Consider the following 56,798-nt stretch of genomic DNA (forward strand, 5'->3'; position numbering starts at 1 on the left):
ACCAGCGAGGCGTTGATGCCTTCGGGTGCGACGGTGTGCAGCCGTGCCGAGAGTCCTTCACCGTAGGACACCGGTATTGCGCCGAGCTTTTCGAGGTATGCGTGATTGGCGATGCTGGCGGTGCCGATGACGGTGGCTCCACGTGCGACCGCGAGTTGCACCGCGTAGGAGCCGACACCGCCGGCGGCCGCGTGGACGAGCAGTGTCTCCCCCTGCTTCACGTCGAGGATGTCGAGTGCTGTGGAGGCGGTCTGCCCGGAGGCCGAAAGGACTCCGGCTGCCGACCAGGGCATCGAGGCAGGTTTACCTACGGCCTGGGTCGCGGGGACGACGACGTATTCGGCATAGGACTGTCGGTCCGCCCATCCGAGGACTTCGTCACCGAGAGAGAAGTCCTCGACCCCGGCACCAATGCCCGCGACCGTGCCGGCGAATTCGTTTCCGAGCCGTTGAGGGAAGGTCGCCGGAGCGAACTGTCGGGTGCCCCCACTGCGAAACAACGCGTCGAATGGCTGCACCCCCGTCGCGGCGACAGCGACCAGTAGCTCACCCGGACCCGGATCCCGGGTCGGTACGTCCGCGATATGCAGCACTTCGGGATCGCCGTAGGTGTCGAACACGACTGCTTTGGTCATCGGTTGTTCCCTTCGTGGAGTGGTTTCGCGTCACCGGAGTCGGCGACGCGCCGGTAGCGGCTCATCTGGTCGGACGAGTCGACTCCGAAGCTGATGACTCGGGCCGGATGGATTCGGATAATGGGACCCTCGGCTCGAGCTGCCGAGTCGACGGGATCGCGCAAAGCTTCTGCGTGACCGCGGATTTCGAGGCAGCGCACGCCCGCCGCGACCATGTCGTCGACCACGACCGAAACGCGGGGATCGACGATAATGTTGCGGAACTTGCGACTGCTGGCCATGTTCGCCCCACCGATGTCGATGGTCGCCGTGGCGGGGTTGTAGTACACCATCACCGGATTGATCTGCACCGATCCGTCGGGTCGTATGGTCGCCAGCCGCCCGAGCCGCAGGACCTGGAGATAGCGGATTTCGCTGCGGGTGAGGGGAGCCTCCGCGGGTCTGGCTGGCGTCGTCACCAGGCGCCGCCCGTCTCGGATTCCCACGCGTTCGCCTTTTTGGGCAGCAGGAAGGCCAACGCGAACGCGAGCACTTGCAGACCGATGATCACCCACAGGGTGTCTCGCATGGCGATGGGGAAACTTCCGTGTGCGTGCCCGGCCAGCAGGTTGAAGAACATCGTGCCCATCGCCGCGACGCCGACGGCGCCGCCGAACTGTTGCAAGGCAGTCAATGCGCCGGAGGCCGAACCCGTCTCGTGCATGTCCACGCCTGCCAGCACGATGTTGAAGAACGGTGCCAGAGTCAGGCCCAGGCCGATGCCCATGACCACCAGCATCGGAGTCAACGTCCAGGGTGTGACGTGGGTGAGCAGGTGCATCTCGATCTCGATTGCCGTCAGGCCGGCCGCGATCGCGGCAGTTCCGACATGGATGAGATGCCTGCCGAACTTGTCGGACAAGCCCGCGCCGGCCAGCACGAACCCGATGACGCCGCCGACCGCCTGGGGCAGGGCGGCCAGGCCCGCTCCCAGCGCCGAGTAGCCCATGCCGTTCTGGAGGAACACGGTGAATATCAAAGCGAAGCCGGTGAGCGCGCTGAAGAAGGCCAGTCCGGTCGCCAGTCCTCCGACGAACGCACGCCGTCGGAACAGTTCCGGGATGATCAATGGTTCGCCGCCCGTGCGTCGAACACGGTTCTCATACAGTGCGAACACAACGAAGACCGCAATGGACGCCACCATCAATCCGAATGTCCACACCGGCCAGCCCAGCGCGCGGCCCTGCACGATCGGATAGATCAACATGCCGATGGCGACGGAGGCCAGCAGTGCGCCCACCCAGTCGAGTTTGGAGGCAGTGGCAGCGGTTGCGGGCAGGAACTTCGCGCCGACTACCAGGACTGCCAGGCCTATGGGCACGTTGATCAGAAAGATCATGCGCCACCCGAGGTCGAACAGGTTCGCCGTGATCAGCCACCCGCCGAGGATGGGGCCACCGACCGACGAGATCCCCATGATCGGACCGAAGGCTCCGAATGCCGCCGAGGTCTCCTTGGGGGGGAACATCTGCTTGATGAACCCGAGGCCTTGCGGCAGCATGATGGCCCCGAAGAGGCCTTGGGCTACCCGGAAACCGATGAGCATGCCGAATGAGTTCGACACTCCGCAGAGTATCGATGCAGCGGTGAAGCCTGTCACGCCGACGAGGAACACTGCGCGGCGGCCGTAGATATCGCCGAGCCTGCCACCGGTCAGCAGCCCGATTGCCATCGCCATCGTGTATGCGGCCCCGAGCCATTGCATGAGTTCGGGGCCTGAGGACAGTTCTTGCCGGATGGTCGGCGCGGCGACGTTGGTGATCATCGTGTCCAGCAGATCCATCACCGAAGCTGCCAGGATCGCGGCGAACGCGACCCATCGGTAGCGATATAGGGGCGTTTCGTCCTGATCGGTGCCTGTAGTGGAGTAGGTGTTCTCACTCATACCCACAGTGTCATGCAAACGATTGAATCATGTCAAGTGTTTGATTGAATCTTGCTCGGTTACTCTGTGCACATGACCGCAGCCGACCCGGACTCGCCGAAACCTCGCCGCCGTGCGATCGCACCGGAGGAGCGTGGCCGTGAGGCCGACCTCACTCGCCGGCGGATTCTCGACGCCGCGTTGGCGGAGTTCGGCGCGAAGGGCTACGCGGGATCGCGTACCGCGAGCATCGCGGCCCGCGCCGGCGTCAATCAGCAGCTGATCGCCTACCACTTCGGCGGCAAGCAAGGTCTGCTGGAGGAACTACGCAAGCAATGGTCAGACCTGGAACGAGGCCTGCGCGGTGAGGACGGCGGCTTCGGGGAGTCGATTCGCGGCTACGTCGACGCCACGCTGGACAACCCGGACTGGGCGCGGCTCGCCGTCTGGCAGGCACTCGGAGACGGACCTGCTGACGACGAGCTCGCCGACTCAGCACCGAATGCCATTACCCCCGCGGCCGACCTCGACCAGGCACTCGACCGCATTCGCGCCCGTCAACAGTCCGGTGAACTCGCGGAGGATCTCGATCCCAAATTCGTGCTGCTGCTGTCCTACCTGATCGCGTTCGCGCCGATCGCCTTGCCATCGATCGTCGCGGGAATCTACGGCGTGGATCCGTTGTCGCCCACCTACCGACGCGAGGTGATGAGCCAATTGCTCGATGCAGTGTCGCCGCGAGCCGACAATTCCATGTGATGGCAGGCGGTGGGGGACACAGGGCTGGAATCCGATGTCCCGCGGTGAGCAGGCGGGCGATGGCGTCCATAATGACTACACGATTCCCGGCCGCCGACCCATCTCACGGACATCCTCACCGAAACTGTCGGTGTCGAAAGTCTTTGCTGGACAAGTGATCCAGCTACTTCCATCGGCATGATTCGGCTGTGGACCGCTGACCGCACGGTCGGGACGAACCTGTTGTCGAAGGTCCAAACCTCCAAGCCCCGTCGCGTTGCTGCGCAAGGCTCTTCGAGAAGACTGGGCGCCACACCGAACTCGGGGCAGTCCCAACGGACGCAAACGCCATATCGTCGTCGACACCCTCGGCCTGCTGCTGGTCTGCTACGTCACCGCCGCCAATGTTCAGGACCGCGACGGCGCCCGCGTCGCTCTGACCCGACTGCGCGAATTGTTCACCGCGATCGTGCTGGTCTGGGCCGACGGCGCCCACAGCGGCAACTTGCGCAGCTGGGCCCGCGAGAAACTCCATTTCACAATGGAAATCGTCCGCCGCCCCGACACCGTGACCGGCTTCGTCGTGCTGCCGCGCCGCTGGCTGGTGGAACGCTCCCTGGCCTGGATTCGCTTGCGCCGCAGATGCATCCGCGACTATGAACGACTGCCCGGACACCACGAAGCCTGGGTCACCCGGTCGATGATCCTTCTCATGTCCCGACGCCTCGCCCGCACTCAACCACGAGAATGAGCAGTTTGTTCACAGGCACTCACTGAGAAGCAAGGTTGGATCGCAAACCACAGCCAATACCAAAGGCCATCAACTCCACCGAATTTAGCCGAATTTGCCGGCGCTAGCGTCAGCTCGCGCCTCGTCGATTCGCTGATCCGGGCTATAGTCGTCACTTTGCGCCGGTGCGTGTGGCCAGACGCGCACCTTTCCGAACGTCATCCGGGACAGCATTCCGTTGCGGATGACAAGGGTGTGCCACAGCACGGCGGCCAGGTGTGCGGCGAAGGTGGCGTACAGCAGGTAGGCGGCGACGATGGTGACCAGCAGGTGGAACTCGCCGATCGAGCCGACCATGAACATGCCGATGAACAACATGGTGATCACGGCTACGGCCCTGATCCAGTGCAGGCCGCGGGCGACGATGGTGAACTTGGTGCCAGTGGTTTCGATGTCACTGGGCACGGCGGACCTCGGAGACGTCGACCGCGCTGGGTGTGTGCGGTTCCCGGATGCATCGCTGATAGGAGCGTGCGTACACCGACGACCGCGCCGCGAGCAGCGGATCATCCGACAGCGCGATTCCGGTCGGCAGGACCGTCGGGTCGCCGGGCTCCGCGACCGTGACCACCATCCGCCAGCACACCGGTCCGTGCGCGAGGCGTTCGATCAGTGTGTCGAACAGTCTCCGCGACATGCATTCTTGTCGAAGTGTTGATCAAATTGATCTGAACACCTGTGTCGCAGCAGCGGCTTTTGATACTGTTTGCGACATGGATGTCGCAATCTTCGTCACCGACGGAGTCGCCGACTTCGGATTCACCGCAGTCCTCGAGACCTTCAACATGGCCAACGCCTTGCTATCCGAACTCGAAGACCCGCCGGAGCCATGGCATGTCAGAACCGTGGCACTGGGGCACAGTGTCCGTTCCGGACATGGCCACCTGGTGCCCACCGTGCCGTTGGATGGCATCAGCGACGCGATCGATGTGATGATCATGCCGGCGGTGGGGGTCCTCGATGCCGACGGACTCATCGAACTCGTATCGTCACCCACGAATCGGCCATTCGTCGAACGAATCTCTGCGATGCAGCAAAACGGTACGCACCTGGCAGCCGCTTGCACGGGGACGTTCTTCCTCGCCGAGGCCGGAGCCCTGGATGGCCGGCAGGCGACGACGAGTTGGTGGCTTGGACCAGTGTTCCGCCGTCGATACCCGGAGGTCGAGGTCCACGAAGGTCTCATCCTGTGTCGCGCGAGCGGCGCGACCACCGCGGGCGCTGTGCTGTCCCATTTGGATCTTGCGTTGTCGTTCATCGCACCGGTCAGCCCTACTCTGGCCGAACTCGTCGCTCGCTACATGCTGGTCGGGGCCCGGGTCGACCAGGGAGAATCCGCAATCCCCGAAGTCATCGCCCGCGCCGACCCGCTGGTCGCTGCCTTCGAATGCTGGGTCCGCGACCGACTGGACGAGCAGTTCTCCATCGCCGACGCAGCTCGGGCGTTGGGCACCACCACACGAAGTCTGCAGCGCGCCACCCAAGCAGAACTGGGCATGCCCCCCCGGGACTTCATCGACGAGATTCGCCTCGACCGGGCAAGTCGATTGCTGCGGACGACCAAAATGACCATGGATGCGATCGCGGCGAAAGTCGGATACCTCAACGCGGGAACCCTGCGAGCGCTCTTTCGACGACGACGTGGCCGAAGTATCGCTGAAGTGCGTGCCGCGGGATCCTACTGGCAACCAGTTCCACTGGGGTGAAATGCTTTGTCTACCAACAGAATTCTTCGATCAGCCGGGCCCGTGTGATCGTGGCCGGACAGGGATCGGGAATGTCTGAGTGGCCCCCGGGCCGGTAAGACGAATCATCGTGCTGATGGCGAATCAGTGAACGCTCCGACGCTGACCTGTCGGCGGCCCGCCTGCAGGATGCCCGGTTCGTCCGTGTCTCAGGTGATCACGCGAGCGCGTTTGCCGAGGCCGAACCACCGAGTTCCTCGCCGTGCGTTGACGGGGTGCGTGTACGCGAATTCTGCAGTTCGCGCGGGTCGCTGAGGAATCCGGATGAAGGGTGTAGCGCTTCCGCGCCGCGATCCAGTCCCCTCGGTCAGCGATGATGAGCCCACTGTTCTCGTCGACGGGCTTCGAGATCTGCGACACCTCTACCACAGTTCGCTGCCGGTACTGCTGCCGGTAGGAGGAGGCGCGAAGATCATAGGCGGCTCCGGGAACGGGGGCGGCGGGCGGATTCCTCGATGGTGCTGCCACCCGTCGCAGCCCGGATAGGCCGGAAAAGCGCTTCGCCAACCGCCCTGCCCCTCTTCCTCTCCGGGTCCATCGCGATGCGCATGTGCCTGGGGCCTGCCAGGATCGGCCCAGTCATCCTGTGTCGCTGAGGATTCCCCGCGCTGGGCAGAGTTCGCACCCGGTGGGGGAACTGGATCGAACGCGACGTCAGCGAAGGCCGTTCCGGTGTAGATGAAAGGAAGGAAAGCGACTGCGGCCGCTGTCGCGACGAGCACAAGCCGTCGTATGGCAACTGGTCCGACTGCGACGGGATCCATGGTGCGAGCCTCCAGGTTTGAAACCTATCGTGTGTGACATGCAGTGAGGGCGGAACCCCTTCCCGTCTCCCTCGAACAACATACCCACGACGGCGGCGCGGCCTGTTTCCATTGCTGGCAAGGCATGCGAGCAGCAACGTGCCCCCGAATATCGTTGTGGCCGTCTGCCATTCAGCGGGTGTCGGTAGCTGCCCGACGGGTCCCGGTAGAGGCGATCGCGACGAGTGTGGTCGAGCGGTCTGGTCACGAACCGGTGTTCGCCTGAGCGAGTTCGCCGCCGTAGTGGTCGAGGACGCGATTGTCATGACGAGCCGCCACAGCCGGGCTCGTGCGGAGATCAGCACCATCGCGCATCCGGCCGGCAGCTGCGGTGCGATCTGTGACGGCCGCAAGGTTTGACAGCGGCGCTCCGGGTTGAGGAGATGGTCAGCTGTGGTGTTGTAAAGGAAACACGAACACGTCGGTGACCAAAGGATCCCCGCCGCCGAGCATCGGCAAGGCCGTTACTGCCCGCAGAATCGTTGTGCCCATCACTGGGAACACCCGTGTGTCACGGCGAATCTACGATGAGATGTCCCGATTCGGACGAAGATCGAAGGCGCCCAACGGCACACGATCCCGCTCACATCGCATGCGACGAGGTCCACACCATGACCCAACTCGAGCACGCTACCCAGGCCACCCGCTCCGTCGGCACCGGCGGCGATCATCGAGATTTCGCGCTCGCGGCAGCGCACGATCAAGCTTCGCGAGCTCCCACTCTCAGAGATCGGTTTCGAGGACCTCGAACGTCATATCGGAGGCAAAGCCGGCCTCGTTGCCACCGACACGGTGGACGAACTCCATGAGACCCCGGCGTTGTCGCTCATCGAACGAGAAGTCCAGTGCCGCAGTGTAGTACTGCCGCAGCGTGGCCTCTCCGATGGTTTCCCAGACCGCGACTTCCTTGCAGATCTCATCGATCTCCGTCAGAGCGACATCGCGAGCTGCCAGCAAGTCATGCCGGACCGAGGAAACGATCTCGGGGTTACGATCCAAATATTCTTTTCGAGCTGCGAAGACTGCGAACACAAACGGCAGCCCCGTCCACTCTCGCCACATCTGACCTAGATCGTAGACGAAATAGCCCTTACGGGCTCCTTCCTCAGCGGCATGCAGAGCACTGTCGCCGATGATGACCGCAGCGCTCCCCACCTGCAGCATCGATTCCAGATCGGGTGCCCAATTCACGTATCGACAGGAGACACCGACGACCTCGCGGAGTAAGAGCCTTGCCAGCTGAACGGATGTGCGACTGGTGTTTCCGAGCGCGATCGTCGCACCGTCCAGATTCTCTACAGCGACCTTACTGATAATGAGGCATGACATCACCGGGCCATCGCAGCCCACTGCGATTCCTGCAAAGGCAGTCAAGTCGTCGGCGTGCCGGAGAAACTCGAAGGCGCTGATCGGGCTGATGTCGAGCTGGCCGGTGACCAGTGCCTCGTTCAGACGGTCGGGCGACGCGACCGTCATCTGTAAGCCCAGAAGTCTGCCGGTTCTCCCTAGCCCCCAAGACAGCGGTAAGCAGTTCAGGAACTCGATTTGCCCGATCCGCGGTCGCCGGACCGGATGAATGCCGACCGGTAATCGGTGCTGGGCCACCGGGACTGAGCGTAGGACGCTGTCGCGTCGATCATCGACTACTGGATCTGACACAACCTGTGACACTTCCGGTCCTCCAAATTCGGCGATCGATCGAATACGGATTCTCGGATAGCTGCCAGTGCTGCTGTCCAGCACCCTCGCCGCGAGTAGCGCAACGATTCGGATACGACCATGTGTGACGTGGAGCCTAGTGACGTTGCGTTACAGAGATTGCTGTCAGTTACCACTGCTGGGAATCCCATTCATGAGACTGCTGTGTCCTGATATGGCGGGACGGTCCTACTTCGAAGTCGACGACAGATTTGCCCATCGGGTTTTCAAGTCATTGCGGAGAAAGGCGGAACATCTTTGTGCCACAATATGTTTCGCGACCCCTGGCTTGAGGCAAGATCAGAATCCGGCCGAGCCGCCGGAGTGAACCTGGCGCATTGCGAGTCCGCCGGGTTCGGGCGTACGCGCCGACCGGCTACCACCATCACCCGAAAGACAGGTGATGCCTTGAGTTTTCAGCAATTCGACCCTCCCAATCGGTAACACGCCGGGCCTGACGAGTGCGTACTTCGCGCCGACGTGTTCGGACCCGCCGGACCCCGGCTGCCGACCCCTCGGCACCGAGAGCTGGCTCATGCCGAGCGGCACCCAACCGTCGCTCGGAGTCGATAGTTAGCGGAAAGAAGGCGAAGTCATGGTCTCGCAAGGGAATATGGACACTTTCGCGGCGATGCTGTTCGGTGAGCGACGGATCGTGGCTCAGCGATACCACGAAATGTTCGATGCGGACATCTATGACCAAGACTGGTGGACTGCCACGCGGGACCCGGGAAAACGTGCCTACGAACGGTACTTGTCGTTGCTACCCGGTTTATCGGCTGTGGAGACCGCGTCGGATCTGCGTCGGCTCGTGACCTTGCATGAGCAAGCCACCGTGGTCGATCCGCATCTGGGCGCGCTGCTCACCGTTCAGGTGAACCTCGTCCTGGGAACCTTGCTGGAGCAGCCCTCCCCCAGCGGAGAGGTCGCTGCTCTGCTGTCGGACCTGCTCGAAGGTCGCGCCGTAGGCGCCTATGTGCTCACAGAAGTCGGCCACGGTAGCGATCTCAACAATCTGGAGACGACCGCGACCTACGATCGCGCCGGCAACGGCAGCTTCATCCTGCACACACCCACCGATACCGCGATCAAGTTCATGCCCACCACCGCAGCACCCCCGGTGCACGGCGTGGCACGGTTCGGCATCGTGTTCGCGCGACTCCTCGTCGATGGCCGAGACCACGGCGTATACCCATTCCTCATGCGCCTCGTCGACGCGGATGGTCGGACTCGGCCGGGGATCACCATCCGCCGCCTGCCGGAGAAGCCGGGCCTGGGAATGGACAACGCGCTGACTCGCTTCGACCACGTCCGCCTCACCCAGGAGTGCCTACTATCGCGTACCGGTACCAGAATTGACGAGAACGGTGAGCTCATCTCACCCATCCCACGAGACAACCAGGTGTGGCGCGCCATCAGCCGGGTACGGGTAGGACGACTGTGCATCTCAGCCATGGCCGCCGCGGTATCGCGTGCCGCACTGTCGATCGCTGTGCGCCATGGCGCACAGCGCGACATCGCGAGCCTGGCAGGCGGTCGTATCTCGCTGCTGAACGTCCCCGCCCACCGAGCGCGTCTGCTCGACGCTGTAGCCGAAACCTACATCACCACCGTCGCGGTCGAACTGGCCATCGACGCGTTCGCCGCCGACATCGACAACCACCTCGACGAACAGAGCCCCGAACTCACCGACCTGGTCGCACTGACGAAGTACTTCGCCACCTCCACAGCACTCCGCGTGACCAACGAGGTGCGTGACCGGTTGGGCGCACAAGGAACCTTCGCGCACAACAAGATCGTGGAGTATCGCGCACTGCGTGACGCCGCCGCGACCGCCGAAGGCGACAGCTACGTCATCGGCCTGCTGGCCGCCTACCGAAGTCTGTCGACCGCGGAAGAATGGGCACCCAGCATCTGCAATACATCGGGGCCCTGCGATATCGACACTCCATCGAGGTGGCTGGCATGGCTCGGTGCTCGCGCGGCCTACCTGCGGCACACCACATTGCAGGTATACGCAAGCACTCGCGGGGACCGGCAAACACGCTGGGACCAGGTTTACGACCTGGCATTGGCGGCGGTCGATGCGCAATTGGCCTACCGGGCCGCGCAGGCGATGGCCACCCGCGCCAGTCAGCTTCCGCCCGGTGCCCGGGTTGTGGCCGAGAACTTGGTTACCCTGTTCGCTCTCAACCAATGTCAAGCGCAGGGTGCCACTCTCCTGACGGACGGCCCCTCCCCGAAGACTTCACGATCGTTGCGTGACATGCGAATCCAGTTGCACGGTCTGTTGGCGCCACACCTGACCACTCTGGTCGACGCATTCGAACTGAGCTCCGGGTCACTGCACACCGTGTACGACTCCGACACCTATGTGGCCGAATGCGCCCACGCTCTTGGCGCGTGAGCGAGGCACCCGCCCTGAATGATCGACGCCGGCCATCGAATGGTGATGTCTTCCCTCGGGATACCGCACCGGTATCCCGAGAGGTGCCAACAAGTCAGAACGGCCTGCGGGCAGGCCGGAACACCACCGGCAATGCCGTCAGAGATCGATGGAAAGGTCCTGGCCGCCAGGTCAATTGGTCGGCAGGGCAGGCGAGCCGGATCTCAGGCAGCGCGTCGAAGAGTTGATCGATCGCGCAATGCGCCACCGAGTAGGCGACGTCTTGCGCAGGGCAGGCGTGCGGACCGGTCCCCCACGCCAGGTGCGAATTGTTGCCGTTGTACCGGCCGGCGAGAGCGGGATCGTTGTTGCATGCCGCCATGCTGGTGACCACCGGCTGGTTTGCCGGCAGCCAGACACCCTCGACCCGGCTCGGTTGCGCGGGATAGGTGATACTGAAGTTCGCCAACGGCGGATCCATGAACAACAACTCGTTCAAGGCATCTCGGGTCGTCAAGGCCGCCTCCCCCATGTACCTGTCGTCGATGAGCATCAACACCAGCGTATTGGCGATCAGATTCGTCAAGGGCTCGATCCCCGCGCCGTAGATCGTCACGAGCTGTTGGACGAGTTCCTCATCGGTCAGGTCGGCTTCATGAGCCACCAACTCACTGGTCACATCCGCGCCTGGATCGAACCGCTTGAGGTTCACCAGTTCGGCAAGGGCCTCGGCGAACAGCGCATTGCCCGCTGCGGCGTCGGTGCCCTCGAACATCATCGCCATACCTTGTGCCACCTGCTGCCCGAGGTCGGCGGGACACCCGACCATGGCATTGAGGTAGGCGAACGTCACGGGGAATGCGTACTGCCCGATCAGATCGGCCCGACCGTCCAAGCAGAAGGTATTGATCTGAGGGATCGCCATCGCTTCGATCCCGCGATAGATGTCATACAGGTTGATGCTGTTGATGCTGTCCACGCTCGCTTTCCGGTATCGCGCGTGGACTTGCCCGGCACTGCGCAGGGCGTTCGGGCGATACTGGAGTATGGGCAGCACCGGACAATCGGGCGGCACGTCGCGCTCCCAGATCCGAGGGTCGGCCCGGAAACGTTCGGGATCGTTGTTGATCTGTACCGCAGCGCGGTATCCGATTACCAAGGTCGCCGCAATACCCGGTGCGAGTTCCACTCGAACCAGCGAGCCGAACTCGCGCCGCATCGCGGCATAGAAGCGGTGTGGGTCGGCAGCGAACTCGGGCGCATACAGCGGAAACGGAGCAGGTTGTGGCACCGCGTACGGCGCCGCCGCCACGCTCTGGTCAGCGAATGTCGAAGAATTATCGGATGTCGTCAACGTGCAACTCCAATGTGGAACGGGACTACAGCATGCACGGGTGCGGGATCGTCGCCGGCACAGCCACATTCATAGACCTTGAAATTCGCAGAGCGCGCGATGGCGACCAATTCAGGCGAGCCTTTCAGCCGATTCTCATATCTGGGGAGCTTCTATCCTCGAAGAGAGAGCTTGCTTCAAGGAGTTGGTCATGTCCACAACGGTCAGGAGTGAATATTGCGACACCGATGGAGTGTCCTGGCAATCGCTCGGGTCCTGCAAAGGACTGGATTCTACGCTGTTCTTCCACCCGGACGGTGAGCGTGGCCGGGCTCGTTCGACTCGCGAGCGAAGCGCGAAAAAGATTTGCCGGGAATGTCCTGTATTGAGTCAATGCCGCGCCTACGCACTCTCGACCAAACAGACTTACGGGATATGGGGTGGTATGTCCGAGCAGGAGCGGCAGGATCAGCTCTATGCATCCGAGGGGGTGAAACCGAGGCTGAAGCGTCGACGCACAACGTGAGTCGAACAGCTTCGATTCGGTGGCAGGAAGAGGATCGAGTACTTGTTGGGTACGCCGCGAGGAGAGTGCCGGCAGCGGATGGAAGATGCTTCCGTGGCGTATGCGTCACAGGGTGAAAGTCGTGTGGTTCTGAATCAACTGATGCGCCCCCTGGCTGTCCCAGGGGGCGTTATCGATCGAGGAGCATCGTTCTCCGATCACTGTTTCAGCCGCAGTGGCTATCGACCGCGTCCCACGCATTACCACCCTGGTATGGCGGAGGTGGCTGTATCTGTCCGCCCCAGCTCACGCATGTATGCGGAGCGTAGATATACCTCGGACCGGCGTAGGTCGTGTAGTTCCCCTGGTCTATGCGGTTCGTGCTGGAATCGGTGTTCAATTCAATTTGGGCCATCATATGGATTGGTGAGCCGGACTGGTTTCTGATCGTAATAACGCAATTCGTCCCGTTGTTATAGGCAAGGTAAATGGTCCCACCTTCAAGGTCGTGATGATCTATCACCGAATATCCCGCCCCGCATGCGCCATTGTATGCGGCTGCCTGTGCGGTACCGCATCCGAGCGCCACCCCTCCGCTGGCAAGTATGGCACCCGCAATAATTGGTGCAGCAAGGGTTTTGATTCTGCTCATAACGAACTACTATTCTCCGCCGGTCAACTATTTCTTGTATTTCTATGGCAGTCTGCACTGAAGTCACCGGCAGTGCGAAGTGGGCTCATCGTTCCACTTCTGCTACCTCTGCTCGGTCCACCGCGGACCCGCCCCGTTGGATGCACTTTTCTGGCGCATAAAGGCATACTGGACGGGCGTTTCCCGATACTGGCCCTTGTCATCCGTGCCGGTACCAGAGCCTGCAAACACAACTCTGGCTTCGGTAGTCGTCAGCGGGCTCACATGTGCCGTTTTCATTGGCGCCACGCAGTATGTGCCTCCATCGTATGAAAGGTAGATGACGGCACCGGGGTGGGTGGCCTGGTCGAGAGGCTGGTATCCCGATCCGCATATCTGTGCCCCACTACCCGCTGAGGAGCGGCGTGTGCAGAGCCCGCGGGAAGCAATGAGAAGGCCGATGCGGCAGGTAGGATCGCGGTAAGGCTCTGGACGGTGCCCATCAGATCTGCCTTCCATCATGTGTCTCGCGCAGATGATTCGACCAGATAATATGGCGCGATTGCCAAGACGCCTTCCCTGCTATGGGAATAGATCGCCGCAAGAATCCTCGACCCGGGCGTTCGTTTTCGGTGGGCGGTTATCGGCAACCGGCCATCGGACACTCCACACGGTGGGCAGACATATCGGTGGAGCGGAGTATTGAGCCGGGACTATTCGGGCTGGCAGTCCTCCGGTCTGGCCAGTTGGGGTTCCAGTAGTTTCAGCGCAGAAAACAACGGATAAGGCTTGACCAGCGGCAATGGTGTGGTTCCGGTGAAAAATAGCGGGGTCTGGAAGTCCTGAGCGTGATCAAGTGTGCCGGGCTGAGCACCCGGAGACCGGCAGTGGTGCTCAGCGTTGTATCAGCAGGGCGGTCGGGTTGAGTACGACCCACTCCTTGTTCGAGAAGGTGTCGGATCCGTCGATCGCGTCCCAGTGGTGGAGGGCACCGTATTGACCTATGTCGGCCAATACCAATTGCTTGTCCAGTAGCGAGTAGTAGTGGGCCGTCTGCTCGTTCGTGGGGTTGATGATGTAGCGGACGGCCCGTAGTTCATGATCGAGTTGGGCCAAGGTGCGGGTACGGTCGGATTCGAGTGCACGCAGGGTTATCGTGTTGGCGTCCGGGCGTAGTGCCATCCGAAGCAATCGGGCGTGCCGGGTAGCGAGGTCGTGTGTGTGGGTGGGGTCGGTGTAGTGGAGTGCGACCTCCTCCAGCGGTGTAGCGTAAGTGCCGGTTCCCATGGGACCTATGCCAGGTCGGACCGGGCCGGTGATGAAGTCCTCAAGGTAGCGATCCTCCTCGAACCCGCGGAACAGCTGTTGTCCGCCCGCCGCGATCGCCGCGTTGACTTGCTCTGGTGTGGCGATGGTGCCGGGGCGGTCGAATCGTTGCAGCCGTTGGATCGCTTCGAACGTTGGATTGGTCCCCCAGGAGCTGGTTCCCGTTGCCCGAGGAAGTGCGCTGTAGTCCACCTCGTCGATCAGAGCGCGGCCGCGTACGTAGGTGGAAGACGTTGCGGTGGTGGCGATCACGTCGGAGAATGCGGCCCTCAGAGCCGGTACGTTCGCTGCATCGGTCTCCACGCTCCTGGCAACGGTCTCGCTGACGCCGCGGGCGGCGCTCGCGGGCACCGCAGCGACCGCAGCGCTGTAGTCCTGGGCTGCCGTGCCGAGCATATCGCGCACAGACCGCCACGCCGCATCCAACTCGCCCACAACCGTTACGGTGCCGCACCCAAACTCGCCGCGCAACGTGTCCGATTCGAATTTATCGACGACCTCATACGGATGGGCATCGACGACAACCCGCGGCCGTTGCGCTTGTCGCGAATCCGCGCGCTGGTGGTCGACCAGCACCGCCCAGGCGGTCGCTTTTCAGTGAATAGTCCCCGGATTTCCCGTGGGTGGGAAGTGCGTGATGGTCGAATCTGCCAAGCTTCGGCAACGAAACGCGAAGGCTAGAACGGGACCTTGTCGATCGTCGCCACGTCGGCAGCGAGATTCGAGGGAGAGGCGGCCAACGCTGCCGATCACCCGGCTTTCCGAGCCGGCACATGCGACCTAAGGCAGTATCTCAATGAGGAAAAGGAACCTGATCCGCAAGGGAATTCTGGTCGGCTCCGCCGTCGGTGCACTCGTGCTCCCGGCGATCTCCGCGGCCGCGGACGTCTCCGGGTCGGCACTCATCGGCGACGGAACTTCGACAACGCCTACCGATACCCCACCGACCGACACGGTACCGACTACCACGAGCCCTACCGATTCCACCCAATCCGGCTCGTCGAGCGGTGGATCGTCGACGACCGGATCCTCCACCGGCGGATCATCTTTCACCGGTCCTTCCCTCAACTTCGGATCCGGGTCCGGAGGCTCGATCGTCAGCAACGCCCTGCTGGGCGCTCTCCGCGGAGCCCTCACCGGCTCGTAGACAACTCTTGATCACAGCCATGCTCGCGTTTGCATCCGGTACCCGCCGAACTGGATCGTGTCGTGGCAACTTCCGGAACTCACGACACGATCAGCGGACAATCGCAGGTCCCCGCCGCGAGGCCTCGTGGCCGGTCCCCTGAGCCGTCACGCCGTGACGGCTGCTGAACGCTACCGGCTGTTTCGGCGGGCTCTACCACACCAGCCACGCCTGCGTCCGGCAGGCGGGACGGCGGTAGGGCGTATCGGTGCGGGTGATCGCCGCAGGCCAGGACCTCCCGCAGGGGGGACAGGGTTTGCAGGGTCGTGACAGTTTCACGCCGGTCTGCCACAGCCGGTACTCCTGCCCACCGAAGGCCACGAGTTCGGCGATGCGTTTCTCGTGTCGGCACAGCTCGTGTCAGGCGCGGCCCCGGCACCGTGAGCTGAAATAGCGGCGACTGCTACGACAGCTCTGCGGCATCGGTGCGCGGCCCTGCGCGCATCGGCCCGTAGGCGAGCCGCGCCGCAAGCACGATCTTCGCGGCTCAGTCTCCGTGTCATGAGAGTTATCGTGGCCCATGTCAAATGAGCTTCGGACTGGTCGGGTCGGCGTTTGCGCTCGAAGTGCGTAAGTCACCACTCGGGAGGAAGGAGCGTTGCGTCTCGACGCAGACAGCCGCCCAGCAGCGGGCGCAGGCGCAGGCCGACTACGCCAGCGTTCTGGCGGGCTGCCCCAGCCGTCAACTGCTCAACCGGATCTCCGGGAAGGCATGCGCTGCAGGTGATCCCGCTGGTCGCGGCGTCGCCAGTATCGATCGCTTAGATCTTCCCAGCCGTGGGAATACCGCGCGGGAGTGTGATACTCGGCGCGACAAGCGCGCGACGGATGTGTTGCGGGACAAGGGAGTACTTATGAAGATTCTGCACTTGCGTGCCCGGCTGGCCGTCGGTTTTGCGGCGGGTGTCTTCTTTGCTGCGTCGGTGGCGGCGGGCGGGCCCGCGGAGGCAGCCTCTTCGCCTGAAGCGGCTTGCGGCGCAGGGTATTACGCGATCGACCACGGGAATATCGAAGCGAATGCGACCGTCTGGCTGATGTACAACGGTTCCACCGATTGCGTTGTCACATGGAAGACGGCACAGATCGGGACGCCGACAGTGCTGGTGGCATCGGTGGGTACCGGAGGTCTCGGTCACGGCCTCCCCGGGATTCCGTTCCACGGTGTGAGCAACAATATGGACATCGACGCGGGCTCCTACTCCTACTATGCAGGCCCTGTCTATTGGTACGCCCCGCACACTTGCATCTATTGGTACGGCTCATTTGGAGGCGCCAATAACGGCGGTTCCGCTGGTGGTGGCCCGTCGCACTGTGGCTGACCGGTCCGGAAGTCACGGCAGACCGGCAGCCGCCGGTCCCGAGGTAGCCCAGCGTGGGTTCGAGTCCGGACGGGACAGGGAAAGTGCCCCTGATATCGGGTGGAACACCGCTCGCATAGGCGCTGGACTTCGTGCCGATCAGTGTCGCAGCACTGGCATCAGCCACGCCGTCCCCGGCGCATTGATGTTGCCCGCCCCCTAGCCCTTTCCCAGTCTCAACATCGACACTTACCCGTCTTGCCGGTTGAGGTGGGGCGGCGAAACTTAATGCCCAAGTTCTCCGCTTCTCGGCGGACCTGCTCGCGCTCCTCAGGCGTGACTTCCACGTGCTCGACACGCATTGTTTCCTGCGTCAACGCACCCATTCACGCCTCCCTCACGAATCCGGATCCCAGTCGACACCACTGGCGATGTACCTGCGCGTCGATGAGCAGCACTTCCTGCTCGGACTTGATCGGCGCGAGCTCGCCCAGTCGCAGGGCCGGCGTGCCGGTCGGCACGATCAGGTCCAGGATCACTCCGGGGCGACGGCGCATCGACGGCGGCGGATACCGCAACCCTGACGTCAGGTAAGCAGCCACAGGTCCTGAGCCACGAGTGCAATCTCGGCACGAGGAGGCTATTTCTCGTTTGTCTCCGCAGCGCTTGTCGTCTTACGGGGAGCGAGCTGATGGCCCAGGATTCTCTCCGCTTCGCGGCGCCGGGCTTCAAGCTGCTCTGGCGTGAGGTTTCTGCGAACTGGGCGCAGGGAGTCTTGCGTCAATGCACTCACCGCTCACCCTCCTGCTCGGATACGCCACATGCTACGCGCATGATCGAAGTCGACGCCAACGATCAGGTAGCTACGCGCGTCGATGATCCTGTTCGCGAGTGAACTCCGCGAGCTCCCCGAGCAACAGTCCAGGCGTGCCCTGCGAGACGATCAGATCGAGGATGACCGGGTCAGCGTGGAGCCACGAATGCGGCGGATCGGCAAGGGCACTGGTCGACAAGAAGGCAGCTTCGTCGAACACCGAATAGATCAGGGCGTGCGCTGATGCTTCGTCGACGAGCTCATACAGCTCGGCCGCGGTTTCCCTGGTTACTCGTACAGCTGTCGGCAGCGGATACTTCCGAAGACCAGCACGGATTATGTCGATCCGCTCCCGCAACCCCGGTGTCATCGGGCTCTGCCCACGCATTGCTCGATTGATCTGCTCGTACCCGCTCAACGCATACACCTGGATCGTGGTGCGCTCCGTAGCGGTCAGACGATCGATGCCCTGGCCTGCGAGCGCCACCTGCGCCAGGGGGATCTGATCGAACCCGTAGTCGTCTTGCGTCTCCTCATCAGTCACACCTTGGATTGTCGCGCACCGGCATTGGCTGCCAAGCACATCTCAGAGTGCGTACGAGGTCATTTCGTTGCGTTGGATTCGTCATTAATGACGTAATGAACGAAACAAAATATAGCTGTTCTGACCCCCGATAAGTGAACGTTATCGGTGGTCAGAGATGGGATGGGGTCTGTTCAGATTCGTTCGGTTCATCGCTGAACGGCGCTTCCGCCCCGGTTGCGTACGACGGTAGATTGCGGTCCTGCAACTAGGAGAGGATGGGCTGCGGCCCCGCCCTTCCTGTCCTCTACCTGTCACGTGACGATGAAGGGGCTATACCCCCCCACCCCCGTGCGCCCTCACTGTAGGTGGGATCTCATCAAAGGCGATGCATCACCGGTGGTGGCAGATCACGCTTGGGAAGCGGCATCGACGCTGCCTGCTGTCAAAGGTCGCAGTGTCGGCTCCATGACTGAAAGCCTTCCCATTATTGGGGAGCGTGGTCGGTTGATGTGTTTGCCAAGCTCATTCAGGTGGTCATCACAACGCCCGAACGCGCGCAGCGTTGTTGCCGGCTTCCTGGAACCGCGCGAAGGCGCACTGCCTGCACGTGTGGTTCCCTGCGCCGCGGCACGGCCACCGTAGGTCAGGGTGCGGGTAGGCGGACCACTGCACTGGCTGCGAGACGGATCATGGCCCATGTGCTCGGACTCGCGCCCAATCGTCAAGACCCGACGTTCCAACCATTGAACGCTTCCAACGCACCGGCCAGGCGCACGGATACATGCTGCGGCACAGTACGTTTCGGGTCGTTGCCAGAATCGGATCCGGCCGTCCGCGTGTGCTGATCATCGACTTCGGTCCCGTCGCCGAGGATTTCGTCCATCGTTTCGCGTGTGATCTGCAATCTCGACAATCGCTGCTCGGCGACCTCGAGCTGTTCGCTCAGCTCGGCGATCTGCCGACGCAACTCCTCGACCTGCTCCGCGGTCACGGCCTCGCGCCGGTCCAGTTCCTCACGCCAGGACCCCATCGCCGCCTTTGTCGACGGATCCGCCGTGTCCGGTTGCCAAATCCGTTGCCAAATTCGACGGATTCGGCGTGCGACGTCGCTGCCACCTCGACGTGTGTGTGCTCGGCGCTCTTCAGGTTTCGATGACCGGCGACCTGTCCAACTGGCACACCGGAGCCCCCGGCACGATCCCCGCCGTCTGCGGCGCCACGGACCTGGCGATCGGAGCGCAGCAGGTCTTCGTGATGATGACGATCCCGACAAGCGGGGCCGGTCCAAACTCGTCTCGTCATGCAGCTATCCGCTGACCGGTCTCGGCCGTGTCAGCCGTGTCTACACCGATTCCGCCGTCTTCGACGTGGGGCCCGAAGGAGACACTGTCCGTGCGACTTTCGGCATCTCCATGAACGAGCTGCGCGACCTCGTCGGCGTACCACTCGACTGACCGAGCGCACTACCGCTATTCGCTATCGGGGGTCCTCGGGTCCATGTCGGACAGCACTTGCTGACCGATCGCGAAGGCGGCGTTGGCGGCGGGGACGCCGGCATAGGCGCCGGTGTGCAGTAATACCTCGGCTATCTCGTTGGCGGTCAACCCGTTTCGGACCGCAGCGCGCACATGCATCGCGATCTCCTCGTTCCGCCCGAGTGCGGTCAGAACAGCGAGAGTGATGCAGCTGCGGGTGCGGCGGTCCAGGCCGGGGCGAGTCCATATCGATCCCCAGACGGCCTCGGTGATGTAGTCCTGGAATGAGCGAGTGAACTCCGTGGTGCGGTCGACGGCGCGGTCGACGTGTTCGTCGCCGAGCACTTCGCGGCGTACTCGCATCCCCTGTTCGAATCGGTCGTCCACAAGATTCCCTTCATATCGGCAAGATGAGGCTGCGTCGCCGAGAGCCCGGTGCGGCCGTGGGCGCTCGGTTGTTCAAGTGGTAGGCCGCAGATGCTGCAAGATCAAGTCCAGGAAGCGTTCCGGCTGCTCAACAGTGCCGAGATGTGCTGCGCTGTCGATTGTCTCGAATCGCGCACCCGGTATGCAGCCGGCGATCGACCGGCCGTGGTCGGCGGGTAGGGCAGCGTCGGCGGTACCGGAGATCACCAGGGTCGGCGCGGTGATGGCGGGCAGGTCGGGTGTCAGGTCGAGCTGGGCCAGCAGTTCGCAGCAGGCGGCATAACCTTCGGCCGGGGTGGTGGCGGTGAGTTGCCGCATGCTGTGTGCGAGATCCGGGTGGGTGTTGCGCCATTCGGGGGTGAACCAGCGGGTGATGCTCCGGTCGGCGATGCGGCCCATTCCTTCGGTGCGTGCCTGGGCCGCCCGATCGACCCACATCTGGCGGTTGCCGGGTTTCGCGGAACTGCAGCACACCACCACGCGCTGTATCCGGTCGGGTGCGTGGCGGGCCAGCCACAGACTGAGCACCGCGTTGCCCTCCGGAACGAAACGGAAGGCAACGCAATCGATCTCGAAGGTCTACGGGTGCGGGATCGAACCTGCACCACTGCCGGCAAAACCGCTGGACGCGCTACCCGAGCTAAGAAGAGACGACAGCATGTCGCCCGAGCCTGCGGTCGAGCCCGTGGTCGGCTCAGGGTTGTGAATGTTGGCTGCGCCGATCTCATCCGCGGCGGACGCGGACTGGGCGTTGCCCAAAACGATCGCAACTCCGGCCAAAGCGAGTCCCCATGCGTAAAGCTTCTTCCTCATCGAACATCTCCAAAGTTGTTTCGTTGACAGTGGCTTCTCGAAGCCTGACCGTATCGACAGGAGTTGAGTCGCTATTCCCATTGCTGGCGAGAGCCGATTGCGCAACGCGCCGAGGATCGTGAAGTCCTGACACCCCTGAATGGACCCGCCGACAACCGATGCCCAGCGCCCATGCATCCCGTGATTGAAGGCCCGCCTGCTGCATCGCCGTCGCCGCGACCTATCTCGATCGGCTATCGTCGCTGTCCCCTTGAGATGACTACCGGCTTCCTTCGACGCTTTGACGGTGACGGTGACGGCTCGGCGGTGCTGCGGTCGCGGTCGAAACGAACCCCTACTGCTCACCACTGTTCGAGGCTCGCTCCGGATAATCGTCACCCCGTGTGTCGGGTTTGCTGACAATCCGCGCTGTACCGGGTCAGGCCGCGGTGGGGGCACCGTCTGTGGTCGTTGGTCGTGTCTCGGTCTGGCAGTGTGCACCTTCGTGGACTATGTCGTCGGTAGTCTGTTGGGTAGTCTCATGGTGTGGCGATCGAGTGGTATTGGGCTCTGGCGCAAATGCTGGCGAAGACCGGAGTGAGCATCGATGATGTTTCGACCTGGTCAACGCATGGCAGACCGGTCAGCGCCGGGTGCAGCTCGAAGTCGCGATCGACCCCGCGACCGGGTTACGCACATTGGTCATCTGGGGTCGTGGCGACGCCGGCCACGCCCTGGCCGTGTTCGCCCGCCACACTGGCCGCAACATCTACATCTACGATGCGATCCCGCTCAAACCAGAGCAGCTCGCCGAATTCGAGACCTGGGAGGCGACCCACCATGACTGATCCCTTCGATAACCTGAGCCCGCCGAGGTCGCGGCCATGTCCAATCGCCTCCGCTACACCGGTGAAACGGTGACCGAAGCCGAGTTGGGTATCGAGATCGGCCCACACGCCGGACCCGTGATGGTGCCGCGGTCCATCAAGATGCCGTATGACCTCGACCAGGCATGCAAGCTGCGCGCCGCAAAACTCGGCGTGTCACAATCGCTCTACATCCGATCCCTGATCGAACGTGATGTAGCCGAGGCCGGCACCGGAGAGCAGCGACCCGCATGGGTACAAGAAGTACTCAGCGTTATCGCTCGCCACGAGCACGACGAGGATCGAAAAGCCTCCTGATCCCGGCCTAACCGCCAGTGTCGCCATCCACAACAAACCGACACTTGCGGCCGACCTCCCTCGCCTGTGTACCCGAGAAGGCAGGACTGAAGCTTGAACGCCCACCCTGCCGCGTCGCCACGACGATCCTGACAACGATGGAAACCACGGTCGATCCGGCCGATCGACCGTGGCGCACAGGGAGTTCGAGCTCAAACCGCAGCCGCCCGGCGTGCGGGCGGCCGCCAAGGCCGCGACCGAGGCAGTCGGTGCGCCCGTCGCGGAATGGAACAACATCCTGATCGACGCTCGCCCGCGTGCTCATGAGCGCACGCTCGACGAAGCGCGGCAGCAGGATGAGCGCGATCTGTCCGAAGACACCTCATACCTGCGTCGCATTCAGCAGGACCTGGACAGGATCGAGGCCGAGCACGGCTCGTCGCGCGCAGTTCACCAGCCCGGAGGAACGCGCCCGCGACGAGGTATGCCGGGCGAGGGAACGCGCCCGCCCCCGAGGTCGCCCAGGAACCCCAGGCTCCGGAGCCGAAGCCCGACCTGGGTTTCGAGATCTGAGCGGCGGTCGCACCACGTAGTGCTGCCGCACCAGCTGTGCTGTCTTGCCATCGAAATGTCCTGGGACTTCCCGGGAGTGCAGAGACCTCCGATGCTCCTAAGGATCAAGCCGCTGAGCGTGTCGGGGGCGTGTCGGATGGCAGACCGAAAACTTTGACCAGATCGAAGGATTGGCCGGATAGGGAGACAGTGATACAGCTGGCCGAGCATCTTGTTGAACAAGTGCCGCATCGCTGGCGCGTGGCGGTCACCGTGGGTGCGCCGCCTCAGGTTGTGCTCGCGGGCCGGGCCTTCCTTCGCCATCGCGGCGAAGGCCCAGACCTATCCGGCGGCGGCCAGGCGGTCGTTATTGATGCGCCGATGAGTGATCGCGATCGACTTACCGGAGGCCCGGGTGACCGGACCAGATCCGGCATAAGCCTTCAGCGCTCGGTCGTTGGCGAATCGTGTGCGGTCGTCACCGATCTCGGCGAGAACCCCAGCGCCGGTGAGATCGGCGAGTCCTGCCGCCTGAGAATCGAGGGCCAGCCCTCACCGACTCCGAATGCGTCCCCTGTGTGTCCCCCGGGAAAGTGGCGGTATTCCCGCGCCGGCGGGTGGCGCCATTGCTTATCGTCTGTGTTCTTGTGGTGACCATCTCGGGTTTCGACCGAGGAGCGCGACGATGCTGTCCATTGCCGTGTTGGCCGGATCCGCGGGGAAGGGCTGATGATAGGCGCCGCCGGGCCCGTTGAGCGGACTGCCAGGAGCGGTGTTGGCGCGGGCGAGTGGCAGGAGGACCTCCGCCAGCCCGGCCGGTACGACCAATGTGGCGTGCAGAGCCACGGCCAGATCCCAGCGGTGTACCAGCATGTCGACGACATGGACGCCGAGCACCCATTCCGTCGGTAGGGGCCCCGTCGGTGGGATAGTCACAGTCGGGCCGGTCCTCTCTAGGGCGGCCAACCAGCGTGCCGCGATGCGGGCGAAGTCATCACGTGGGTCGTCACTGTTCTGGTCGAGGGGTGGAAGGACGGTCTGGGCCACGGCGTCGTGGCGCTCGTTCATGTGGCGAAGCAGCTCGGCGATCGTCCAGCTCCCGCACGGTGTGGGGCTGGATAGCGCGGAGTCCGGGATCAACGCCACATCGTGGCCGATCAGGGCGAGTGCAGTCGCGTCCAAACGCAGTCTGGCGGCTAGATCCATGGCGTGTCTCCTCTGAGCCATCGAACATTTAGCGAACGTTCGTACGCCAAATAATAGCGTACGGACGTTCGTTATACTCCCTTGTGTGTCTCCTCGTCGCTCAATGGTCGAAGCAGAGCGCACTCGTGCGCGAATCGTGCAGGCAGCAGTCGATGACGCATCCCGCCTGGGCCTGGAAGGCTTGACCATCGGATCCCTCGCAGAGCGGCTCGGCATGAGTAGAGCCGGACTGGTCGGCCCCTTCGGCTCTCGTGACCAGTTGCTCGAAGCCGCTCTCGAACACGCGGGCGCGATCTTCCGTTCGGCGGTCGTCACACCGTTAGCGGACTTGCCGCCGGGTCGGCGGCGCCTGGAGCGGTTGATCACCGCGTGGGTCGGGTACTTGGTCGACTGTCCCTTCCCCGGTGGGTGTTTCGTCACCGCCGCATCCTCCGAACTCGACGGGCGTCCAGGCCCGCTGCGTGAGCAGTTGCGCGGCATTGTCACCTACTGGCATGAGCACTTGGCAGCCGAGGTCGCCGCTGCTCAGGACGAGATGGCCGGCCCGCACCGTCCGCCAAGGGAGGTCGCCACCGCACTGATCGGACTTTCGATGGCCGCCAACCAAGAGATCCAGCTCTTCGAAGACTCATCGGCCGGAGCCCGCGCCCTGAAGTCAATGCGCCGCGCAGCCGGACTCGACTGATCACCACGAAAACTCGCGCTGCCTCTCCTATCCCCCCGATGAGTCGGCCTTTGGCGCGGGCTTTGGCCATGCCCTCGCGAGTGTGATGGTGGTTCAGATTGGCTTCGCATTCGGCGACCACGGGGTTGGGGAACATCGGCGAGAAATCCGGCGCTAGGGAGTTACCGCACATAGCGACTCACTATGTGCGGTAGTGCGGATGAGGGGTCTGGGATGGGTTCGGTGCGGATGCTGCCGACTCCGGTCACCGGTGTGCGGTTGGCCGATGCGGCGAAGATGTTCCTGGACACGTTCGTCATGCGGAACACCCGCGCCACCTACGCGGCGGCGCTGGTTCGGCTCGTGGCCGACTTCGGGCCGGACACCAACGTCGCGTTGCTGGCTGGCGAGCCGGACCGAGTGGCCGGGTGGTTCACCTTCGTGGGGGCAACAAGTCGGCCAAGACGTTCAACCTGATCAGCAGCAAGATCACTCGGCCCCTCCCGCAGGGAGTCGCGCGGTGGGGCAGCCGTTTCGACCAAGCCACGACAGCTGCCATACACCAACAGCTACACCCCACCGCGCCAACCATCCGACCTACTAACCTCGGACAGCAAGCAACCTAGCAACCCCTCGCGCGTTGGGGACTGCCCAGAGTTTGGTTGACTCGCGGGTGTAGTGGTTCAGGCCGCGAGCGCGGGCCGGTTTATTGTCTCAAACTCGATCGGGGTGAGCCGGCCGAGTCGGCGTTGCCGACGAGTGCGGTGGTAGGTCTTCTCGATCCAGACCACGATCGCCAACCGCAGTTCCGCGCGGGTCGCCCAGCGCTGCCGGTCGAGGACATTCTTCTGCAGCAGCGCGAAGAACGACTCCATGGCCGCATTGTCACCACACGCCCCGACGCGGCCCATCGAGCCTCGTAAACCGTTGACTGACAATGCATTCACGAACTTTCGGGAACGAAACTGACTGCCCCTGTCAGAGTGAACGACCGTCGCGTCTGGTGAGCGGAACGCGACGGCGTGATGCAGCGCCGATACCGCGATCGATGCCTTCATCCGAGAATCGATCGAGTAGCCCACGATCCGGTTGGAGAACACGTCCTTGATCGCGCACAGATAGAGCTTGCCCTCGCCGGTGGCGTGCTCGGTGATATCGGTCAGCCACACGGCATCCGGGGCGTCGGCGGTGAATTTGCGGTCGACGAGGTCGTCGTGGACCGGTGGGCCGGACTTGCGGTTCACCCCGCGTTTCTTGGCGAATACGCTCCAGATCCGTTGCTGTGAACACAATCTGGCGACTCGGTTCTCACCCGCGCGGATGCCGCGGGCGGGCAACTCATCGGCGATGAACCGGTAGCCGAACGCAGGGTCGTCGGCATGGATGTCGTAGGCGGCATTGATCAGATGCGCATCGTCCCAATCCCGTTGCGAGACAGGGTTCTTCTTCCATTTGAAGAATGCTTGGGTGGAGAATCCGAGTACCCGACAGGTCACCGCGACAGGAATCTTGTCTGCGGCCAGGTCCAGGACCAGCGGGTACATCATTTTGGGTTCACATCGCGCGAGAAGTAGGCGACCGCACGGCGCATGACCTCGGCTTCTTGTTCGAGTTGCCGGATCCGTTTGCGGGCCTCGCGAAGCTCGGCCGACTCATCACCGGTGACGCCGGGGCGATGTCCATCCTCGATGTCGGCCTGTTTCACCCAGTTCTTCACGCAGCTTTGCGAGATCCCGAAGTCCTTCGCGATCTGGGTCAACGGGATCTCGCCCTTGCGGGCGACCGCGACTACGTCGCGGCGGAACTCCTCGGGATAGGGCTTGGGCATGTCGGTGATCCTTCCACTGCGAGGAGGTCCTCACAGGTCAGGAGTCAACCAAACCGGGGGCAGTCCCTTGTCACCATCGAAATCGTCAGGATCGCTCTGGCGCCGCCCACGAGCCCGTGCCTGTGTCTCCCCTTCCCGACAGATGCCCTTCTGGCGCGAGATGGCCCGGACGGCACCCGCTTCAGGTTGCCGCGTAGGACTGCATGTCAGCCGAAACCAACCCAGCTGGAGAAGCTTTGCGCTGATGATGCCGCGCCAGAGTGCGCCGAGACTGCCCTGTCACGGCTGACTACCAGCCGGTCGTACGGCATCGGTATTGCGCCGATGGTGCAGCGCGCGAGCGGCGGTGGCGAACCCAATTGTGGCGACTAGCCACGGTACACATGCACCTTCAGGGAAGCATCCGCCTATGCGCGTGGGCGTCCATGCCGAGCATCCGGCGAGGAGAAATACGTATGTGTGCGGATGTCCTGGACTGCACGCGGACCGAAGATCTGTTCGTGACCTCTCGAACGACGCGGCTCCGGAAGTTCGGCGGAGCTGACGTGGATGCTGAAAAACAAGAGCATGCAAGTGAATTGACCGTGGAGGATCTGAGGATGATCGCCAAGGCCTTCGGGTATTTCAGCATTCACGAATTGATACATGGACTGTCTCATTTAGACGATCGTATGACTGCGTAACAATGTCTGTGCATGACAGAGCTGCGGCGGCGCGATTCGGCACGGTGACGTCTCGCGGTTTTTGCTTGGCATGTACGGACCACGACTACGACGAACGTTCGTTTCGCTCCGTCGCCGACGGGGATGTTCCATGTGGGCGGTGCGCGTTCAGCGCTGTTCAACTGGGCCGTCGCCCGTCAAGCCACCGACGGCCGGTTCGTGTTGCGGATCGAGGACACCGACCAGGCTCGCAACAAACCCGAATGGGTCGAGGGCATCATCACCGCGTTGGCGTCGATCGGCATCTCCGAGACCGACCCGACCTTCGAAGGCCCCTACTTCCAGTCCAGCAACGCCGCCGCTCACACCGCGGCCGCTCTGGGCCTGTTCGACGAGGGCAAGGCCTACTACTGCGACTGCAAGCGTGAGCAGGTCATCGAGCGCACCGGCAAACCCGATGGCGGCTACGACGGGTACTGCCGCGAGCGCGGACTCACCGCGGCCGCCGGTCGGCTGCTGCGTTTCCGTACCCCGGATTCCGGGGAAACCGTTGTCGCCGACCGGATCCGGGGTGCTACCGCGTTCCCGAATGCCGCGATCGAGGACTTCGGTATCGCCCGAGGCGACGGCAGCCCCCTGTTTCTGCTGGCCAACACCGTCGATGACGTCGAGCAGAAGATCACGCTGGTGATCCGCGGCGAGGAGCACCTCACCAACGCCGGAAAACAGCAGTTGCTGTGGGAGGCGCTCGGGCAGACCCCACCGGCGTGGGCGCACCTGCCGGTCATCGTCAACGAGGCCCGCAAGAAGCTGTCCAAACGCCGCGACAAGGTCGCTCTCGAGGACTACCTCGCCGAGGGCTACCTGCCGGCGGCGATGACGAACTACCTGATGCTGCTCGGGTGGGGGCCGCGCGACAACGGGACCGAGATCCGCCCGTACGCCGAGCTCGAAGCACAGTTCGATATCGCCGACGTCAACAAGGCCAACGCGTTCTTCGACGTCGCGAAGCTACGTGCGTTCAACGGTGACTACATTCGCGCCCTCGACCCGTCCGCGTTCATCGACGCGTGTCAGCCGTGGCTGCAGGCACCGCACGCGCCGTGGGCCGCAACCGATTTCGACCCGTCAGTGTTCGCGACCGTGGCACCGCTGGCCCAGTCCCGCATCGCGGTGCTCGGCGAGATCACCGCGAATGTCGATTTCCTGTTCCTGCCCGAACCAGCCGTCGACGAGGCGGCCTGGTCGAAGGCGATGAAGCCCGGCGCGGCCGACATGCTCGCCGCGGCCGCCACACAGTTGGCGTCCGTCGATTGGAACGCGGAGGCGATCCGCGCCGGCATCGAGACCGCCGCCGCTACTCAGGGGTTGAAGCTCGGGAAGGCGCAGGCACCGGTGCGGGTCGCGATCACCGGCCGCACGATCGGATTGCCCCTGTTCGAGTCCATCGAGGTACTCGGCCGAGAGCGCACGCTGGCGCGGATCGAGGCGGCGAAGGCGAAACTCACCTGACCCAACTCGATGCCGAGCGCTAAGCCACTGCACGACAAGCACATTCACCCCCTGGGGCGTCCGAATTCCCGGAAGATGCAGGGGCGATGTCGTTGCTGTCAAGGGGCGGAGATCACCGCCCCTTGACTTCGGTGACCGCCGCCAATTCGGCACATAGGTCGGCGAGCTTTCCACTCTGTTTGCTCGACCATCACCAACGACGCAGGCCTCCCCAGTTGCCCGTCGTCACACCGGATCCGCGAGGCGGCGCTGCTGGGCGAAAAACTCCGTCAGCATGTCGTTTTCCTCGAAACCCAGGACCATCTCGGCGACATCGGATTTGCTGAACCAGGCTAGAGTCTGGCCCTCGGTTTGTGTGATCAAGCCCAGGTCGAGATCCAGAACCGTGGTAAAGGTGTGTTCCAACATTCCCCACGGTCGCAGGAGTTCTGCCGTCTGGTCGGACGCCCCGCCGATCCCGGCGTCGCCCTGGCCGGCGTCGTAGAGGAGCTGCACAGCGCGCTCGCCGAGCTGGAAACCGTGCTCGCTCACGGTGAGGGCCCGGTGCGCCTGGACGAGACCGGGGATCTGATCATCTCGCCGCTGAGCGCGGAAGATGTTCCGGCCGAGGCGATCTCGCTCAAGGCCGAGTTGACCGAGATGCTGCCGTTCGCACCGATCGTGTCGTTGCTGATCGAGCTGGACAAACGCACCGGCTACCTGGACTGCTTCACCCACCGCGGCGGCCAATCCACGCGCACCCCGGAGCTCAAACGCAACCTGATCGCGGTACTGCTGGCGCACTCGACCAACCTCGGGCTGACGCGGATGGCCGAGGCCTGCGGCATCACCTACGACATCCTGTCCTGGACCAACGACTGGTATGTGCGCGAGGAAACCCTGCGCGCGGCCAATCTGGTGCTGATCGACTACCACCAGCGCCTGCCGCTGACCGCAGTGTTCGGCGCCGGGACGCTGTCTTCCAGTGATGGGCAGCGGTTCCCTACGCGCGGGAGGTCGACGACGGCGCGGCCGATGAGCCGCTATTTCGCCGAACAGGGCCTGTCGACCTACACCCACGTCACCGACCAGCACGCCACCTACGGCACCAAGATCATCGTCGCCACCAAACGTGAAGCCCACTACGTACTCGACGAAATCCTCGGCAACGCAACGGATCTGCCGATCACCGAGCACGCCACCGACACCCACGGTGTCACGCTGGTGAACTTCGGCCTGTTCGACCTGCTGGGGATGCAGCTGTCCCCGCGGATCCGGGACCTGGGCCGCATCACCTTGTGCCGGTGCGAACCCCGCGCCGAAGCCGAGGCCCGGTTCGCGCAGGTGGGACCGTTGCTGACCCGAAAACTGAACCTGGAGTTGATTGCTGAGCACTGGGACGACCTACTGCGGTTGGCAGGGTCGCTGAAGTTCGGGCACGCCACCGCCTCCCTTGCTGGTCGGCAAGCTCTCGGCGTCGGGGCGCCAGAACACCCTCGCGGCCGCACTGAAGGAGTTCGGGGCGCTGCGGTGCACGATCTACGCCGCGAAATACCTGTCGGATCCGGACTACCGGCGCAAGATCTCGCGCCAGCTCAACAAGGGCGAATCGCTGTACGCGCTGCGCCGCGACCTGCTCTACGCCCACGAGGGCATGATCCGGGCCCGTCACCTCGAGCAGCAGGTCGAACAAGCTTGGTGCCTGACCCTGGCCACGAATGCCGTGATCGCCTGGACCACAGAGTCTTACGGGCTCGCGGTCGAGCAGATGCGCCGGGCCGGGCAGCGTATCGACGACGAGGTGCTGGCCCACATCTCCGCGGCGCACAGCGCCAACATCAACTTCTTCGGGTCGATCGAGGTCGACATCGAAGGTGAACTTGCCCAGCTTGGACCGACTGGGCACCGACCTCTGCGTGTACGCGACACCCTGTTCTAACCGCGGCGATAGGATCTCGAACACCGGGAAACCTCGAGGGAAGTATGCGAATGACCTTGGCAAGGCCGCGCGGCCGAAACCAGGATGCGTCCCAGAGGCAACACTCCCCCGTTTCAAATAACCTGTCCATAAGCGCGATCACCGAGCTTATGAGAGCCGTGATGATCGTTTGAGTGAAATCCCGGGTCTGCGGACTCGGTCGGCGCTGTATAAGCGGCCGAGGGAGCCGACGAGCGCCGATGAGGCGACGAGCCTATTGATCAAATGTGAGCTCATGCCGTCTTCCACCAAGATCCACATCTTATCTGTGGTAGCGCTACCCAACGGCACGTTTATTGGGCAGTCAAGTGGCATCCTCCCCGACCTGGAAAGCTCCGAGTGCATCTCCGCCAGCGTCAAAATCGTGACTCGCCGAGTGCTGGCCCGCACGAGTCTCCCTCTCCGAATCGAGTGGATTGCCTTCCCCCGGTTGGGAACTCGACTGACGATCGGGTCTAGAAGATCGACTACAGTCCGAGTCTGTCTGAGGCATCACACCATTCGACCTCGGGCGACCACGATCCGCATCCCACTCTCGATTCGACAACCAACCCCTCGGTAGCCGACTGGTGGTGGGCGCGGCTGACACTGCACGACGAACTTGCCCAAGTTCGCAATCGTGGTTTGCGCTGCCGTGTCGTTCACGACTCCTCCATGCGGTCGTGGCCGACACGGCAGCACCCTCGGCTGTTACCGAATCACCGGTCCCGCAATTCGAAGCCGTGCCGCCACTCCGAGAAGCTGACCTCATACACGACACCGTGGCGGCGGCAAGTCTGTTCAGTACCTCGCTGACGTCTCCAGGCCTGGGGCAACCCGACTGTCGTCGCACTCGAACGCGACGATGGGCAGCCTGTTCACAGGCTCTCAGATAGCCAGCAGCCCAGGCGGTAGTGCGGCGTACGTACTACCGCAAGTCCACACGTCGGCGGGTGGCAGTTCGCCGACCGCGTAGGAAACGGCCGCAGAGTTCGAGAGTCGGGATGCAGGCTCACCCCGGATCCGGACGCCACGTCTGTCAACGGGCCACGGGTCGAGATCACGGATGACCGCCTTATCGCCGGTGGTCCTGTCGGGGTCGTGCAGCACCTCATCTGTTCACCAGGTCCGGGAACGCTCCGCCCCGCGCCGGGGCGTCGAGGATCCGGGCTCTGGGCAGGTCGAAGTGGAGTCGACCCCTACCTGCACGGGCGCGCGACGCGAACCTTCAGGTGTTGCCGAGCATCGGCGCTGCTCGGCCTGAACGGAAATCCGACGACAGTCGAAAGATCACGACCACTGCGGCATCCGTGAACTGTCATGCCGCAGCTGGGGCTCCGCCCGTGCTGAGTGGTCGTGGTTCGAACATCCGGTTGTCGCGCAGCAGTGCCCACAAGACATCGACCAGGCGTCGAGCCAAGGCTAGGAGCGCTCGAGTATGGCGATGTCCTGCCGCTCGTTTGCGCTGGTAGAAAGTTCGCGAATGGCCTTCGGTCTTGATCGAGGCGAAAGCAGCCATGAAGAATACGCGTCGCATCCTGCGGTTGTAACGCTTAGGGCGGCGCAGGTTGCCGTTGACCCGGCCGGAATCATGTGGCACTGGTACCAGCCCCGCGTACGAGGCCAGCCGGCCGGGCGTCGCGAACTCTGTCAATGCGTGACCACCAGAATTGATGAGGAATTCGGTGCCCAGATTGGGACCCATCCCGGGCAGTGACTCTATGACCGCCGCCTGTGGGTGAGCGCGGAAACAGGCGGTGATCTGCTTTTCGAGGTCCTTGATCTCGCGGTCGAGATCGAGCAACTTGGACGCCAGTCGCTTGATCAGCGCAGCGGTCGTTGCCTCGCCAGGCACCGCGATGTCCTGGGTTTCGGCTGCAGTACACGCTTTCCTGGCCATCGCATCGACCATCGGACGGCGGACACTGTTTTCTCTGAGATGTGTTGTTACACCGTCGATCCCGACGCGCCGGAAGTCCGATGGGGTACACAGTTCAGCGATCAAGATCAGCGACGAGCGCAATCCGAATTCGAATGCGGCCTCGAGTGCTGGGAAGATCGACGAAAGCATAGCTCGCAGCTGATTGACACCACGCACCCAGTCGTTGCTGAGGTTGCTGCGGTAGCTAGACAGCTGTGTCAGCTCTGCAATGAGAGCATCGGGCGCCGTCACCCGTTGTAGGTCGCCGCACATCCGGGAGGCATCAGCAATTACGCGGGCATCCTTGGCGTCGGTCTTGCCCTCCCCCCGGAAGATTCCGGTCATTCGAGCAACCGTGTACCCAGGCACGTAGACCAAAGACTGACCTGCACGAAGTAGTACCGTGATCAACAACGTCGCCATCGGGCTGATCTGATCGATGGCCCATTGCACCTCGCCTGTGAGCTCTTGGACGTGACCAATGGCCGCCTCGATCGCCTGTTGATCGTTGGCGACCTTCTGTGACCAGCACAACTTGCCGTCCCCATCGACCACTGAGATGTGATGCGACATTTTGCCGACGTCGATCCCAGCCCAGATTCGTTGATTCAGAGCCACTTTCACACCCCTGCTTGCGCAACCGAAGCCAGCTACCGCCCAGAAATCAAACCGAAACCAACGATCCCTATCAGCAGAACTCAACCAGAGGCCGGTTCTGCGCGACAGGGCGGCCATATTTGGCAAAGCCACAACAGATGCATTCATCGATACAGCCACACCCTGCCGCGTTGCGTGTCCGGGACATCGATCCGGACGCATACAAACGTAGCAAGCGGCTGTCGTTCATCGGCATGGATCGACCCAAACAGGTACATCGAGCGGTCGCCAACCCAGTCATGCCCGGTCCTGATCTACGCAAGGTCGCTCGACCCCTCTCGAAGCGAATACCGCGGTGGGGCAGCCGTTTCGACCAAGCCACGACAGCTGCCATACACCATTAGCTACACCCCACCGCCCTGAGCATCTGGGGCATCAACCCTCAGACACTGGGCAACATACCAAGCTCTCAAGCATTGCCGTCGTTGAAATCGTCAGGGTTCCCCTCGCATTACTGACAAACCTGCCGGTACCGACCAGCCGTTCTGTACTGCGTTGAAGGTGTCGATGACGGTGACCTCTTCACGGTGGCGACCTGTGGCGGCCGAGTGAAGCTGCGGCAGTGACCCTATGCGGCGCCGCTCGGCATCGTGGCGGGCGTAGCTCGGCGACGGTCGGCCACGGTTCGGCGTCGTCGCGCTGCTGCAGCAGCAGCGCGGCGGTCACCCCGTAGAGGATGGCCAGCGCGCACAGGCACAGCCAGAATGTGAAAAGGCTGCGTCTCTGGGCCTTCGATCGCCCCGAGCGACCTCGAAATTCACCGATCCGTGGTCTCAGAAGTCACCCTTACGGGAAGGCTGGTGCCTGCGGACGCACCGGCGGCCAGAAGCCCAAAATCGGGCGACAGCTGGTCGCGCTGGTACGGCAGATGTACGACGAACTCGACCAATATGGCGAGCACCCGCTGGCACTCGTGAGCCAGATCGCTGCCGAGCTCGGTGTCGCCCAACCCACCATCGACCGGCCCCTCGACAAGCCAACCTCCTAGCTTCGCTGCACCGACAGCTGACCAGGCACTATGAGGATTCCGTTGGGTTCTCGGCGGTTGCTATCGGAACATCAATACGTGAGAAAGGGATTTCGATCGGTAGTGCCGTTGAGGTGGTTAAATCTCAATGGGTCGTTGGTGGTGTAGCTTGATATGTTTCCCATAACTGTTTGAGGTATGAGCCATAGTAGTCAGGGTACGAACTGGGCTGAGTCAGCAATCTATTTGCGAGGGTACCTATCGCTTCCTCTTTCGATACCGTTCCTGATTCGAAACATGCGCGCCATCTTCGAGTCCGCGGCAGTGGAGTTGATCAACGAGTTCTGCGGCACCGGCTACGCCGATCTACTCTCCGAGTACGCTGTCCCACTCACTGTCAAGGTGATCGATGCGCTGCTAGGCATGCCCGAAGACGTCGGGTGGCAGCTGTACGACACCGCTGCCGCACTACGCGCCAGCACCGACGCCGACAGCTCGGAACCGCACGGCAGCCGATTTCAGGACCTGCTGTCGAACGCCGTGTCCGCCAAACGATCCCAGCCAGGCAACGACGTAATCTCCCGGCTGATCGCACATCCCAGCGGACTCGACGATGAGGAGATCGTCGCACAGACCGCCGTTATCTACCTCCGCGGCACGGAATCGACCTGGAATCTCATCGTGAACACCCTCCTGCTGGTGTGTACAGACACTCAGTTCCGCAGCGGGTTCCTCGGCGGCTCACTGTCGACCCGGGAGGCGATCGATGAAGTGCTGTTTCTGGATCCACCGCTGGCCAATGGTTGCGCCCGTTACCCGCGTCAGCCTCAGGCTGTCGAGGGCATGTGGCTGCCTGTCGATCAGCCCGTACTGATCAGCCTGACCGCATGCAACTCTGATGCCGCCCGTTCCGGCGACCGCCAAGGCAACCGATCACATCTGGCCTGGGGGCCGGGCCACGCTCCGCGCTCACTCAGTTGCAAGCGCTCAAGGCCCGCTAGATGTACGACGAACGCGACCACCACGGCAAACGCAGATATACCGTTGCTCAGATTGCCGAAACCTTTGGCGCCTCCCGCAAAACAATCTACCGCCACCTCGAATCTGCCTGAACGCAATGACCGCTTACAGACTTGAGACATCACTGTTGTGTTCAAGCCGTTGTCGTTGTTTTCGGGCGATGCCCCGCTTTGTTGGCGGGTGGTCGTGACTCACGACCCGACAGCGGCGGGCCGGCGGGCGCACGACCGGCCTACATTACGCGGCGGCCCTGGGGCCTCCTTGTCGAGAGAACGCAGGCTACGCGGCATGGCCGCGGATGAGCTGCACGAGCATCGGGATGTCGGCGGTAGTCAGCGGCCGATCGGCGGGGGTGGCGAGATCTCGGGCGAGGAGCGCGCGAAAGTAGGCCGAGGCTGTCAATCCGAGCTCCTTTGCCCGGGCTTTCATCAGCTTGTCCTCGGTGAGGGTCAGTTTCACCGAGCGGGGGACGTTGGCAAGCTCGGGCGCGGCACCTTCCGGCGGCAGCAGTTCCCGCGCGGCGCTGGTGTCGAGCCGCAGCCGGTTGGTGAGCGCGATGATCTCGTCGGGGGTCATGGCGTCGAATTCGTTTGCCTGATCAGTCATTTCGGGCCTCCCATGCCTCGAAGTCGGCCATCAACTCGGTGGACGGACGGCTTGCGTTGATGATGTAGATGTCGCGTCCGTCGATGCGGGCCAACACCACCAGGACTTCTCCGGTGTCGGTGCGGCCCACCAGCACTGCGGGCTTGAGCCCGGTCGCATCGTCGACTGCGGGGATGAACCACAGTCGGCGTTCGCCGCGCAGCCACGCATAGAACAGGTCGGCGACCTCGTCGAAGTCGATTCCTGCCAGTGCGAGCAGCCTCGCGAGGCCCCAGTACCAGGTAACAGCCACACCGAAGAGTACCATGGACTACACAAGACTACACCTATCGTGACCTGCGTCGACACCATATTTCATGCCTCGCCGACGCCTCGGGTGGCGGGCGCTGGAAGTGCAGCGGCCGCCACCGCTTGTTCGTAGCCGGTTTCTCGGCGATCCGCGCGAGAACCTCGTCGGCCCGTCGACCGCGGCGCCCCGGCCTCGCGGCTACTGGTTCGCAGCTGCGCGGCCGCACGCCGCGCCGCCCGCCACGTGCGCAAGGCTCGCGCCGAGTCCCCCAAGTACGCGCAGCATCCGAGGGCGCATCGGGGGATCAGACACCCGCAGGTTGTGAGGCGGGCATACTGGCGGAATGGTCGGGAACTCGTTGTGGCTTGGTGTGCAACGGCGACGCCCGATCTGGTCGAATGCCGACCGCAGTGCGCGCCGGTCCCGGGCCGTGAAACCCGTTCCGGCGCAGCCAATGAACCGCAGTTGACCTGCGCTGTCGTGGCCTACCAGGATGAGCGAGCCCAGTGTTGTGGAGGTCGTACCGGTGCCCAGCAGCCAGCCGACGATCACCGCTTCCGCGCTCGCTCGTAGCACCGTCTTGTCTGTTGACTGCACCACCAAGTCCTCTGCGGAAACGAAGGAGTTGGTGTGGACGGCGACCTGCGGCATTCCCTGATGAACGGCTCGGCAAAGCTCACCGCGATCGGCTCGGTGGTCGCGGGCGCAGGCAAGCTACCGCCGTTTCTGGTTCTCGACGGTGCGGGGACCCCGATCGAACCGGTCGAACGCTATATTCGAGACTTCGCGCTCGGCGATGCCAGCCCGCTAACGGCGAAGAGCTACGGCTACGACCTGCTTCGTTGGTTTCGTTTGCTGTGGCAGCTGGGCCTGGCATGGGACCGCGCCACCGAGGCGGAAACAGCGCTGCTGGTGGGCTGGATGCGGACCGCGCCCAATCCGCAACGGGACCGGCGGGCCGACAAGGCCGCGCCACCAGGCAGCGTGAACGTCCGGACTGGCAAGGCCACACTCAATGCAGGCTATGCACCACGCACCATCAACCATTGTCTGAGCGTGGTGTCGGGGTTGCTGCTGCCCATCGAGCAGTGCCAGGCCCAGATCTACGCCACCCTCGCCGCACAAGCCGACGGCACCGGCACCGCCGCCGACGCCCGCCGCCAGGCCGACATGAGCGCCGCCTACGCCGCGTCCCTGCAAGCCCAGCAAGCCCAGATCAATGCCGCCGCAGCCACTTCGGAGAAACAATCGCCCGTCGTGCAGCCCCCGCCCATCGATTCTTGCGACGCGGTCTACCTCGACGGACCATTGGCCGGGCAACGCGGCTACGCCCTCAATACCCTCGGCACCCGGATCGGCTTCGCGCTGCCACCCCGGCCGGGCGGCCCCACCGGCGAGTACGAAGTCGTCGCCCTCGCCCACGGGGATCACCCCGCGCAACTACGCCAGATCCCCGACAATCCAAGCCAATCCCAGACCCCCGCCACCGCAACGAATTCCGAGAATCAGGAGCCACAATGACCAGCAGCCTGCCGACCCAGGAGCAGATCTTCCTCAATGCCGCCGATGCCGCACACGCCGCCGCGGGATCGCTGTCGGATGTCCGCGACTGGTTGCAGTCCGACTGGTCCGATACGAAGTCGCTGACCAACGAAGCCGCCGACGCCCGCACCGCGGTCCGCGCGAAACTCGTCTCCCTCAAAGAAGAGTGCTACCAGCTCGAGCAGCAGTTGCGCGAGGGTGCGACCAGCCTGCGCAATCGGCGGTAACCTCCATGCCCACCGCCGCCCGGGATGCGTGGGATGCGCTCAACGACCGCCAACGCATCTACCTGACCGTGCTGTTCCACTACGACCAGGACCTCGAGGCTCTCCGCCGGCGTGAGTCCGCCCGCGGGCGTTTCGACAACACACCGGCGAAGGCCTGGCGGCGCATCCCGTTCAACAATCCCTACGGCCCGGTCCCCAATTCCCTACGGGCCCAGGGGGTCTACGACAGTGGCGCCGGGGCGACCCTGGCCGCCCTGCGCGCGCGGGGGCTCATCACCACCGAGACCGCACCGGGGATCCTGCGCGATCCGGTCTCGGTGTGGCTGACCCGGGCGGGTCGCGCCGCGGCGCGCGCCGGAACCGGTGCCCGGCCGGCACCGGCCCGGCCACCGAAAGGGCTGCTGGCCGAACGGTTGTGGCGGCAGCTGGCCGCGGCCGCGGCAGCCGAGCGTGACGGCACCCGCTGCCAGGAGATGCGCGGGGAGAACCACCTGTACCTGTGTGTCGGCTACGAGCAGTACAACAGCCGCGGGTACCTGCGGGGCCGGTCCGTGCCCACGGGCACCTATTACGTGTTCACCGAGGCCGGGCGCGCGCACTACCGCACCCACCACGCCACCTACCGGGAGCTCTACCCAGCGGTCGACGCTCCCCCGCTCGCCGAAGGTGTGTCATGACCAACCGATCCCGGCAAGCCGCCACACTCGCCCGCCTGCTCACCGAACGCACCGGGCGGCCGGTGCGGCAGTCCTACGACGGGCCCCGCCAGGCCCGATACGGTGGCTGGCACCTGGAATGGGTCGATGGGCCGACTATTGAGACGATGCGGGCGCTGGCCAGCGAGTACATCGGCCGCTTCCCTGACCTCGAGGTCGACGAGTTCCGGTTCTCCCGCTCCCGCACCGAGTTCGCGGACGCGGTAGCACTGCTGCTGTGGCTCGACACCGATCTCGACGCTGTTTTGAGGTACGCCCCCACGTTCTGGTTCGGCGGCTTGGCCTTCGAACGTGTCGAGGATCCCGACCGCGCACCAGAGGTATGGCAGGCCCGCGCCCGCACCCTGCACGCCCTGGTCGACCAAGCCGCCGAACGCGACACCCGCATCAGCGAGCCAGGCCCGCACCGTGTGGTCGGCGAAGACCTCGCCGACCACATCCGCACCGACGGATGGGACGCGACCCTGCAATGGCTCGACAGCCAAGCCGGACCGCGAACGCGACATCTTCGCGTCGTTGAGTAGACGCCCTGATATCCACGCTCACAACGCTTTCCGCCAGTGCGATCGTTTCAATCGCCTAGGTAGAGCGTGAGGTTATGCCTGTTCGGGCGTGCTTCGTGGTGACCGCCGGATCAATAAACAATTGGTCCGCGCAATCACATAAGATGTCTGGAAGCTGGCCCAGTGTCCAACGCGGGCAACCGAGTTGGGGTCGGCTCACTCCTTGTCGGGCGCGCTCGTGCGCGCGACGGTCGGGACTGCTCGAGCGATCGGGGAGCCCCGCCTGTCGCACACACGGTGCGACATCCCTACAAGGAAAGGATCGGTCGTGGACACCCCACAACCTTCACCCGACACTGCACCGGCTAATCACCGGTCCGGGCTCAAGGCCCGGGCCGTGCTCGAAGCACTCGCATGTGTGCGGACAGCGGTGAACGTCTGCGTGGCGATGGACGGCGAACATAGCAACGCCGCCTCGACGCTTTTGACAATCGCCAAGGCGGCGCTGCACCACCTGCTGAACGGGATCTAATCTTCCAGGACCGGTCCCGAACCAGCTGCTCCCGATCCCGGACGGTTACCGCCCTCCGGGATCGGGTCGTATCTGACGCAACCCACTTCGCACGGGTTGCGTGCCTTTTCAGTCAACAGTTTAAGACATTTCACTAGCGCGTGGTGAATTACGTTTCCCGCCAGGGCCCCCGGAGAGGAACTCACCGACCGTATCCGAACCGGCAGAGGCGACGCGACCCTCGCACGGCTCGGCGACCAGGCCAGACCCCGTGTCCGCCATCTGCCGAGTGCTCAGTTGAGCTGTGCACGCGCTTCCCTCAGGAAATGGCTTCGCCACCACTGATCTTCGACATCGCAGCCGTTGAGCAGCCGTTTGCGTGTTTCAGCCGCCACCTGACGCAGCTCCCGTGTCATCTGGTCAGAATGCTTGCCGTGGTGCGGGTTCGTGTGAAAGTACCTGCTCAGCTCGGCAGTCTCGTCAGGGATCTCAAGTACGCCCACGTTGTCCATGGGGACGCTCGGGATGTACCGGTTCGGCTTCATCGGTCTCCTCGCCCCCGCGGCCAGTATCCGCGAGCCCTGCCACCTGGCCGCCGCGCCGTTCGCAGCGGCACCATCGGTAATCCGTTGGCCCACATCAGATACCGGATGTAGGCAACCCGCAACTGGGCCTTCAGATCATCCGGGTCGATCCCCCGGTCCCGCAGCTCGGCCCGCTCATCCCAGTCCATGAACCTTCCGACGCGCCACCCCGGCCCCGGGTTCCACTCCGGCCGCCGGATCGGTGGTGTTGTGGCCGTACTTGTCTCGTCGCTGATCACGCGGCTATCGACCAGATATCTGTGACCCTGTGTGCCGAACGGACCGCTGATCCGTGCCATCGCACCATGATTCGAGCCCATCGACGGGCGGATCCGCTACGTTGCTTCCTCGGGGGAATCGAGAGCTGTGCGAGCCGGAGCAACCGGGCGCGGCTATCCGACCGCACACTCGGAAACCTCTGGCCGCCATCGTCCGGCGGCGATGCTGGTGTCCCGCTCAGCCGCCCGCGACGGGACACCATCGGTCGACGGCTGGCGGGCCTGCCCGCAGACGCACCCCTTGGAGTCCGCCAGCCCGAGACAACACACTCGGTAACAGGAGAACTGGTCATTTGCTATGAACGTGTATGGGCGGGCGAGCTCGATACGCCGACGACGGACCCGGTGAGAATCCGATGGGACCTCTCACCGACCTGCACCTGCTGTGCGCCCAGATCCACCGATGGCAGTGCATGCAGGCCATCGCCGGGGAACTACACGACCGCTACCCCGAACTCGGTCCGATGCTCGGCGACATGGTCGGCACCGGCGCCGTCTACGCCGACATCCTCATCCGGCGCGAACTGGCCACCGAAGGTGAAACCTGGACTCGCACCGCCGATTTCGCGGTGATTCCCGATCGGCTACGCCGCCGATTCCGGCTCGTTCCCGACTATGTTCTGCCGCAGATCTACGTGCGCTACGAACTCGCCGGTGCCGCCGCGGCCGCCGCCGGCCCCGCCAGCCTGCACGAACTTCTCTCCCACCGCCGGCCCCCGACGTCCTGAACGCCCCACCGCAGCCCCGAACCGCGCTCACCGCGAAGAAGGAGGTCCCGGTGGGCATTGGCAGGCCCCGTCACGCCACCACCCGCACCACGGGCATGGCAGTGGCAGGCACAGGAAATCCCCGCTGAGAAGCCACTGATTCGGGTAGCGGCCCGGAGTGTGGATCACCGGCGGATCGGCCGCCTCGACCCTGATGACCCGGTCGGTCTCTCCCCGTGTGATCGCGGCCGCGGCCAGCTGCGGGATCGCGGTGATCGGAGTCGCCACCGTGCGCACCGGGGCCGACACCTCGGTGTACCAGGCGTGATCCGCCAGCCCGCCGTCGTCGCCGGACACCGCGACCATCCCCCCAGCATCGCAGCCGCGAGTCGACGAGCCGGGCATTCGCCCCAGCGGTGACCCGGATGTGATCTTGATCGAAGTGCACGCCCGCACCGTCGCCGGTTTTCCGGGCCGTGAGCGGGGCGATAGGGTTCCGGAATGCCATTCGAGCTGCCGGACTGGGCCCTCGACGCCCTGCGCGGGGTCACTCCGGAAGAGATATTCCAGGTGCTGCGCGCGCGCCGCCGCTGGGCGCGTCCATCGACTGGAGCGCCGATTCAGGTGACACTGATAGCAGGACGAACCCACAGCGGCCGCCCCCTGGTAGTCGCGACCCGCGAGATCGAGCCGTTCACCTGGATGATCATCGCGGCCCGCGAGCTCACCGGAGCAGACTTGGCCCTGTACGAGAAATGGGAGGTGACCACCGATGAGCCCTTCGAAGGCTGACCGCGCGTCCGAGCTGCACGACAAGTTGGTGGCCGACTACGGCGAGAACTGGAGTGCCCACCTCCTCGACACCCTGCACTTCGACCTCGACGCCCCCGACGTCGAGGTCCCCCGCCTCGGTGTCAGCGAAGAGGTCCCCGTGACCTTCACCGCCACCCTGCAACTGTCGCCCGCCGCGTATCAGCGGCTCATGCAACGCGTCACCGAATCCGGTGCCGACCGCGACGAACTGCTCTCCGAATGGGTCTCCGCCGAAGCCAGCGCCGAGGAACTCGAGGCCATCAGCCGCGACGACATCCTGCGCATGATCAACCGGCGACACCCCCGCTCCGCCTGAGTCCCACCCCCGAGAACACCGTCGGCCCGCACGCTTCCCCGCGTGCGGGCCGACGCGTCTCTCAGACCGGATCCGCCGCCGGCACGATGAACCGGATCAACGTCGGGAACGGATAGCGGCCTGGCGCATCCTCCACCGTCTGCACCAGCGCAGTCTTCTCGTCGACCAGCTCGAGCACCTCGAATTCCGACACGCCGTTCGTGCCCAGCCGCACCCGATCACCCACAGAAACCATGCCGGGCAGTCTATTAGCGTGCCGGGTCGGTACATGTGAGGCTGTGCCGCCGTCAGGCGAATCGCCTCAGCGACGGGCATGTCCGTATCCGGTCTAGGCGGGTGATGATCACCCCTCTAGACTAGAACGTATGTTCGAGTCCGGGGTGTCATCGTGAGCGCGGCCGACTCCGGCCGTCTCGATCCGCAGGCACTGGCCGCGATGAACAAGGCCGAGCGCATCGCTGCCCTGCGCGACAAGATCGCCGCCGTCCCGGGCCGCATCGGAGCCGAAACCGCCACGCCCCCCACCGAACCCGAATCACAGACCCGCAACGTGCTACCCGTGCCCGGCGCACTCGGCGACCTGCTGCCCGGCGGAGGCCTCACCCACGGAGAGATGGCCGTCTGGCCACGCGGATCGCTACTGTGCGGGCTACTGGCCGCAGCGACCGGCGCAGGCATCACCACCGCGGTTCTCGGCGGGCAACGCCTCGGATTGCTGGCGGCCTGGGAGATGGGCGCGCACCTCGACCGGCTCTTCAACATCGAGGTCGAGCCCGACCGGGTCGTCGAAGTCGCCGCTGTGCTCGCCGACGGCATCCGGCTACTGGTCATCGACGTGCCCGGCGAGCTGCGGATCGCGCCCCGGCAGGTGGAGAACCTGCGCGCCCGACTCCGCAGCAAAGGCACGGTCCTGGTCGTCACCGGCGGACAGTGGATCCGCCAACCCCACCTCGACATGGAAGTCCGCAAGCTGCGCTACGACGGCATCGGGCAAGGCCACGGACGACTGCGCTCACTCGAGGTCGACGTCGACGTCCGGCTGCGCGGCCGCGACTACCGGCGCGGCCGTCTCGCGCTCACCAGCACCGGCAGCGGTCGAATGTGCTGGTCTACCAATCACGCCCCGGCGGCCGCCGGCCGACTCGGCTTGGTCCGCACCGGATGAATGCAGCGGGAGCCCGCAGGTTCCGGCCGATCTACGTGGTCGACGGCCGAATCGTCGATCCCGCGCGCCTTGTACAGACCTCGGATGGTCAATGGGCCGAACCACAACTGGTGCGCTGCATGAACGGCCACTCTCTGCTCGGCAACGACACTCGCACGCTCATCGGCTGGCTGTCGTGCCCCGTCCCGGGCGTTCGGGGCGGGCACCGATTGACTCGATGCCTCGAAACCGGTTGTGGCGCCGTCGATTACCGCCCACCACTCGACACTCCGCGCTGTGCTTGTGAAGACCCCTCGCCACGCAACCCGTACCAGGGATCCGGCGGGTCACCCGAGTAAATCCGCTGACCCGCGCCCCGGCCCGCCGCCGCCGCCGAGGCAGACCTCGATCACCACCGCTCGGGTCGGCAGGAATCTCGGATGATTTCGGTCGGAGCCTGCGAGTACTTTCTATCCGTGACCACGACAACGAGGGTTCGTTTCGCTCCGTCGCCGACGGGGATGTTCCATGTGGGCGGTGCGCGTTCAGCGCTGTTCAACTGGGCCGTCGCCCGTCAAGCCACCGACGGCCGGTTCGTGTTGCGGATCGAGGACACCGACCAGGCTCGCAACAAACCCGAATGGGTCGAGGGCATCATCACCGCGTTGGCGGCGATCGGCATCTCCGAGACCGACCCGACCTTCGAAGGCCCCTACTTCCAGTCCAGCAACGCCGCCGCTCACACCGCGGCCGCTCTGGGCCTGTTCGACGAGGGCAAGGCCTACTACTGCGACTGCAAGCGTGAGCAGGTCATCGAGCGCACCGGCAAACCCGATGGCGGCTACGACGGGTACTGCCGCGAGCGCGGACTCACCGCGGCAGCCGGTCGGCTGCTGCGTTTCCGTACCCCGGATTCCGGGGAAACCGTTGTCGCCGACCGTATCCGGGGTGCTACCGCGTTCCCGAATGCCGCGATCGAGGACTTCGGTATCGCCCGAGGCGACGGCAGCCCCCTGTTTCTGCTGGCCAACACCGTCGATGACGTCGAGCAGAAGATCACGCTGGTGATCCGCGGCGAGGAGCACCTCACCAACGCCGGAAAACAGCAGTTGCTGTGGGAGGCGCTCGGGCAGACCCCACCGGCGTGGGCGCACCTGCCGGTCATCGTCAACGAGGCCCGCAAGAAGCTGTCCAAACGCCGCGACAAGGTCGCGCTCGAGGACTACCTCGCCGAGGGCTACCTGCCGGCGGCGATGACGAACTACCTGATGCTGCTCGGGTGGGGGCCGCGCGACAACGGGACCGAGATCCGCCCGTACGCCGAGCTCGAAGCACAGTTCGATATCGCCGACGTCAACAAGGCCAACGCGTTCTTCGACGTCGCGAAGCTACGTGCGTTCAACGGTGACTACATTCGCGCCCTCGACCCGTCCGCGTTCATCGACGCGTGTCAGCCGTGGCTGCAGGCACCGCACGCGCCGTGGGCCGCAACCGATTTCGACCCGTCGGTGTTCGCGACCGTGGCACCGCTGGCCCAGTCCCGCATCGCGGTGCTCGGCGAGATCACCGCGAATGTCGATTTTCTGTTCCTGCCCGAGCCAGTCGTCGACGAGGCGGCGTGGTCGAAGGCGATGAAGCCCGGCGCGGCCGACATGCTCGCCGCGGCCGCCACACAGTTGGCGTCCGTCGATTGGAACGCGGAGGCGATCCGCGCCGGTATCGAGGCCGCCGCCGCTACTCAGGGGTTGAAGCTCGGGAAGGCGCAGGCACCGGTGCGGGTCGCGATCACCGGCCGCACGATCGGATTGCCCCTGTTCGAGTCCATCGAGGTGCTGGGCCGAGAGCGCACGCTGGCGCGGATCGAGGCGGCGCGCACGAAACTCACCTGACCCCACCCTGATTCGCGCCGCGCCTGAACGGGGTCAGCGGAGGTCGATGAGCCGGTGCTCGGTGCCTGCCTGCACCGGTGTCGACCACAACGGGCAGACCGGCACGGTGTGCCGGTCACAGTCCGCGCTGCGCAATGTCGTGCCGAGATGGTCGTAAGCCGCGCACCCGCCCCCGCACAGCGTCCCGTGCGGGCAGCTGCGGCAGTTCGAGCTGACTTGGTTGACCAGCGTCAGCTCGGTGCGCTCGACCTTCGCCCCGGCCCGGGGTACGACGTGACCGTCCCGGAATTCGCCGTAGTGCAGGTCGGTGTCGAAGAACGCCGAGCAGATGTAGACCCGGCCGTCGGGAAACACCGCCAGCCGCTCCAGGTTCCGCGCCGTGCACCCGCTGTATCCGGCTGCCCGCAAACCGGGCAGCGCGTCGGCGGTGACGAAGGCGGGCGGGTAGAACACCCGCACCGTGCGGCCCGCGGCCGCAAGTTGGATCTGCTCGCACAATGCCATCCAGTCCTGGGGTGGCAGTTGCAGTTCGGGGCGGGTGCGCCCGAGCCCGGTGGGGGTGAAGTAGTGCAGACTCAGCATGTCCAGGCCCATTTGTTCGGCCAGGTCGATCGCGGCGAGCACCTCGTGGGAGTTCATCGTGGTGATCGTCATGATCGCGCGGGTCTGGAATCCGCCGGTGACCGCGCGGCGCATGCTGGCCAGCAGCGGCTTCCAGGTGTTCGGGCCGCGGATCTGTTCGTGGGTGGTGGCCGTCGCGCCGTCCATGCTGAAGCTGAACGAGTCGATCCGCTCGTCCAGCACCGGCCAGGTCCGGGCCGGAATCAGACCGTTGGAGGTCAACACGACCCGATAGTTCTGCTGCTTGCAGATATCGAGGATCTCCCCGAATCCCGGGTGCGTGGTCGGCTCACCGCCGAGCAGATACACCTTGGACTGCCCGTAGGTGACCCGCAGGCTCGACAGCACATCGGCCACGTACGCCGGACTCATGCGCCGCTCCTTGTCGAGGCGATCGCCCATGTAGCAGTGCAGACACCGCAGCGGGCACTTCTCGGTGATGTAGAGGAACAAGAACGGCTCACGGAGCGCTGCCGCGGCCGCCGCGAACGGCGCCGCATCCGACAGCAGGGCGGGGTGAGACGAATGGTCGGTCATGACAAGGGGTTTCCGTCCTATCGCAGGGCGTGCAGGGCATCGGCAGGCCGCGGCCCCCACGCCGAGACCGTCCACAAAATGCACAGTGGGGTGGTCGAGCGGTCGCAGGAATACCAGCCGTCGTAGGCGGGGATCTGCGAGTAGGCCGGACAGCCCCCGCCGCAGGTCCCGGTGTGCGCACAGCCGGTACAGATCGGGTCGGCGTGCAGGTAGGAGTTGAGTTCGTTGTCCGGATCGGTGTTGAGCACCAGCCGCCCGTCCCGGAATGTCGCGAACGGATGCCCGTCCATGAACACCGGGCACGCATACACCGACCCGTCCGGATAGACGTGCGGCCGATCCAGGGTGCGCGCCGGGCAGCCGGGATAGCCGCGTTCGAACCACTGCGCCTGCTGCTCGGCAGGCACGAACGTCGGCGGGTAATACACCGCCAACCGGCGCTCCGGGGTCATGGCTTCGAGGTCCGCGCACCAGCGCATCCATTCCTCGGGCTTGAGCGGTTCGAGGAATCGCGCGCCGTTGCCGGTCTTGCCCAGGTTGTGGAAGCTCAGCGTGTGCACCCCACGTTCGGCCAGGAACGGAATCAGGTCGACGGCGTGTTCGGCGTTGGCGTGCGAGACCGTGCACATCACCCGCACCTGATAGCCGCGCCGCACCGCTTCCTCGATATGCGCGACCACTGTGGCCCAGTTACGGGGATTGCCGCGAATCTTGCGGTGCACCACCGGATCCGCCGACTCCAGACTGAAATTGAAGCTGTTGAGCACGCCGGGCGGCACCGCGTCGAAGACGTCGTCGGCGAATTCGCCGTTGGAGGAGATCGTGACCTGATAGCCGCGCTGCCGGGCGGCGGCCACGATCTCGCCGAGCTGCGGATGCAGGGTCGGTTCGCCACCGAGCAGATAGAGCTTGTCGTGTCCGGCGGTGACCTTGAAATAGTCCATGACCGCGACCGCCTGCGCCACGCTCATCGTGTTGGCCTCGTTGAGGCGACTGGTGCCGACATAGCAGTGGTGGCACCGCAATTGGCACGCCGTGGTCGGGTAGAGGAACACGAACCGTTCGGTGGCCTGCGTGTAGAGCGGGCGGCGCACCGTCGGCATGCCCAATCCCAGCGCGTTCATCGTCGGCTCCCGTCATGTCCGGGCGCGGGCATCGCCAGGCATTGCGCCCGCAGCAGATCGGCCAGCTGCCCGTCGACGACGGGCAGCGGACACACATTCGGTGCGCCCGGCGCCACGGTGGTGACGGGTTCACGGCCGTGGAAGGCCGGAGACCGATACGACAGCCCCGGCCCGAACCAGCGTTCCAACCCCACCCCGATCGGCGTGGCCGTCCAATCCCAATCTCGTGCGCGTCGGCGCTGGTCCCACTTGCTCGCCAGCCGCGCCTGCTCACTGTGGGCGGGCAGTTGCAGGGCGTGTTTGTAGGGCTGCACGCGCGGCATCGGCCAGCGTTGGAAGTAGTCCAGCGCGCGGGCAGTCAGCGGCCCGAGGATCTCCTGCGGGTCGTAGACGCAGATCTTGGGGTCTTGGAGCATCTTGTAGACGACGTCGCCCTTGCGGAAGCTCGACAGCGGGCAATCCGCCAGATAACAGGCCGAATGCTGGATCGAGGGCACCGCGGCCAGGCACATGTCGGTGAAGTCCAGCAGCCCGGTCAGGGTCGCTTCGTCGAAGATCTCCCCGCAATGCGCGAACGCCAGGCCCGCGCTCTCGTGCAGGGCACGAAAGCCGTCGGCGTAGGTGCGTTCGGCGTCGCGGTCAGGTTTTTCGAGGATCACGACGGTGTCCACGTCGGAAGTGGGTTTGTGGGTGGCGCGCGCGTAGGAGCCACCCACGTAGGCGGCCAGCAAGTTCGCACCGAACACCGCGACGGCCAGGTCCACGGTGCGCGCGGCGATGAGGGGTTCGGGGTGGTTCATCGGAGCAGTCCTTCCGTCACAGGGGTAGACAGCGAGGTCGAGACAATGTGTTCGGCGGCCGCCAGCCCGCCGGTAGCGGCGGCCACGATCCCTTGCGCCAGCCCGGTCGCGTCCCCGACCGCATACAGGCCCGGTGCGGAGGTTTGCAGGCTGGCGCTCAAATCCATGACGTCCCAGGTGTTTTCCAGCTCGAGGCCGATCACTCCGACCTGCCGCTGACACCACGCCGGATCCGCGCCGCCGGTGAAGAACCCGGCCAGATCGGTGAACGCCTCGACCAGCGCGGCGTGGACCTCGCTCGGCAGGATCGAGGCCAGATTCGCCATCCGGTAGTCGCGCACCGACGGCGTCACCCCCGAGATGGCACTGAACTCCGGCAGACTCGTGCAGGTCAGTTCCCGAGCCTTGAAGTCGGGAAACCATTGCAGGACAGGCTTTCCCGGCCGATCCGGACGCAACGCCCGATACGGGGCGAGCAGGTCGGTGGCGATACGGGTGCTGTCCCACGCGCGCCCGTCCTCGTCGCGCAGTTGGGCCAGCAGGGCGAAATTCGCGGTCGCGCCGTGCGCCGGTTCGGCGATGACGTGTCCGTCGAGCAGGGTGTAGCCGCCGTCCGGGCCCGCGGGATAGTCGGTGAACTTGATCCGCCCGCCGCCCGGACCGGCGCAGAAGCAGAACGTCTTGATCTTCACCCCGCTGCGCACCAGCGTGGTCTTGAAATCCGCGTGCACCCCCGCACCGGCCGCCAGCAGCGCGGCGGGGCATTCGAACCGCACCCCCACCGACGGGGCAGGGGGATCGAAACGCAGCCCGAGAGTGCGGATCTGGGCGTGCCACCATTCCCGGCCCCACCGCCCGACCGCCGCGACGACCGCGCGCGCTCGCACCCGGTCCTCACTCCCGCGCCGGTCGAGGAGCTGCGCCTGCCAGCGGCCACCCGCGTGCGGGGCCAGGGCGCGCACTTCCGTTCCGGTACGCAGGTCGATGCTCGGGCGGCTCAGTAACCGGTTGTGCAGCCCGTCGATCACCGCGCGCACCTGGGCGCTGGTCAGTGACGCCACCGGATAGTCCTTGACCGGCCACGGTGCCGCGCCCACGCTGCCCCGGAACTCCGGCAACACCGTGCCGCACAGCCGATGCAGGGCAGCGGTTTCCAGACGCAGACCTCGCTCGCCGCCCAAGAGTTCGGCCAACCGCCGCCCCGAGGGGAACCGCGACAGTTTCACGCCGTCGCCGTAATGGATGCAGCCACCGAATCCCGCGACAGTGTTGCAGATACCCCGGCAGCCGTGGCATTCCCGACCCCGATCCACCGGACACACTCGCCGGGTATGACCACGGCCCGCATCCACGAGCAACACTCGCGCCCCCGCGTCACTGAGCCGATCCGCCGCGATCAAACCCGCAGGGCCGCAACCGATCACCAGGACATCGACCTCGACGACCATGTCAGTCCTCCCCCGCCAGGACCGCGATCTGCTCACGGATCCGCGCCGCGGCCTCGACCAGGCGCTCGTTCTGCGCGGCGATGCGGGCGGCGAAGCGCGGCCCGTACATGTGCTCGTAGCGGTCGCCGGTGTGCTCGTGCAGCGGAATGCACGACAGGTCGACCGTGCCCCGACAGCGCCGGGATCCGACCAGGTCCGCGACCTGTTCGCGGTAGTCGCCGGTGATCCCCGAGGTGGCGATCACCGCATCCCACTCGCCATCCCCGACCCGTTCCTTGGCCAGGCCGGGGCGGCACACCATCGCATCGGCGAGGTTGCGGCTCGCCCGGCGGCGGACGTTCTTCGGCGACCGGGTCACGATCACCAGCCGCTGATACCCGCTCACCCGGGCGTGCTCGGCCACCGCACGTGCCATCACCCCGCCGCCGACCACCAGCAGGGTGTGCGCGGGTGCGCGGTGCTCGGAACCCAGCAGCCCCAGAGCCAGCGCCGGATAGTCCTCGACCGCGGCGAACCGGTTGTCCTCGCGCAGTCGCCGCGCCAGCCGCACCGCATCGGTCACCACTGAGTGAAACGGATGCTCGAACCCCAGATGCGTGGACGCCGACAACAACTGCCACAGCACGAACTGCTCACCGAGGATCTGCGAACGCACCCCGGCGCCGATCTCGGTCAACCGCCGCCGCGCCGCCGCCGACCCCAACGCCAGCCCGACATCACGCGGCAGCACACTGCGCCCCCACTGATCGCGGACCGTGCGCAGCGAATACACCTCCACGCGTTGACACGTCGAGAACACGAACGAGTCCGCACCGGTATGCCGCCGCAGTTCGTTCGCGAGGCTTTCGTGCACCGCGCCGAGCTCGCGTCCGGTCCGCACCGTGGAGTCCAGAAACGAGCACCGCGGCACCGACCCACACATCGAGTCCGACTCGGCCGCCGCGGCACAGGTGACGTCGTCGGCGGTGCCGCGTAGCCCGCCGGCAGCGACCACCACCGACCCGCGTGACGTGGCATAGGTCATCAGAACCTCCTCCGTCTCCCGCGCAGGAAGCCCACGCGGCGACTACTGAAAATGGTTGTGCGACTGTCGTTTTCCGTGCTCAGGCAGTGTTCGTCCACCGCTCGCCCTCTTCGGCGAGCGTGAATGGTCAGCAGGATGTGCGAGCGGCTACCGCCGAGCGGCCGCGCCCGGCGTGCGCACCCGCCGCAGCGGGTGTCCGGCACCCGGGGAAGGGTTCGCCGGAATGTTCGTGCAGCTCATACCGTTCAGAGTCGGCGTGAATGCGCGGGCGGGGAACCGTCCTTTGCCCGAATTCCCCCGTCCTTTTACCGTCCTCGGCTCGGGTGCGGTCCCGCACACGGTGTGGCAGTGCAAAACTGGCCTGTATGGAACTCAACGGTGCACCGGTCACCGCGGCGCAGATCGCGGCTCTGGGACTGGTCGGCTACGGGCACTTCACCTCGATGCGCGTCACCGACGGCGCGGTCAAAGGCCTGACCCTGCACCTGGATCGGCTGCGCCGTGATTGCCGCACCGTGTTCGCCACCGACCTCGACACCAGCCATGTGCGTGACCTGATCCGCCGCGCCCTGCCCACCACTCCCGGCGCGTTAGTCGTGCGGATCACCATTTTCGACCCGGACCTCGAACTGGCGCACCCCGGCGCACCCGCGCACCCGCAGGTCTTGGTGAGCTTCCGGGCGGCTCCCGCGCTGCCACCGACCCCATTGACGTTGCAGTCAGCGGTCTTTCGCCGTGACATGCCGCAGGTCAAGCACGTCGGGCTCTTCGGGCCGATGCATCTGCGCGCCGCCGCCCAGCGCGACGGCTACGACGATGTCCTGTTCGTCGAACCCGACGGCACGATCTCCGAAATCGCCACCAGCAACCTCGGTGTCATCACCACCGACGGCCAATTGATCTGGCCCGACGCCGAAGTCCTGCCCGGCACCACCATGCGCTTGATCAGCCAGGCCCGCGACGAAGACGTGCTCGTCGAGAAAGTCACCCTGGCCCAGCTACCGAAATTCGCCGCCATCGTCGCCACCAACGCCGCGGTCGGCGTGCGCGCGGTCGCCCGCATCGACGACCACCACTTCCCCACCGAGCACGAACTCATCACCACGCTGCGTCAGGAATACGATTCGATTCCCCCGCAGCGGATCTGACCCCGCCAGCGGTCCTGCGGCGACTACGCTTCTACGCCATCGCAACGGGGACAGGAGACACCGCGCAATGATCACCATGCTCGGAATCTGGACAGGCGTGCACGTCCGGGCACTACGTGAAGCGCGCCGCATGAGCATCAAAGAGTTCTCCGCCCACCTCGGCGTACCCGAACGGCGCGTGGAGAAATGGGAGGCCGGAGGCGCGAAAGTGCGCCCGCGCCCGGTCAACCAGGCCGCCCTCGACACCTCCCTGCAGACCCTCACCATCGACGAACGCGCCCGATTCAGCCGTCTCGCACCGGATTCGGTCACCGAGCGCCCCGACGAACCCGAGATCATCGAGCTTCCCGTCGTGCTGCGCCACGACATCGACGGCAAGGTCATGACCCGAGTCCCCGAGGGCATCTTCCTGGCCGGCGCCCAGGAACAACCGGTCTGGGTCGCCGAATTCTGGATCGACCTCTACCCCACCACCAACGCCGACTACAGCCGATTCATCGCCGCCACAGGCCATCCCCCACCACAACACTGGAGCGCCACCACCCCACCGGCCGACCTGCTGACCCACCCCGTCGTATGGGTCAGCTGGGACGACGCGACCGCCTACGCGCACTGGGCGCACAAACGCCTGCCCACCGCCGGGGAATGGGAGAAGACCGCCCGCGGCACCCACGGCGACATCTGGCCCTGGGGCAACCAGCTGACCCCCGCCAAATGCAACTGCCGCGGCGCGATCGGCACCACCACCCCCGTCGACCGCTACAAATCCGGCGTCAGCCCCTACGGCGTCTACGACCTGTGCGGCAACACCTGGGAATGGACCAGCACCCCAACCACTCCCGGCCGCTACGAACTCAAAGGCAGCGCCTTCACCAGCCCCTACGACCGCGCTGCCCCCTCGGCCACCAACGACGCCGACCACACGATGCTCGACGACGACACCGGATTCCGTTGCGTGAGTACCGCTCCCATGGCCTGAGCCTCAGCGGAGCCGGTTGTGCGACAACAACAACGAGCTCTCAATCGCTCCGTATGCGGGCCGGACTCGATCGCGCGGAGCCTGGGCCGGGAAGTCCCTACTGAGCGGGTTTCAGGTCGATGTACTCCCGCCAAGTGCCCCACCGCGGTTCGCGTTTGTCGCGCGGATGGATTCCCAAGCCCGGCATAGTCTTGTCGATCCGAGCGGCCGTGAGCGGCTCGGACACCGGCGCGAGACTGTGCAGGCCCGGCAGATCTTCCCAGCTCCCGGCCATGTCCAGCGCACGGACCCGGGCGACCACCCCGTCATGGACGTACACGACCGCGCGCAGCCGCTCCCGACGCATCGCGGGCACGCGCGCGGGACCGGCCGAGAGGCGGCGGTCCATCTCGAAGTCCGGATCCTCGCTTCCAGCGAACTGTGCTTCGAGTTCCTCGACCGTGCGCGGATTGCGGTAGATCACCATCACGCAATCCGGATCATGTTGCGTCGCAGGCAATCCCAGCTCCTCGAACTGGGTGCGCATCCACTCGTACGGCACCAGGACCGCCTTCGGCACGGAATCGACCGTGATCACGGTGTGCGTGCCGATCGCCAGCTGCTCGCGGATCGGCTTCAAGTTCTCGCGCACCCACCGGGCGTTCTTCTCGGCGTAGGAGGCCGGTTCGACCGCGCGTTCCTGCCCGGTCAGCCACAGGTCGTGACCGATCAGCATCGCCACCGGCGCACCGTAGCGCTGCGCGACGAACAGCTGGTTGTCCTCGTACGCCGCGCTGACATGCGCCGACAACTCCGTGGTCAGCGTCGTGAAACTCACCGTAGCCATATCTAACAGTCTACTTTTTACACACCCTGCGTGGAGGGAGACGCGCAAACCCGTCGCGATTTCCGCCGGCCGACACAACGACCAGGGCTGCCGCGGCACCGAGCCCTCCCGCAGCGCCGTCGCTCCCGCGGGCTCACCACCCGGCCGAGGCCAGTCCGCCCCACATCCGCTCCGCACTGGCTGCGTGGCCGGTGCCGCCCGGGTTGGGTCACGCGGGCGGTGCCCGCGGAAACCCTCCGCGACCTGCGGCCGCGTGCCCCTGAGTGGGGTCGCCTGCATTGTGTTCTCGCGCCCCTCACGCGTCAAGGGCGCTCCTGCGTCGCGTCGCCTGCGGCGATGGCGCACGCGCCACCCTTGACCCGCGAGCCTCTGCGCGAGAAGCGCAGGCGAACAGGGGCAGGCCGGAGGCCTGCCCCGTGCGGGCGCACGCGCCCCCACCCAGGGGCAAAGACCACCGTCCCCCAGCAGGTAGGCACACGGCAGAAAAACCCGCCTGACCTGCGTCGACATGCGCCGAAAACGCCACAAGAATGCGTAAAACATACTAGAATAGAGTTATGAGCAGCCCAGAGATCATCCGCCAGGTTCACGGCACATTCGAAATCGACGCGCGCACGCTCATCGGCGGGCGTGCCCATCAGGAGGACGCGTACGCGTTCGACCACTGCTACGACAAGCACGGTGGCTACGCGGTCGCGGTGATCGCCGATGGGATGGGCGGGGCGAAGGGTGGATCCGATGTGATCGCGCGCGCCGCCGCCGATATCGCCTGCCGGATGGCCAGCCTCATCGACAACCAGGAAGGCCCCGATCACGTCATTCGCGCCACTCGCACCACGATGACCGTGCTGGCCGACTACGCCGAGCACGAGCCGGTCTATCGCGCCTACGACCAGGACCACGCCGATTGCGTGCTCCAGCCGCCGGACACGACCTTGGTCGTGCTCACCGTCGATGTCGATACCCTCGATATCTACGCCGGGTGGATCGGCGACAGCCGCGCCTACGTCCTGCGCCGCGACGGGCAGCTCCAGCAGCTCACCCGCGATCACAACCTCGCCTTTCTCGGCGCACCGCACCGCCTGACCCGCTCGCTGAGTCGCACCGACACCGAGCCCGACCTGGGCTGGTGGCATCCCGGCCAGCGCCCGGACTGGTACCCGGCGCGAATCCTGCTGTGCACCGACGGGATTCACGAAGCGCTGCCACACAAGGCGATCGCCTACGCGCTCACCCACGCCCCGACCACCGCGCGCGCCGCGCAGTGGCTGACCCGCTGGGCGGTACGCGCCGCAGGCGAGCACGCCGACAACGCGACCGCCCTGGTGATCACCGTCAACACCCCCGACCCCGAATAGGAGACCTCGTGCTTATCGACCCGAAACATCGTTGCCCGCGCTGCGGGCAGGATCACGGCGTGTGCATCACGTTCGCCGAGCTTCACCAGATCGCCAGCGAGACACTCCAATTCAGCGATTGGGGACGCCTGGCCGACGCCAGCGCGTGGATCGAGATCCAGTACCTCGAGCAGCTGATCCTGTTCGCCGGATCCGTCGCCGAGACCACCGGCGTGCACCTGCGCCACCTCACGCGCGGCACCCAGCACTACGGCGAATCCCTCATGGTCTACCGCCTGCCGCGCCTGATCATCACCGGCGACGCCGTCACCGCCGACGGTCGCCAGTGGCCCGACGAACGCCCCGCCTACTAGCCCCAGCTGAGCGAAACTCTATCCGGATTCTTTTACCCAAATTGCGTAAAAGAGCGAACGATAGAGATAGACTTACGGGGTGGCCGCAACCGGCCGCCAGCAGCGGAAACTCTGTTCTTTGACAAGTTCACAGCGAATCAGCAAACCCCATTCCCCGCAGGGGTCCGGGCCGTCCTTAGCGGCCCGGACCCCTCCCCCCACCACCGGAGGTTTCCTGTGACCACACCCCCGCCCGTGTTCCCCTCGCGGCGCGCCACGCGTCGCACCTTCAGCAAGGACCGCTGGCTGACCAACCGGGTGGCCGACGCCTTGCCAGACGCGGAGGCCAAGCACGCCGAGCGCCTCGCCGCCGCGCTACGCGGCGACCGCGCCGAGCGCCATCACAACACCGAGTTGCACGCGGTGCTGACCTACATCGAGCGTATGAGCGCGTTGTGGCAGTCCGACCCGATCGGCCTGGCCGACGTCGTTGTCCGGTTGCGGTGCGACCGGGTACGCGACGAGCTCTACGAGATCGCCGCCGGACGCACCGACCGCTTGCACCCCGGCACCGTCGAGCACGCCGATTCGGTGCTCTACAGCACCCTCACCGCCGCCACCACCGGCACCGACTACGCCCACGCGACCACCCTGGTCGCCCTCACCATCTACGTCCGCCACGACGACGCCAACACCGCCTCCTACCTGCTGGAGAGGGCGTGCGCCGCCGACCCCCAACACCGAGTCGCACAGACGCTCCGCGTGGCCGTCGCGCAGGGCCTCCCGGCCACCGACGTTGCGGCCGCGTTCCTGCGCAACCACCTCCAGCACTAACCCCCCGGCCGGGGCGGCAACCCCGCCCCGGCCCCGAATCCCCGGAGGACATGTCATGACGACCAGCACAGCTGAAGAGATCTTCGCCGAGGTCACCCAGATGGTCGGCGACGGGCTGGACCCGGTGCTGTGGGCAGAAGACGAGATCGCCGCCGCCCAGCACCGCCACCCCCACCGCGCCGACGAGATCTGGCACAGCTACCCACTGCTGAAACCATTTCACGAGCGCATGAGCAACGAACTGGTCTACCGCGCCTACTGCCGCGAACTGCTCGAGCGAGTAGCCACCGGCCGCGACACCCGCCCCGCCACCGCTATCGAAGTCGTGTTGACGTTGCGCGATGTCAGCCTCGCCGCCCCACTCAATACCGCCGCCGCTGGCCTGTACTTCCGCATGTGGAAGGCCGCCGGAATGCCCGAGATAGACCCCGAAGGCCACACGGCCGACCTCACGCACTACGAGGCCCTCGAGGGCAGCCGAATCGACGAGTACGAAGCCGAGACCCGCCGCCGAGCCCGCCGCGAAGACCGGACCCCCGCCAAA

59 protein-coding genes and 2 pseudogenes (2 of these 61 only partly in view) are annotated in these 56,798 nt (G+C 64.8%); 30 read left to right on the forward strand and 31 right to left on the reverse strand.

Annotated elements, in window-relative coordinates; translation table 11 throughout:
• The 3 genes in view from OG300_RS42250 to OG300_RS42260 are tightly spaced (each overlapping or abutting the next) and all read right to left on the reverse strand, a layout consistent with a single transcriptional unit that may run on beyond the window.
• Positions 1-635 carry the 5' portion of an NADP-dependent oxidoreductase gene (locus tag OG300_RS42250; protein WP_331722909.1) on the reverse strand. It extends 283 nt beyond the left edge of the window, so the window shows 635 of its 918 coding nt (coding positions 1-635); the start codon lies at positions 633-635; its stop codon lies off the left edge, out of view.
• On the reverse strand, positions 632-1,093 hold the full coding sequence (locus OG300_RS42255) for a PPOX class F420-dependent oxidoreductase (protein WP_331722910.1): 462 nt from the start codon (positions 1,091-1,093) through the stop codon (positions 632-634). The genes OG300_RS42250 and OG300_RS42255 overlap by 4 nt, the downstream gene beginning before the upstream one ends.
• On the reverse strand, positions 1,090-2,559 hold the full coding sequence (locus OG300_RS42260) for a DHA2 family efflux MFS transporter permease subunit (RefSeq protein ID WP_331722911.1): 1,470 nt from the start codon (positions 2,557-2,559) through the stop codon (positions 1,090-1,092). The genes OG300_RS42255 and OG300_RS42260 overlap by 4 nt, the downstream gene beginning before the upstream one ends.
• Before the next feature lie 72 nt (positions 2,560-2,631).
• Between OG300_RS42260 and OG300_RS42265 the strand changes: the two genes are divergently transcribed.
• On the forward strand, positions 2,632-3,297 hold the full coding sequence (locus OG300_RS42265) for a TetR family transcriptional regulator (protein WP_331722912.1): 666 nt from the start codon (positions 2,632-2,634) through the stop codon (positions 3,295-3,297).
• A 256-nt stretch (positions 3,298-3,553) separates the two neighbouring features.
• The gene (locus OG300_RS42270; RefSeq protein ID WP_331722913.1) at positions 3,554-4,027 is read left to right on the forward strand and encodes a transposase; all 474 of its coding nucleotides are present in this window, start codon (positions 3,554-3,556) and stop codon (positions 4,025-4,027) included.
• Positions 4,028-4,111: 84 nt separating this feature from the next.
• On the opposite strand, the gene OG300_RS42275 is transcribed toward OG300_RS42270, so the two are convergent.
• Both OG300_RS42275 and OG300_RS42280 read right to left on the reverse strand, forming a co-directional pair.
• Positions 4,112-4,471, reverse strand: a complete 360-nt coding sequence (locus OG300_RS42275; RefSeq protein WP_331722914.1) for a hypothetical protein — start codon at positions 4,469-4,471, stop codon at positions 4,112-4,114.
• On the reverse strand, positions 4,461-4,703 hold the full coding sequence (locus tag OG300_RS42280; RefSeq protein WP_331722915.1) for a hypothetical protein: 243 nt from the start codon (positions 4,701-4,703) through the stop codon (positions 4,461-4,463). The genes OG300_RS42275 and OG300_RS42280 overlap by 11 nt, the downstream gene beginning before the upstream one ends.
• A 76-nt stretch (positions 4,704-4,779) precedes the next feature.
• On the opposite strand from OG300_RS42280, the gene OG300_RS42285 reads away from it, so the two are divergent.
• A complete protein-coding gene (locus OG300_RS42285) occupies positions 4,780-5,772 on the forward strand; it encodes a GlxA family transcriptional regulator (RefSeq protein ID WP_405498893.1) in 993 nt (330 codons plus the stop codon).
• A 1,565-nt stretch (positions 5,773-7,337) separates the two neighbouring features.
• On the opposite strand, the gene OG300_RS42290 is transcribed toward OG300_RS42285, so the two are convergent.
• On the reverse strand, positions 7,338-8,219 hold the full coding sequence (locus OG300_RS42290) for a menaquinone biosynthesis protein (protein ID WP_331723130.1): 882 nt from the start codon (positions 8,217-8,219) through the stop codon (positions 7,338-7,340).
• 904 nt (positions 8,220-9,123) lie between these two features.
• Between OG300_RS42290 and OG300_RS42295 the strand changes: the two genes are divergently transcribed.
• A complete protein-coding gene (locus OG300_RS42295) occupies positions 9,124-10,719 on the forward strand; it encodes an acyl-CoA dehydrogenase (protein WP_405498894.1) in 1,596 nt (531 codons plus the stop codon).
• A gap of 94 nt (positions 10,720-10,813) precedes the next feature.
• Here the strand turns inward: OG300_RS42295 and OG300_RS42300 are convergent, their stop codons facing one another.
• Entirely contained in the window at positions 10,814-12,052 is a 1,239-nt protein-coding gene (locus OG300_RS42300) for a cytochrome P450 (protein ID WP_331722918.1), read from the reverse strand.
• A 190-nt stretch (positions 12,053-12,242) separates the two neighbouring features.
• On the opposite strand from OG300_RS42300, the gene OG300_RS42305 reads away from it, so the two are divergent.
• The gene (locus OG300_RS42305) at positions 12,243-12,557 is read left to right on the forward strand and encodes a WhiB family transcriptional regulator (RefSeq protein ID WP_331722919.1); all 315 of its coding nucleotides are present in this window, start codon (positions 12,243-12,245) and stop codon (positions 12,555-12,557) included.
• 1,504 nt (positions 12,558-14,061) lie between these two features.
• On the opposite strand, the gene OG300_RS42310 is transcribed toward OG300_RS42305, so the two are convergent.
• Together OG300_RS42310 and OG300_RS42315 are read right to left on the reverse strand one after the other, a co-directional pair.
• Entirely contained in the window at positions 14,062-15,069 is a 1,008-nt protein-coding gene (locus OG300_RS42310) for a hypothetical protein (RefSeq protein ID WP_331722920.1), read from the reverse strand.
• Positions 15,070-15,273: 204 nt separating this feature from the next.
• Positions 15,274-15,597 carry a hypothetical protein gene (locus OG300_RS42315; protein ID WP_405498896.1) on the reverse strand — a complete coding sequence of 108 codons (324 nt, stop codon included), beginning with the start codon at positions 15,595-15,597 and terminating at the stop codon, positions 15,274-15,276.
• A gap of 609 nt (positions 15,598-16,206) precedes the next feature.
• On the opposite strand from OG300_RS42315, the gene OG300_RS42320 reads away from it, so the two are divergent.
• Entirely contained in the window at positions 16,207-16,998 is a 792-nt protein-coding gene (locus OG300_RS42320; protein WP_331722922.1) for a hypothetical protein, read from the forward strand.
• Between the two features lie 365 nt (positions 16,999-17,363).
• Here the strand turns inward: OG300_RS42320 and OG300_RS42325 are convergent, their stop codons facing one another.
• The 3 genes from OG300_RS42325 to OG300_RS42335 form a co-directional block, all read right to left on the reverse strand.
• The gene (locus OG300_RS42325) at positions 17,364-17,579 is read right to left on the reverse strand and encodes a hypothetical protein (protein WP_405498898.1); all 216 of its coding nucleotides are present in this window, start codon (positions 17,577-17,579) and stop codon (positions 17,364-17,366) included.
• A 261-nt stretch (positions 17,580-17,840) separates the two neighbouring features.
• Positions 17,841-18,335, reverse strand: coding sequence for an ADP-ribosyltransferase (locus OG300_RS42330; protein WP_331722924.1), 495 nt, complete (start codon positions 18,333-18,335; stop codon positions 17,841-17,843).
• Between the two features lie 703 nt (positions 18,336-19,038).
• Entirely contained in the window at positions 19,039-19,308 is a 270-nt protein-coding gene (locus OG300_RS42335; RefSeq protein WP_405498901.1) for a hypothetical protein, read from the reverse strand.
• A 95-nt stretch (positions 19,309-19,403) separates the two neighbouring features.
• On the opposite strand from OG300_RS42335, the pseudogene OG300_RS42340 reads away from it, so the two are divergent.
• Positions 19,404-19,771: pseudogene (locus OG300_RS42340) on the forward strand (CoA-transferase); the annotation flags it as partial.
• A 15-nt stretch (positions 19,772-19,786) separates the two neighbouring features.
• On the opposite strand, the gene pcaC reads toward OG300_RS42340, so the two are convergent.
• The 3 genes from pcaC to OG300_RS42355 form a co-directional block, all read right to left on the reverse strand.
• Positions 19,787-20,155, reverse strand: a complete 369-nt coding sequence (gene pcaC / locus OG300_RS42345) for a 4-carboxymuconolactone decarboxylase (RefSeq protein ID WP_405499032.1) — start codon at positions 20,153-20,155, stop codon at positions 19,787-19,789.
• A 96-nt stretch (positions 20,156-20,251) separates the two neighbouring features.
• Positions 20,252-20,746: an alpha/beta fold hydrolase gene (locus OG300_RS42350; protein WP_331722927.1), complete on the reverse strand. Its 495-nt coding sequence runs from the start codon at positions 20,744-20,746 to the stop codon at positions 20,252-20,254.
• Between the two features lie 51 nt (positions 20,747-20,797).
• Positions 20,798-21,031 (reverse strand): hypothetical protein, encoded by a 234-nt coding sequence (locus tag OG300_RS42355; protein WP_405498903.1) that lies wholly within the window; start codon positions 21,029-21,031, stop codon positions 20,798-20,800.
• A gap of 632 nt (positions 21,032-21,663) precedes the next feature.
• Between OG300_RS42355 and OG300_RS42360 the strand changes: the two genes are divergently transcribed.
• Entirely contained in the window at positions 21,664-21,858 is a 195-nt protein-coding gene (locus OG300_RS42360; RefSeq protein ID WP_331722928.1) for a hypothetical protein, read from the forward strand.
• 69 nt (positions 21,859-21,927) lie between these two features.
• Complete coding sequence (locus OG300_RS42365) at positions 21,928-22,194, forward strand: hypothetical protein (RefSeq protein ID WP_405498905.1); 267 nt, start codon at positions 21,928-21,930, stop codon at positions 22,192-22,194.
• An 873-nt stretch (positions 22,195-23,067) separates the two neighbouring features.
• Here the strand turns inward: OG300_RS42365 and OG300_RS42370 are convergent.
• Positions 23,068-23,274: a transposase gene (locus OG300_RS42370; protein ID WP_405499033.1), complete on the reverse strand. Its 207-nt coding sequence runs from the start codon at positions 23,272-23,274 to the stop codon at positions 23,068-23,070.
• Positions 23,275-23,355: 81 nt separating this feature from the next.
• Positions 23,356-23,931: a TIGR03086 family metal-binding protein gene (locus tag OG300_RS42375; RefSeq protein WP_331722930.1), complete on the reverse strand. Its 576-nt coding sequence runs from the start codon at positions 23,929-23,931 to the stop codon at positions 23,356-23,358.
• A 103-nt stretch (positions 23,932-24,034) separates the two neighbouring features.
• Here OG300_RS42375 and OG300_RS42380 point away from each other — a divergent pair, with 103 nt between their 5' ends.
• Both OG300_RS42380 and OG300_RS42385 read left to right on the forward strand, forming a co-directional pair.
• The gene (locus OG300_RS42380; protein ID WP_331722931.1) at positions 24,035-24,616 is read left to right on the forward strand and encodes a TetR/AcrR family transcriptional regulator; all 582 of its coding nucleotides are present in this window, start codon (positions 24,035-24,037) and stop codon (positions 24,614-24,616) included.
• A gap of 213 nt (positions 24,617-24,829) precedes the next feature.
• Complete coding sequence (locus OG300_RS42385; RefSeq protein ID WP_331722932.1) at positions 24,830-25,072, forward strand: hypothetical protein; 243 nt, start codon at positions 24,830-24,832, stop codon at positions 25,070-25,072.
• Between the two features lie 206 nt (positions 25,073-25,278).
• Here OG300_RS42385 and OG300_RS42390 read toward each other — a convergent pair.
• A protein-coding gene (locus OG300_RS42390) for an IS3 family transposase (RefSeq protein WP_331722933.1) occupies positions 25,279-26,423 on the reverse strand; the annotation gives its coding sequence in 2 pieces (ribosomal slippage) (positions 25,279-26,144 and positions 26,144-26,423; 1,146 coding nt in all).
• An 806-nt stretch (positions 26,424-27,229) separates the two neighbouring features.
• Between OG300_RS42390 and gltX (OG300_RS42395) the strand changes: the two genes are divergently transcribed.
• The gene (gene gltX, locus OG300_RS42395) at positions 27,230-28,597 is read left to right on the forward strand and encodes a glutamate--tRNA ligase (RefSeq protein ID WP_331722934.1); all 1,368 of its coding nucleotides are present in this window, start codon (positions 27,230-27,232) and stop codon (positions 28,595-28,597) included.
• A 225-nt stretch (positions 28,598-28,822) separates the two neighbouring features.
• On the opposite strand, the gene OG300_RS42400 is transcribed toward gltX (OG300_RS42395), so the two are convergent.
• On the reverse strand, positions 28,823-29,128 hold the full coding sequence (locus tag OG300_RS42400) for a hypothetical protein (RefSeq protein ID WP_405499035.1): 306 nt from the start codon (positions 29,126-29,128) through the stop codon (positions 28,823-28,825).
• Here OG300_RS42400 and OG300_RS42405 point away from each other — a divergent pair.
• Positions 29,015-30,515 (forward strand): annotated as a pseudogene (locus OG300_RS42405) (transposase); the annotation flags it as partial. The gene OG300_RS42400 and the pseudogene OG300_RS42405 sit on opposite strands and share 114 nt — an antisense overlap.
• A gap of 1,336 nt (positions 30,516-31,851) precedes the next feature.
• On the opposite strand, the gene OG300_RS42410 reads toward OG300_RS42405, so the two are convergent.
• Positions 31,852-33,072: an IS110 family transposase gene (locus tag OG300_RS42410; protein ID WP_331723131.1), complete on the reverse strand. Its 1,221-nt coding sequence runs from the start codon at positions 33,070-33,072 to the stop codon at positions 31,852-31,854.
• A gap of 1,303 nt (positions 33,073-34,375) precedes the next feature.
• On the opposite strand from OG300_RS42410, the gene OG300_RS42415 reads away from it, so the two are divergent.
• Positions 34,376-35,215 (forward strand): hypothetical protein, encoded by an 840-nt coding sequence (locus OG300_RS42415; RefSeq protein ID WP_331722938.1) that lies wholly within the window; start codon positions 34,376-34,378, stop codon positions 35,213-35,215.
• A 162-nt stretch (positions 35,216-35,377) separates the two neighbouring features.
• Here OG300_RS42415 and OG300_RS42420 read toward each other — a convergent pair whose 3' ends face one another.
• Both OG300_RS42420 and OG300_RS42425 read right to left on the reverse strand, forming a co-directional pair.
• Positions 35,378-35,704: a hypothetical protein gene (locus OG300_RS42420; protein ID WP_331722939.1), complete on the reverse strand. Its 327-nt coding sequence runs from the start codon at positions 35,702-35,704 to the stop codon at positions 35,378-35,380.
• Positions 35,697-35,996 carry a hypothetical protein gene (locus OG300_RS42425; protein ID WP_405498908.1) on the reverse strand — a complete coding sequence of 100 codons (300 nt, stop codon included), beginning with the start codon at positions 35,994-35,996 and terminating at the stop codon, positions 35,697-35,699. Before OG300_RS42425 ends, OG300_RS42420 begins: the two co-directional genes overlap by 8 nt.
• Positions 35,997-36,623: 627 nt before the next feature.
• On the opposite strand from OG300_RS42425, the gene OG300_RS42430 reads away from it, so the two are divergent.
• The 5 genes from OG300_RS42430 (at position 36,624) to OG300_RS42450 (ending at position 39,513) form a co-directional block, all read left to right on the forward strand.
• Positions 36,624-37,514, forward strand: coding sequence for a hypothetical protein (locus OG300_RS42430; protein ID WP_331722942.1), 891 nt, complete (start codon positions 36,624-36,626; stop codon positions 37,512-37,514).
• Positions 37,511-37,762: a hypothetical protein gene (locus OG300_RS42435; protein WP_331722943.1), complete on the forward strand. Its 252-nt coding sequence runs from the start codon at positions 37,511-37,513 to the stop codon at positions 37,760-37,762. Before OG300_RS42430 ends, OG300_RS42435 begins: the two co-directional genes overlap by 4 nt.
• Before the next feature lie 5 nt (positions 37,763-37,767).
• Positions 37,768-38,439: a hypothetical protein gene (locus OG300_RS42440; protein WP_331722944.1), complete on the forward strand. Its 672-nt coding sequence runs from the start codon at positions 37,768-37,770 to the stop codon at positions 38,437-38,439.
• Positions 38,436-39,002, forward strand: a complete 567-nt coding sequence (locus OG300_RS42445; protein ID WP_331722945.1) for a hypothetical protein — start codon at positions 38,436-38,438, stop codon at positions 39,000-39,002. The genes OG300_RS42440 and OG300_RS42445 overlap by 4 nt, the downstream gene beginning before the upstream one ends.
• 307 nt (positions 39,003-39,309) lie before the next feature.
• Positions 39,310-39,513 carry a hypothetical protein gene (locus OG300_RS42450; protein WP_331722946.1) on the forward strand — a complete coding sequence of 68 codons (204 nt, stop codon included), beginning with the start codon at positions 39,310-39,312 and terminating at the stop codon, positions 39,511-39,513.
• A 272-nt stretch (positions 39,514-39,785) separates the two neighbouring features.
• Here OG300_RS42450 and OG300_RS42455 read toward each other — a convergent pair whose 3' ends face one another.
• The gene (locus OG300_RS42455; RefSeq protein ID WP_405498911.1) at positions 39,786-40,037 is read right to left on the reverse strand and encodes a hypothetical protein; all 252 of its coding nucleotides are present in this window, start codon (positions 40,035-40,037) and stop codon (positions 39,786-39,788) included.
• 673 nt (positions 40,038-40,710) lie between these two features.
• On the opposite strand from OG300_RS42455, the gene OG300_RS42460 reads away from it, so the two are divergent.
• Positions 40,711-41,082 carry a hypothetical protein gene (locus OG300_RS42460; protein ID WP_331722948.1) on the forward strand — a complete coding sequence of 124 codons (372 nt, stop codon included), beginning with the start codon at positions 40,711-40,713 and terminating at the stop codon, positions 41,080-41,082.
• A gap of 27 nt (positions 41,083-41,109) precedes the next feature.
• On the opposite strand, the gene OG300_RS42465 is transcribed toward OG300_RS42460, so the two are convergent.
• Positions 41,110-41,427: a hypothetical protein gene (locus tag OG300_RS42465; protein WP_331722949.1), complete on the reverse strand. Its 318-nt coding sequence runs from the start codon at positions 41,425-41,427 to the stop codon at positions 41,110-41,112.
• A 135-nt stretch (positions 41,428-41,562) separates the two neighbouring features.
• On the opposite strand from OG300_RS42465, the gene OG300_RS42470 reads away from it, so the two are divergent.
• Together OG300_RS42470 and OG300_RS42475 are read left to right on the forward strand one after the other, a co-directional pair.
• Positions 41,563-41,853 carry a hypothetical protein gene (locus tag OG300_RS42470; protein WP_331722950.1) on the forward strand — a complete coding sequence of 97 codons (291 nt, stop codon included), beginning with the start codon at positions 41,563-41,565 and terminating at the stop codon, positions 41,851-41,853.
• A complete protein-coding gene (locus tag OG300_RS42475) occupies positions 41,834-42,190 on the forward strand; it encodes a hypothetical protein (protein ID WP_331722951.1) in 357 nt (118 codons plus the stop codon). The genes OG300_RS42470 and OG300_RS42475 overlap by 20 nt, the downstream gene beginning before the upstream one ends.
• A gap of 61 nt (positions 42,191-42,251) precedes the next feature.
• On the opposite strand, the gene OG300_RS42480 is transcribed toward OG300_RS42475, so the two are convergent.
• A complete protein-coding gene (locus tag OG300_RS42480; RefSeq protein ID WP_331722952.1) occupies positions 42,252-42,425 on the reverse strand; it encodes a hypothetical protein in 174 nt (57 codons plus the stop codon).
• A 153-nt stretch (positions 42,426-42,578) separates the two neighbouring features.
• On the opposite strand from OG300_RS42480, the gene OG300_RS42485 reads away from it, so the two are divergent.
• Complete coding sequence (locus OG300_RS42485) at positions 42,579-43,355, forward strand: hypothetical protein (protein ID WP_331722953.1); 777 nt, start codon at positions 42,579-42,581, stop codon at positions 43,353-43,355.
• A 500-nt stretch (positions 43,356-43,855) separates the two neighbouring features.
• Positions 43,856-45,223 (forward strand): glutamate--tRNA ligase, encoded by a 1,368-nt coding sequence (gene gltX / locus OG300_RS42490; protein ID WP_331722954.1) that lies wholly within the window; start codon positions 43,856-43,858, stop codon positions 45,221-45,223.
• 33 nt (positions 45,224-45,256) lie between these two features.
• Here gltX (OG300_RS42490) and OG300_RS42495 read toward each other — a convergent pair whose 3' ends face one another.
• Genes OG300_RS42495 through OG300_RS42515 form a run of 5 tightly spaced genes read right to left on the reverse strand, consistent with a single transcriptional unit; the run spans position 45,257 to position 50,777 of the window.
• A complete protein-coding gene (locus tag OG300_RS42495; protein ID WP_331722955.1) occupies positions 45,257-46,381 on the reverse strand; it encodes a radical SAM/SPASM domain-containing protein in 1,125 nt (374 codons plus the stop codon).
• A 17-nt stretch (positions 46,382-46,398) separates the two neighbouring features.
• A complete protein-coding gene (locus OG300_RS42500) occupies positions 46,399-47,505 on the reverse strand; it encodes a radical SAM/SPASM domain-containing protein (RefSeq protein ID WP_331722956.1) in 1,107 nt (368 codons plus the stop codon).
• Positions 47,502-48,305 carry a nucleotidyltransferase domain-containing protein gene (locus tag OG300_RS42505; RefSeq protein WP_331722957.1) on the reverse strand — a complete coding sequence of 268 codons (804 nt, stop codon included), beginning with the start codon at positions 48,303-48,305 and terminating at the stop codon, positions 47,502-47,504. Before OG300_RS42505 ends, OG300_RS42500 begins: the two co-directional genes overlap by 4 nt.
• Complete coding sequence (locus OG300_RS42510) at positions 48,302-49,753, reverse strand: FAD-dependent monooxygenase (RefSeq protein ID WP_331722958.1); 1,452 nt, start codon at positions 49,751-49,753, stop codon at positions 48,302-48,304. Before OG300_RS42510 ends, OG300_RS42505 begins: the two co-directional genes overlap by 4 nt.
• Position 49,754: 1 nt before the next feature.
• Positions 49,755-50,777 (reverse strand): hypothetical protein, encoded by a 1,023-nt coding sequence (locus OG300_RS42515; RefSeq protein ID WP_331722959.1) that lies wholly within the window; start codon positions 50,775-50,777, stop codon positions 49,755-49,757.
• Between the two features lie 365 nt (positions 50,778-51,142).
• On the opposite strand from OG300_RS42515, the gene OG300_RS42520 reads away from it, so the two are divergent.
• Both OG300_RS42520 and OG300_RS42525 read left to right on the forward strand, forming a co-directional pair.
• Positions 51,143-51,925 (forward strand): aminotransferase class IV family protein, encoded by a 783-nt coding sequence (locus tag OG300_RS42520; RefSeq protein WP_331722960.1) that lies wholly within the window; start codon positions 51,143-51,145, stop codon positions 51,923-51,925.
• Positions 51,926-51,992: 67 nt separating this feature from the next.
• The gene (locus OG300_RS42525; RefSeq protein WP_405498917.1) at positions 51,993-52,904 is read left to right on the forward strand and encodes an SUMF1/EgtB/PvdO family nonheme iron enzyme; all 912 of its coding nucleotides are present in this window, start codon (positions 51,993-51,995) and stop codon (positions 52,902-52,904) included.
• Between the two features lie 97 nt (positions 52,905-53,001).
• Here OG300_RS42525 and OG300_RS42530 read toward each other — a convergent pair whose 3' ends face one another.
• Entirely contained in the window at positions 53,002-53,730 is a 729-nt protein-coding gene (locus OG300_RS42530) for a hypothetical protein (RefSeq protein ID WP_331722961.1), read from the reverse strand.
• Positions 53,731-54,287: 557 nt separating this feature from the next.
• Here OG300_RS42530 and OG300_RS42535 point away from each other — a divergent pair.
• The 4 genes from OG300_RS42535 to OG300_RS42550 all read left to right on the forward strand — a co-directional run.
• Entirely contained in the window at positions 54,288-55,088 is an 801-nt protein-coding gene (locus OG300_RS42535; protein ID WP_331722962.1) for a protein phosphatase 2C domain-containing protein, read from the forward strand.
• Positions 55,089-55,147: 59 nt separating this feature from the next.
• Positions 55,148-55,441: a hypothetical protein gene (locus tag OG300_RS42540; protein ID WP_405498920.1), complete on the forward strand. Its 294-nt coding sequence runs from the start codon at positions 55,148-55,150 to the stop codon at positions 55,439-55,441.
• 216 nt (positions 55,442-55,657) lie between these two features.
• Positions 55,658-56,254 carry a DUF4192 family protein gene (locus tag OG300_RS42545; RefSeq protein ID WP_331722964.1) on the forward strand — a complete coding sequence of 199 codons (597 nt, stop codon included), beginning with the start codon at positions 55,658-55,660 and terminating at the stop codon, positions 56,252-56,254.
• A gap of 55 nt (positions 56,255-56,309) precedes the next feature.
• Positions 56,310-56,798 carry the 5' portion of a hypothetical protein gene (locus tag OG300_RS42550; protein ID WP_331722965.1) on the forward strand. Its footprint extends 150 nt past the window's final position, so 489 of the gene's 639 nt are visible here — the first part of the coding sequence; its start codon is at positions 56,310-56,312; the stop codon falls past the right edge of the window.

It is taken from the genome of Nocardia sp. NBC_00511 (assembly GCF_045161165.1).
Lineage (GTDB): Bacteria > Actinomycetota > Actinomycetes > Mycobacteriales > Mycobacteriaceae > Nocardia.

Coding starts and splice junctions, on each gene's coding strand:
- OG300_RS42260 (WP_331722911.1), bottom strand. CDS start 2,559: ATGAGTGAGAACACCTACTCCACTACAGGCACCGATCAGGACGAAACG.
- OG300_RS42265 (WP_331722912.1), top strand. CDS start 2,632: ATGACCGCAGCCGACCCGGACTCGCCGAAACCTCGCCGCCGTGCGATC.
- OG300_RS42280 (WP_331722915.1), bottom strand. CDS start 4,703: ATGTCGCGGAGACTGTTCGACACACTGATCGAACGCCTCGCGCACGGA.
- OG300_RS42285 (WP_405498893.1), top strand. CDS start 4,780: ATGGATGTCGCAATCTTCGTCACCGACGGAGTCGCCGACTTCGGATTC.
- OG300_RS42305 (WP_331722919.1), top strand. CDS start 12,243: ATGTCCACAACGGTCAGGAGTGAATATTGCGACACCGATGGAGTGTCC.
- OG300_RS42320 (WP_331722922.1), top strand. CDS start 16,207: ATGAGCTTCGGACTGGTCGGGTCGGCGTTTGCGCTCGAAGTGCGTAAG.
- pcaC (WP_405499032.1), bottom strand. CDS start 20,155: ATGCGAGTACGCCGCGAAGTGCTCGGCGACGAACACGTCGACCGCGCC.
- OG300_RS42355 (WP_405498903.1), bottom strand. CDS start 21,031: ATGAGGAAGAAGCTTTACGCATGGGGACTCGCTTTGGCCGGAGTTGCG.
- OG300_RS42375 (WP_331722930.1), bottom strand. CDS start 23,931: ATGGATCTAGCCGCCAGACTGCGTTTGGACGCGACTGCACTCGCCCTG.
- OG300_RS42380 (WP_331722931.1), top strand. CDS start 24,035: ATGGTCGAAGCAGAGCGCACTCGTGCGCGAATCGTGCAGGCAGCAGTC.
- OG300_RS42385 (WP_331722932.1), top strand. CDS start 24,830: ATGGGTTCGGTGCGGATGCTGCCGACTCCGGTCACCGGTGTGCGGTTG.
- gltX (WP_331722934.1), top strand. CDS start 27,230: ATGTTCCATGTGGGCGGTGCGCGTTCAGCGCTGTTCAACTGGGCCGTC.
- OG300_RS42415 (WP_331722938.1), top strand. CDS start 34,376: ATGCGCGCCATCTTCGAGTCCGCGGCAGTGGAGTTGATCAACGAGTTC.
- OG300_RS42420 (WP_331722939.1), bottom strand. CDS start 35,704: ATGACTGATCAGGCAAACGAATTCGACGCCATGACCCCCGACGAGATC.
- OG300_RS42435 (WP_331722943.1), top strand. CDS start 37,511: ATGACCAGCAGCCTGCCGACCCAGGAGCAGATCTTCCTCAATGCCGCC.
- OG300_RS42440 (WP_331722944.1), top strand. CDS start 37,768: ATGCCCACCGCCGCCCGGGATGCGTGGGATGCGCTCAACGACCGCCAA.
- OG300_RS42445 (WP_331722945.1), top strand. CDS start 38,436: ATGACCAACCGATCCCGGCAAGCCGCCACACTCGCCCGCCTGCTCACC.
- OG300_RS42455 (WP_405498911.1), bottom strand. CDS start 40,037: ATGAAGCCGAACCGGTACATCCCGAGCGTCCCCATGGACAACGTGGGC.
- OG300_RS42460 (WP_331722948.1), top strand. CDS start 40,711: ATGGGACCTCTCACCGACCTGCACCTGCTGTGCGCCCAGATCCACCGA.
- OG300_RS42465 (WP_331722949.1), bottom strand. CDS start 41,427: ATGGTCGCGGTGTCCGGCGACGACGGCGGGCTGGCGGATCACGCCTGG.
- OG300_RS42470 (WP_331722950.1), top strand. CDS start 41,563: ATGCCATTCGAGCTGCCGGACTGGGCCCTCGACGCCCTGCGCGGGGTC.
- OG300_RS42475 (WP_331722951.1), top strand. CDS start 41,834: ATGAGCCCTTCGAAGGCTGACCGCGCGTCCGAGCTGCACGACAAGTTG.
- OG300_RS42480 (WP_331722952.1), bottom strand. CDS start 42,425: ATGGTTTCTGTGGGTGATCGGGTGCGGCTGGGCACGAACGGCGTGTCG.
- gltX (WP_331722954.1), top strand. CDS start 43,856: ATGTTCCATGTGGGCGGTGCGCGTTCAGCGCTGTTCAACTGGGCCGTC.
- OG300_RS42495 (WP_331722955.1), bottom strand. CDS start 46,381: ATGACCGACCATTCGTCTCACCCCGCCCTGCTGTCGGATGCGGCGCCG.
- OG300_RS42500 (WP_331722956.1), bottom strand. CDS start 47,505: ATGAACGCGCTGGGATTGGGCATGCCGACGGTGCGCCGCCCGCTCTAC.
- OG300_RS42505 (WP_331722957.1), bottom strand. CDS start 48,305: ATGAACCACCCCGAACCCCTCATCGCCGCGCGCACCGTGGACCTGGCC.
- OG300_RS42510 (WP_331722958.1), bottom strand. CDS start 49,753: ATGGTCGTCGAGGTCGATGTCCTGGTGATCGGTTGCGGCCCTGCGGGT.
- OG300_RS42515 (WP_331722959.1), bottom strand. CDS start 50,777: ATGACCTATGCCACGTCACGCGGGTCGGTGGTGGTCGCTGCCGGCGGG.
- OG300_RS42520 (WP_331722960.1), top strand. CDS start 51,143: ATGGAACTCAACGGTGCACCGGTCACCGCGGCGCAGATCGCGGCTCTG.
- OG300_RS42525 (WP_405498917.1), top strand. CDS start 51,993: ATGATCACCATGCTCGGAATCTGGACAGGCGTGCACGTCCGGGCACTA.
- OG300_RS42530 (WP_331722961.1), bottom strand. CDS start 53,730: ATGGCTACGGTGAGTTTCACGACGCTGACCACGGAGTTGTCGGCGCAT.
- OG300_RS42535 (WP_331722962.1), top strand. CDS start 54,288: ATGAGCAGCCCAGAGATCATCCGCCAGGTTCACGGCACATTCGAAATC.